52 protein-coding genes (1 of these 52 running past the window's edge) are annotated in these 55985 nt (G+C 65.9%); 21 read left to right on the forward strand and 31 right to left on the reverse strand.

The genetic code is table 11. The annotated features are described in order from the left end of the window. Positions 1-2488 carry the 3' portion of an FAD-binding and (Fe-S)-binding domain-containing protein gene (locus tag Hhyl2_RS18130; protein ID WP_483552200.1) on the forward strand. Its footprint begins 584 nt before the window's first position, so only the last 2488 of its 3072 coding nucleotides appear in the window; its start codon lies off the left edge, out of view; the stop codon is at positions 2486-2488. Here the strand turns inward: Hhyl2_RS18130 and Hhyl2_RS18135 are convergent, their stop codons facing one another. The 4 genes from Hhyl2_RS18135 to Hhyl2_RS18150 all read right to left on the reverse strand — a co-directional run bounded on the left by Hhyl2_RS18135 (position 2489) and on the right by Hhyl2_RS18150 (position 5650). Continuing rightward, a complete protein-coding gene (locus Hhyl2_RS18135) occupies positions 2489-2968 on the reverse strand; it encodes a hypothetical protein (RefSeq protein WP_483552201.1) in 480 nt (159 codons plus the stop codon). Then, complete coding sequence (locus Hhyl2_RS18140; protein ID WP_483552202.1) at positions 2965-3300, reverse strand: hypothetical protein; 336 nt, start codon at positions 3298-3300, stop codon at positions 2965-2967. The genes Hhyl2_RS18135 and Hhyl2_RS18140 overlap by 4 nt, the downstream gene beginning before the upstream one ends. A 3-nt stretch (positions 3301-3303) precedes the next feature. Next, complete coding sequence (locus Hhyl2_RS18145; protein WP_483552203.1) at positions 3304-5028, reverse strand: Nramp family divalent metal transporter; 1725 nt, start codon at positions 5026-5028, stop codon at positions 3304-3306. Between the two features lie 73 nt (positions 5029-5101). Continuing rightward, on the reverse strand, positions 5102-5650 hold the full coding sequence (locus tag Hhyl2_RS18150) for an ArsR family transcriptional regulator (protein WP_483552204.1): 549 nt from the start codon (positions 5648-5650) through the stop codon (positions 5102-5104). Between the two features lie 436 nt (positions 5651-6086). Here Hhyl2_RS18150 and Hhyl2_RS18155 point away from each other — a divergent pair, with 436 nt between their 5' ends. The 7 genes from Hhyl2_RS18155 to Hhyl2_RS18185 all read left to right on the forward strand — a co-directional run bounded on the left by Hhyl2_RS18155 (position 6087) and on the right by Hhyl2_RS18185 (position 13354). After that, positions 6087-7460 (forward strand): ABC transporter substrate-binding protein, encoded by a 1374-nt coding sequence (locus Hhyl2_RS18155; RefSeq protein WP_483552205.1) that lies wholly within the window; start codon positions 6087-6089, stop codon positions 7458-7460. Positions 7461-7589: 129 nt separating this feature from the next. Continuing rightward, positions 7590-8561: a branched-chain amino acid ABC transporter permease gene (locus Hhyl2_RS18160; RefSeq protein WP_483552206.1), complete on the forward strand. Its 972-nt coding sequence runs from the start codon at positions 7590-7592 to the stop codon at positions 8559-8561. After that, complete coding sequence (locus tag Hhyl2_RS18165) at positions 8561-9427, forward strand: branched-chain amino acid ABC transporter permease (protein WP_483552207.1); 867 nt, start codon at positions 8561-8563, stop codon at positions 9425-9427. Before Hhyl2_RS18160 ends, Hhyl2_RS18165 begins: the two co-directional genes overlap by 1 nt. Then, entirely contained in the window at positions 9424-10185 is a 762-nt protein-coding gene (locus Hhyl2_RS18170) for an ABC transporter ATP-binding protein (protein WP_483552208.1), read from the forward strand. The genes Hhyl2_RS18165 and Hhyl2_RS18170 overlap by 4 nt, the downstream gene beginning before the upstream one ends. Then, on the forward strand, positions 10182-10892 hold the full coding sequence (locus Hhyl2_RS18175) for an ABC transporter ATP-binding protein (RefSeq protein ID WP_483552427.1): 711 nt from the start codon (positions 10182-10184) through the stop codon (positions 10890-10892). The genes Hhyl2_RS18170 and Hhyl2_RS18175 overlap by 4 nt, the downstream gene beginning before the upstream one ends. Before the next feature lie 10 nt (positions 10893-10902). Continuing rightward, complete coding sequence (locus Hhyl2_RS18180) at positions 10903-12270, forward strand: methyl-accepting chemotaxis protein (protein ID WP_483552209.1); 1368 nt, start codon at positions 10903-10905, stop codon at positions 12268-12270. A 64-nt stretch (positions 12271-12334) separates the two neighbouring features. Continuing rightward, on the forward strand, positions 12335-13354 hold the full coding sequence (locus tag Hhyl2_RS18185) for an AIR synthase family protein (protein ID WP_483552210.1): 1020 nt from the start codon (positions 12335-12337) through the stop codon (positions 13352-13354). Positions 13355-13380: 26 nt separating this feature from the next. Here the strand turns inward: Hhyl2_RS18185 and Hhyl2_RS18190 are convergent, their stop codons facing one another. Together Hhyl2_RS18190 and Hhyl2_RS18195 are read right to left on the reverse strand one after the other, a co-directional pair. Beyond that, positions 13381-14001: a histidine phosphatase family protein gene (locus Hhyl2_RS18190; RefSeq protein WP_483552211.1), complete on the reverse strand. Its 621-nt coding sequence runs from the start codon at positions 13999-14001 to the stop codon at positions 13381-13383. A gap of 145 nt (positions 14002-14146) precedes the next feature. After that, complete coding sequence (locus Hhyl2_RS18195; protein WP_483552212.1) at positions 14147-14722, reverse strand: DoxX family protein; 576 nt, start codon at positions 14720-14722, stop codon at positions 14147-14149. Positions 14723-15328: 606 nt separating this feature from the next. Between Hhyl2_RS18195 and Hhyl2_RS18200 the strand changes: the two genes are divergently transcribed. Next, positions 15329-15565: a hypothetical protein gene (locus Hhyl2_RS18200; protein WP_483552214.1), complete on the forward strand. Its 237-nt coding sequence runs from the start codon at positions 15329-15331 to the stop codon at positions 15563-15565. Between the two features lie 83 nt (positions 15566-15648). Here the strand turns inward: Hhyl2_RS18200 and Hhyl2_RS18205 are convergent, their stop codons facing one another. Together Hhyl2_RS18205 and Hhyl2_RS18210 are read right to left on the reverse strand one after the other, a co-directional pair. Then, positions 15649-16500, reverse strand: coding sequence for a hypothetical protein (locus tag Hhyl2_RS18205; protein WP_483552216.1), 852 nt, complete (start codon positions 16498-16500; stop codon positions 15649-15651). 174 nt (positions 16501-16674) lie between these two features. Continuing rightward, a complete protein-coding gene (locus tag Hhyl2_RS18210; protein WP_483552217.1) occupies positions 16675-17646 on the reverse strand; it encodes a transcription initiation factor IIB in 972 nt (323 codons plus the stop codon). Between the two features lie 110 nt (positions 17647-17756). Between Hhyl2_RS18210 and Hhyl2_RS18215 the strand changes: the two genes are divergently transcribed. Next, a complete protein-coding gene (locus Hhyl2_RS18215; protein ID WP_483552218.1) occupies positions 17757-18140 on the forward strand; it encodes an ACT domain-containing protein in 384 nt (127 codons plus the stop codon). A 37-nt stretch (positions 18141-18177) separates the two neighbouring features. Here the strand turns inward: Hhyl2_RS18215 and Hhyl2_RS18220 are convergent, their stop codons facing one another. Then, positions 18178-18951, reverse strand: coding sequence for a helix-turn-helix domain-containing protein (locus tag Hhyl2_RS18220; protein ID WP_483552219.1), 774 nt, complete (start codon positions 18949-18951; stop codon positions 18178-18180). Positions 18952-19157: 206 nt separating this feature from the next. Here Hhyl2_RS18220 and Hhyl2_RS18225 point away from each other — a divergent pair, with 206 nt between their 5' ends. Beyond that, entirely contained in the window at positions 19158-20177 is a 1020-nt protein-coding gene (locus Hhyl2_RS18225) for a Cdc6/Cdc18 family protein (RefSeq protein WP_483552220.1), read from the forward strand. Positions 20178-20384: 207 nt separating this feature from the next. On the opposite strand, the gene Hhyl2_RS18230 is transcribed toward Hhyl2_RS18225, so the two are convergent. The 11 genes from Hhyl2_RS18230 to Hhyl2_RS18280 all read right to left on the reverse strand — a co-directional run bounded on the left by Hhyl2_RS18230 (position 20385) and on the right by Hhyl2_RS18280 (position 31987). After that, complete coding sequence (locus Hhyl2_RS18230; protein ID WP_483552221.1) at positions 20385-21593, reverse strand: aminotransferase class V-fold PLP-dependent enzyme; 1209 nt, start codon at positions 21591-21593, stop codon at positions 20385-20387. 19 nt (positions 21594-21612) lie between these two features. Then, positions 21613-22485: a metallophosphoesterase family protein gene (locus Hhyl2_RS18235; protein WP_483552222.1), complete on the reverse strand. Its 873-nt coding sequence runs from the start codon at positions 22483-22485 to the stop codon at positions 21613-21615. A 2-nt stretch (positions 22486-22487) separates the two neighbouring features. After that, the gene (locus Hhyl2_RS18240; protein ID WP_483552223.1) at positions 22488-23138 is read right to left on the reverse strand and encodes a hypothetical protein; all 651 of its coding nucleotides are present in this window, start codon (positions 23136-23138) and stop codon (positions 22488-22490) included. A 46-nt stretch (positions 23139-23184) separates the two neighbouring features. Continuing rightward, positions 23185-24042 carry an SDR family NAD(P)-dependent oxidoreductase gene (locus Hhyl2_RS18245; protein ID WP_483552224.1) on the reverse strand — a complete coding sequence of 286 codons (858 nt, stop codon included), beginning with the start codon at positions 24040-24042 and terminating at the stop codon, positions 23185-23187. Between the two features lie 3 nt (positions 24043-24045). Continuing rightward, a complete protein-coding gene (locus Hhyl2_RS18250) occupies positions 24046-24513 on the reverse strand; it encodes a transthyretin-like family protein (RefSeq protein ID WP_483552225.1) in 468 nt (155 codons plus the stop codon). Positions 24514-24515: 2 nt separating this feature from the next. Then, a complete protein-coding gene (locus Hhyl2_RS18255; RefSeq protein WP_483552226.1) occupies positions 24516-25418 on the reverse strand; it encodes a carbohydrate ABC transporter permease in 903 nt (300 codons plus the stop codon). Continuing rightward, positions 25415-26338 (reverse strand): carbohydrate ABC transporter permease, encoded by a 924-nt coding sequence (locus tag Hhyl2_RS18260; protein WP_483552227.1) that lies wholly within the window; start codon positions 26336-26338, stop codon positions 25415-25417. The genes Hhyl2_RS18255 and Hhyl2_RS18260 overlap by 4 nt, the downstream gene beginning before the upstream one ends. A 44-nt stretch (positions 26339-26382) precedes the next feature. Beyond that, positions 26383-27855, reverse strand: a complete 1473-nt coding sequence (locus Hhyl2_RS18265; RefSeq protein ID WP_483552228.1) for an extracellular solute-binding protein — start codon at positions 27853-27855, stop codon at positions 26383-26385. Positions 27856-27934: 79 nt separating this feature from the next. Further along, entirely contained in the window at positions 27935-29530 is a 1596-nt protein-coding gene (locus Hhyl2_RS18270; protein ID WP_483552229.1) for a DUF3604 domain-containing protein, read from the reverse strand. Positions 29531-29589: 59 nt separating this feature from the next. Continuing rightward, on the reverse strand, positions 29590-30738 hold the full coding sequence (locus Hhyl2_RS18275) for an ABC transporter ATP-binding protein (RefSeq protein ID WP_483552230.1): 1149 nt from the start codon (positions 30736-30738) through the stop codon (positions 29590-29592). A gap of 82 nt (positions 30739-30820) precedes the next feature. Next, complete coding sequence (locus tag Hhyl2_RS18280) at positions 30821-31987, reverse strand: Gfo/Idh/MocA family protein (protein WP_483552231.1); 1167 nt, start codon at positions 31985-31987, stop codon at positions 30821-30823. Positions 31988-32145: 158 nt separating this feature from the next. On the opposite strand from Hhyl2_RS18280, the gene Hhyl2_RS18285 reads away from it, so the two are divergent. Beyond that, entirely contained in the window at positions 32146-33405 is a 1260-nt protein-coding gene (locus Hhyl2_RS18285) for an MFS transporter (protein ID WP_483552232.1), read from the forward strand. Positions 33406-33412: 7 nt separating this feature from the next. Here the strand turns inward: Hhyl2_RS18285 and Hhyl2_RS18290 are convergent, their stop codons facing one another. Beyond that, the gene (locus Hhyl2_RS18290; protein WP_483552233.1) at positions 33413-34270 is read right to left on the reverse strand and encodes a sugar phosphate isomerase family; all 858 of its coding nucleotides are present in this window, start codon (positions 34268-34270) and stop codon (positions 33413-33415) included. A gap of 97 nt (positions 34271-34367) precedes the next feature. On the opposite strand from Hhyl2_RS18290, the gene Hhyl2_RS18295 reads away from it, so the two are divergent. After that, on the forward strand, positions 34368-35228 hold the full coding sequence (locus tag Hhyl2_RS18295) for a 6-phosphogluconolactonase (RefSeq protein WP_483552234.1): 861 nt from the start codon (positions 34368-34370) through the stop codon (positions 35226-35228). Here Hhyl2_RS18295 and Hhyl2_RS18300 read toward each other — a convergent pair. Further along, positions 35214-36407, reverse strand: a complete 1194-nt coding sequence (locus Hhyl2_RS18300; RefSeq protein ID WP_483552235.1) for a diphosphate--fructose-6-phosphate 1-phosphotransferase — start codon at positions 36405-36407, stop codon at positions 35214-35216. The two genes, Hhyl2_RS18295 and Hhyl2_RS18300, sit on opposite strands and share 15 nt — an antisense overlap. 162 nt (positions 36408-36569) lie before the next feature. On the opposite strand from Hhyl2_RS18300, the gene glpR reads away from it, so the two are divergent. Continuing rightward, the gene (glpR, locus tag Hhyl2_RS18305; protein ID WP_483552236.1) at positions 36570-37334 is read left to right on the forward strand and encodes an HTH-type transcriptional regulator GlpR; all 765 of its coding nucleotides are present in this window, start codon (positions 36570-36572) and stop codon (positions 37332-37334) included. A 148-nt stretch (positions 37335-37482) separates the two neighbouring features. Beyond that, positions 37483-38289, forward strand: a complete 807-nt coding sequence (locus Hhyl2_RS18310) for a class I fructose-bisphosphate aldolase (RefSeq protein ID WP_483552237.1) — start codon at positions 37483-37485, stop codon at positions 38287-38289. Between the two features lie 652 nt (positions 38290-38941). On the opposite strand, the gene Hhyl2_RS18315 is transcribed toward Hhyl2_RS18310, so the two are convergent. The 6 genes from Hhyl2_RS18315 to Hhyl2_RS18340 all read right to left on the reverse strand — a co-directional run bounded on the left by Hhyl2_RS18315 (position 38942) and on the right by Hhyl2_RS18340 (position 44488). Next, on the reverse strand, positions 38942-39559 hold the full coding sequence (locus Hhyl2_RS18315; protein ID WP_483552238.1) for a class I SAM-dependent methyltransferase: 618 nt from the start codon (positions 39557-39559) through the stop codon (positions 38942-38944). 48 nt (positions 39560-39607) lie between these two features. Then, entirely contained in the window at positions 39608-40474 is an 867-nt protein-coding gene (locus Hhyl2_RS18320; protein ID WP_483552239.1) for a universal stress protein, read from the reverse strand. 77 nt (positions 40475-40551) lie between these two features. Then, entirely contained in the window at positions 40552-41124 is a 573-nt protein-coding gene (locus Hhyl2_RS18325; RefSeq protein WP_483552240.1) for a hypothetical protein, read from the reverse strand. Between the two features lie 83 nt (positions 41125-41207). Next, complete coding sequence (locus tag Hhyl2_RS18330) at positions 41208-42077, reverse strand: ABC transporter permease (protein WP_483552241.1); 870 nt, start codon at positions 42075-42077, stop codon at positions 41208-41210. Further along, on the reverse strand, positions 42074-43141 hold the full coding sequence (locus tag Hhyl2_RS18335; RefSeq protein WP_483552242.1) for an ABC transporter ATP-binding protein: 1068 nt from the start codon (positions 43139-43141) through the stop codon (positions 42074-42076). Before Hhyl2_RS18335 ends, Hhyl2_RS18330 begins: the two co-directional genes overlap by 4 nt. Before the next feature lie 99 nt (positions 43142-43240). Further along, positions 43241-44488: an antibiotic ABC transporter permease gene (locus Hhyl2_RS18340; protein WP_483552243.1), complete on the reverse strand. Its 1248-nt coding sequence runs from the start codon at positions 44486-44488 to the stop codon at positions 43241-43243. Positions 44489-44697: 209 nt separating this feature from the next. Here Hhyl2_RS18340 and Hhyl2_RS18345 point away from each other — a divergent pair, with 209 nt between their 5' ends. Further along, on the forward strand, positions 44698-45990 hold the full coding sequence (locus tag Hhyl2_RS18345) for a carboxylate--amine ligase (protein WP_483552244.1): 1293 nt from the start codon (positions 44698-44700) through the stop codon (positions 45988-45990). Positions 45991-46013: 23 nt separating this feature from the next. Here Hhyl2_RS18345 and Hhyl2_RS18350 read toward each other — a convergent pair whose 3' ends face one another. Then, positions 46014-47222, reverse strand: coding sequence for an FAD-dependent oxidoreductase (locus tag Hhyl2_RS18350; RefSeq protein ID WP_483552245.1), 1209 nt, complete (start codon positions 47220-47222; stop codon positions 46014-46016). An 84-nt stretch (positions 47223-47306) separates the two neighbouring features. Here Hhyl2_RS18350 and Hhyl2_RS18355 point away from each other — a divergent pair, with 84 nt between their 5' ends. The 4 genes from Hhyl2_RS18355 to Hhyl2_RS18370 all read left to right on the forward strand — a co-directional run bounded on the left by Hhyl2_RS18355 (position 47307) and on the right by Hhyl2_RS18370 (position 51382). Next, entirely contained in the window at positions 47307-47963 is a 657-nt protein-coding gene (locus Hhyl2_RS18355; protein ID WP_483552246.1) for a helix-turn-helix domain-containing protein, read from the forward strand. Positions 47964-48115: 152 nt separating this feature from the next. Then, a complete protein-coding gene (locus Hhyl2_RS18360) occupies positions 48116-48946 on the forward strand; it encodes a hypothetical protein (RefSeq protein WP_483552247.1) in 831 nt (276 codons plus the stop codon). Positions 48947-48948: 2 nt separating this feature from the next. Continuing rightward, a complete protein-coding gene (locus Hhyl2_RS18365) occupies positions 48949-49254 on the forward strand; it encodes a DUF8156 family protein (RefSeq protein ID WP_483552248.1) in 306 nt (101 codons plus the stop codon). Beyond that, positions 49238-51382: a type B DNA-directed DNA polymerase gene (locus Hhyl2_RS18370; protein WP_483552249.1), complete on the forward strand. Its 2145-nt coding sequence runs from the start codon at positions 49238-49240 to the stop codon at positions 51380-51382. The genes Hhyl2_RS18365 and Hhyl2_RS18370 overlap by 17 nt, the downstream gene beginning before the upstream one ends. A gap of 3 nt (positions 51383-51385) precedes the next feature. On the opposite strand, the gene Hhyl2_RS18375 is transcribed toward Hhyl2_RS18370, so the two are convergent. After that, positions 51386-51496, reverse strand: coding sequence for a type II toxin-antitoxin system HicB family antitoxin (locus Hhyl2_RS18375; protein ID WP_483552250.1), 111 nt, complete (start codon positions 51494-51496; stop codon positions 51386-51388). Positions 51497-52002: 506 nt separating this feature from the next. Here Hhyl2_RS18375 and Hhyl2_RS18380 point away from each other — a divergent pair. After that, positions 52003-52386 (forward strand): gamma-glutamylcyclotransferase family protein, encoded by a 384-nt coding sequence (locus Hhyl2_RS18380; RefSeq protein ID WP_483552251.1) that lies wholly within the window; start codon positions 52003-52005, stop codon positions 52384-52386. Between the two features lie 222 nt (positions 52387-52608). On the opposite strand, the gene Hhyl2_RS18385 is transcribed toward Hhyl2_RS18380, so the two are convergent. After that, positions 52609-55731, reverse strand: coding sequence for a PAS domain S-box protein (locus tag Hhyl2_RS18385; protein WP_483552252.1), 3123 nt, complete (start codon positions 55729-55731; stop codon positions 52609-52611). Between the last annotated feature and the right edge of the window lie 254 nt (positions 55732-55985).

Raw genomic sequence — 55985 nt, forward strand, 5'->3', positions numbered from 1 at the left:
CGGGACCGTCACCACGTTCGGCCCGGTCGATCGGACGGACCTCGCCGAGCGCGGCGACCCCACGGGTGACCTCGAAGCGCGCATCTACGCCGAACTCGACCGCCTCCTCCGGGAGGACGGCGACGAGATAGCGGCCCGCTACCCCGATCTCAAGCGCAACGTCTCCGGCTACAACCTGGACTGGGTCGTCGAGGATGCGGCCGACGGAACGGTGAACCTGGCGCCGCTCCTGGCCGGCAGCGAGGGGACGCTGGCTATCGTCACCGAGGCGACCGTCTCGCTCGAACCGGTCCCGGCGACCAAGGGGATGGCGCTGCTGGCATACGACGAACTCGTCGACGCCATGGCGGATGTCGACGATATCCTCGAACACGACCCGGCGGCCGTCGAGGTACTCGACGACACGCTCGTGAACCTGGCCCGCGAGACCGCCGAGTTCGCCGACGTGGTCGAACTGCTGCCGGTCGGGACCCGGGCGGTCCTGCTCGTCGAGTTCTACGCCGAGGACGATGCTGCTGCGGAGCGGAAGGTCGCGGACCTCCTGGCGGACCGGACCGATGGAGTCGACACGCGGGGCGACCCGACCAGCGACGCGGTCTCCGTCGACGCGCCGGTCCGGGCCTTCGACGCCCTGGAGGCCCACGACGAGGCCGAACGCGAGCGGTTCTGGAAGCTCCGCAAATCCGGGCTGCCGATCTTGCTCTCCCGGACGACCGACGAGAAACATATCGCCTTCATCGAGGACACGGCGATCCCGCCCGAGAACCTCCCGGAGTACGTCAGCGACTTCCAGGAGATCCTCGACAGTCACGACACGTTCGCGTCGTTCTACGCCCACGCCGGTCCTGGCGTCCTGCACATCCGGCCGCTCGTGAACACGAAGACCGTCGAGGGCGTCGAGCAGATGGAAGCCATCGCCGACGCCGTGACCGACCTGGTCGTCGAGTACGGCGGGTCGGTCTCGGGCGAACACGGTGACGGCCGCGCCCGGACCCAGTGGAACCGGAAATTGTACGGCGAGGACGTCTGGCGCAGTTTCCAGCGTCTGAAGACCGCCTTCGACCCGGACTGGCTGTTGAACCCCGGCCAGGTGGTCGGTGTCGACGAGGCGGCGGTCACGGACGGGACGGCCCCGCAACGGGCCCGCACCGTCGACATGACCGAGAATCTCCGATTCTCGCCCGACTACGAGTTCGACGCCGGGTTCGACGCTGCGCTGGACTGGGACAACGAGAACGGGATGCAGGGGATGGTCGAACTCTGTCACGGCTGTGGGGGCTGTCGCGGCCCCCAGGAGACCACCGGCGGGGTCATGTGTCCCACCTACCGTGCTGCAGACGAGGAAGTGACCGCGACCCGAGGGCGTGCCAACATGCTCCGGCAGGCGATGAGCGGCGACCTGCCCGACGACCCGACCGACGAGGCGTTCGTCTCGGAGGTGATGGACCTCTGTATCGGTTGCAAGGGGTGTGCGAAGGACTGTCCGAGCGAGGTCGACATGGCGAAACTCAAAGCCGAGGTCTCACACGCGCACCACCAGGAACACGGTGCGAGCCTCCGGGACAGACTGTTTGCCAACGTCGACACGCTCGCACGCCTGGGGAGCGCCCTCGCCCCGCTCTCCGCCCTGCCCCAGCGGCTCCCCGGTGTCCGTTCGCTCATGGAGAAGACGGTCGGCATCGCCAGCGACAGGACGCTGCCGACGTTCAAGCGCCGGACGCTGACCGATTGGTTCGCCGCTCGGGGGCCACAGGTCCCCGAACACGGGGCCGACAGGAAGGCCCTGCTGTTTCCCGACACCTACACGAACTACAGTCACCCGGCTGTGGGGAAGGCGGCCGTCCGCGTGCTGGAGGCGGCGGGCGTCCACGTCAGACTGGCCGACCGGACCGACAGCGGCCGGCCCGCCCACTCGAAGGGGTTCCTGGAGCAGTCCCGTGCGACGGCCGCCGAGAACGTCGCGGCACTGGCCCCGCAGGTCGAGGCCGGGTGGGACGTCGTCCTCGTCGAGCCCTCCGACGCCGTGATGGTCCAATCGGACTACCTGGACCTGCTGGGCCACGACGACGACGCCGCGACGACGGTCGCGGCGAACGCCTACGGTGTCTGTGAGTATCTCGACCGGTTCGATCTCGATCGGGCGGTCGACTGGGAAGACCCGGACGAATCGCTGACCTACCACGGCCACTGTCACCAGAAGGCGACCCGGAAGGATCACCACGCCGTCGGTGTCCTCCGCCGGGCGTCCTACGAGGTCGACCCGCTGGACTCGGGCTGCTGTGGGATGGCCGGCAGTTTCGGCTACGAGGCCGAACACTACTCGATGAGCAGGGCGATCGGCTCGATCCTCTTCGATCAGATCGACGGCAGCGTTGGCGACACGGTGGTCGCTCCGGGCGCGTCGTGTCGCACCCAACTGGGCGACCGGCCTGACGCGGAGGGGGAACCACCACACCCGATCGAGAAACTGGCCGCTGCGCTGCCCTGATCACCGGTCGGCCAGGAACCGCCGCAGGCTCGCCACCGGGTCGAACCCCAGCCCAGGGTTGTGCTCGACCGCGAACGCCCGTCGGGTCCCGAGATTCCCGAGCGCCGAGCCCAGCGCGTCCATCTCGACGGGGGCGTGGATGCGGTACGCGTAGGGTGGCCCGGACGCCACGTCGACTGCCACCTTCGGCCGTCCGAAGCCGCGCCCGTCGTAGAGCCTGACCCGGTCCACCCGGTCGTACGGGAGACGGTGGGTCCGCTCGGCGAACTCGACCAGGGCAGGGAGGCCGTCCCGCCGATAGCGCTCGGTGGCTTCCTCGGCGACCTCGTGGGTCTTCCCCCGCGCGATGCCGAACAGCGGCGTCAGGTACTGGTACTCCGGGATGACGAGTGCCGAATCCGTGAACACGAGGTCGGCCATCCGGAGGGGGAAGGTACCCCCCATCACCGAGTGGACGTGGACGTGGACGGCGTCGCTCACGGAGTCCTGCCCCCTCGAACGCCGCGGTCCGCGAACAGGAGCCCGCCAGCGAGGAACGCGAGGCCGGCGACCCGGCCTGTGAGTGCCAGCCAGAGTCCAGCGACGACGCCCACTGTGGCCACGCCGACCACTCCGCGCCGGATGCTGGGCCGGCCCGCATCGTCCCATCGCTCCCCGGTGTAGGTCAGGATCATCACGCCGACGACGAGACTCACACCGAGCGCCCGTTCCGGCCCGGGCGGGAGGACGGTCCGGACGGTCAGCACCGTCCCTACCCCACCGATGTAGACGCCCCAGCTACGGTCGATCAGGGAGGCCAGTGGACGCGCCATCGGTCAGGGGAAGTACCAGGCCGCCTCGTCGGCCCCCTCTATCGTTCGATCGGTCGAGCGTTTCCCGCGGATCGAGGCCACGACGACGACTGCCTGCACGAGGGCGAACACCCCGAACAGCACGTATCCCCCGGGCTCACTCCCGACGACGTTCGGTGCCGTGTCGAAGACCGGGACGCCGACGTTCGTCATCGTGTTCCCGATGAGCAAGACGCTGAAGTACCCGAAGAAACCGGTCGCCCACCACTGGGTAGCGACTCGGAACCATCCCGGCTGGGTGTGTTCGGGGAGCCGCGTCGTGTTGACGACGAGCAGGAGGGCCGTGTAGGGCCACATCATCACGCCCGACATCGCGGCGGCGACCACGAGCAGGCCGAACGGTTGCTCGATGGGGATCGGTGACCCCAGGATAGCGATCCCCCAGAGGATGAATACCGTGAGCAACCCCCAGAAGATACGTGGGAGGCTCCAGCCCGCAGCACGGCCGTACAGTTCGTAGACGATGTCGGCACTGTTGCGAACGAACGATTCGACGATGGCGTACTCGGTGGTCAACAGGGCGAAAAAGAGCGTCATGAAGATGAGGGTGCCACCGATCGGCCCGACCTGTGGCACGATGACCTCGGCCCACATCACGACCCCGTCGTCGGACGTCCCGTGGGCGTACTCGGCTGCCAGCGCCATCATCATCGTCGCGACGACGAGGAGGCCGACGACGAACGTCAGCAGGTGTTCGAGCTGTGCCAGCCGCCACCAGCCCCGCCACCGGCGCAGGTTCGTCACCGTCGGCGGGAACGTAAAGCCCTCTCGCTGGACTGGTTCGGGGTCGTCGCCGACGATGGGGTTCTTGATCCGTCCCTGGTACCGGCCCATCGCGTACCCCTTCTCGCGGACCCAGAGGCTCTGTGAGAGGTTGAGGTAGCCGCCGGCGCCGGCGTAGGCGAGTCCGCCGAGGAAGACGGCGATGTCCCCGCCCGGTGGGATAGTCCCGACGCTGAGGATGCCACCGGGCACGTTCGCGAGTTCGTTCACCGAGCCCAGTGCGACGAACAGCGCGACGGCGAACAGCGAGGCGATAGAGACCAGCAGGATCTGGATCCGCTCGACGACGTTGTACATCAGCGGTGTCAACTGGTAGGTCACCCAGATCAGGATCATCAGGACGATCCCGAACAGTCGCCAGGCGACGAGCTCGAACCCACCTACCTGCAGCGTTAGCTCCGCGATACCGAGCCCGATCGCGCCGACCTTCGCGGCACTGGCCGCCCAGCCCGGCCAGCCCAGACTGACGAACCCGAGCAGGAGGAAAAACAGCGGCCAGAACCTGTGGACGCGTTCGAAAGAACGGAAGACGGATTCGCCGGTCGCCAGCGTCCAGCGCTGTATCTCCGTGTTCATGAAGAACTGTGTGATGACGCCGAAGAAGAACGCCCAGTAGAGCGCCCAGCCGTGCTGCGCGATCAACACCGGCCAGAAGAGGGTCTCACCGCTACCCAGGGAGGCCCCGAGCATGATCGCGCTGGGGCCGACGACGTGGGAGAGTTTCGGGACCTTCGGGAGGTCGAGCACGCGGAACTCCCCGTCACGACCTCGCTCGGGATAGCCGTCGTTGTCGGGCGCGAAGTCGAGGTTGTCGTACGCGGTGGGCATGTAGGAACTACTGCGATACTCGCGCCCTTCAGCACCCGTTGCGTACACCTCGCGCTCGGGAATCTCGTCGTCGCTCATCTCGGCGCCCCGTTGCTGTCTGGTACCGCTGTCCTCACCGTGATGCTACCACATGCGAGCGGGGCAAAAGTGTTTACCCGCCCAGGAAGTGCCAGATGTGGCCGCGCTCCTCCGGCGGGTCCACACCCGGAAGCTCCGCGAGCGCGGGCTGGATGGCGTTCCACCACCCCTCGGCGGTCTCGTATTCCGCCGGGTTCTCCGGGAACACGTCCTGGAGAAAGTCGGATTTCTTGGCCTCTGGGTGTTCCTGCAGGTACTCGTAGGACGCGAGCAGCGCTGCACGCCTGGATTTCAGGGTCTTGCCCGTGCCGGGCAGCTCGACGTCGTCGACCATCGACTGGATGGCGGGATCGTCGCTCTCCTCTCCTGGGGAATCCTCCATCGGCACCCACCAGACCCGGCTGCGCGACCCGACTTTCCGGGTCTTCAGGTCGCCCCGTTCGACGAGGGTATTGAGTTTGTTGTGGGCGGTCCGGCGGGAACAGTCCACCGCGTCGATGATGTCGCTGGCTGTCAGCGGCCGAGCACGGTCGTCCCGTTCCTCGAACACGCCCAGCACTGCGTCCAGCGGCACGCGGTCCGAGTGTTCGGCACTCTGATCGCGTTCCCGCCCCGGTGACATATTGAGATGTTGCGGAAGGAGAGGGATAAACGTTGTCGTGGCCGCAATACCCCGACTCAGGCGAGTCGGATCGTGTCGAATTCATTCGAGTGTACTTTTGGATCACACGTGTGCATATTCTCATGACAGCCGAAGCATGGAACGAGGGCAGGTTTCGGATCTGTGCCTTAGTGGGGCTGAACGGGCTCATTATCGAATTGGTCGACGGCCAATATCTGTACAATCACTCTATCCACCCACCATATACGGGCATAGGGCTCAGTCGAGTACATTCGAGTGTATGTCTCCGCAATCATATATTTGTGGGTGATGAATCGCTCATTTTGGGTTTCGTTGTGTTCTAAACGGCACCTAGTGGTGACTGGAGATATGGTGACTGGAGATAATAATGAATTTCACCCATAGATATAAGTGATTCCAGTCTGGTGCTAGATTCATGCCAGAACGTGACAGTAACGGCACGCAGGGTGGCATCGGACGTCGAACGTACCTCAAAGGCGCTGGAACGGCGGTACTGCTCGGCCTGGCGGGCTGTAGCGGTGACGGCGGTGGCGGTGGTGACGGCGGCAGCGGTGGCGGCTCCGACGGTGGCTCTGGGGGCGACGGCGGCGACGGTGGGGGCGGCGACGGCGGCAGCGATGGCGGCTCGACGGGGAGCAGCAGTGACTCCGGACCCATCCCGGTCGGGAACCTCTCGCCGTTCAGCGGGGGCCTCGGCTGGATCGGGCCGAACTCCCGGCGTGCGGTCACCACGGCCCTCGAATCCGAGGGCGGCGTGAACACGACGGGCGTTCTCGGCCGGACGGTCGAGATTACCGAGCAGGACACCGAGACGAAACCCCAGCCCGCTATCAGCGGGTTCAAGACACTCGACAGCCAGGGCGTCGTGACGATGGTCGGCCCGTCGAGCACGGTGACTCCGAGCCTCGTGGAGCCGGCACAGAGCGCCGGACTGTCGTTCGTCTCCCCGATGACGGGGACGATCCAGCTCGACGACATCGGCGGCGAGTACGTCTGGCGGACGGTCCCCTCGGACAGTATCGGTGCCCGAGCCCAGGCCCAGTACGCCTACCAAGAGCTCGGCCACCGCAAGATGGCGCTGGCGTACAAGAACGACAAGGGGTCACAGAGCTTCTCGAAGGCCTCCGGGGAGTACTTCAAGTTCCTCGGTGGGGACGTCCTGACCGAAGCCGCGCTCGATCCGGGCGCGAGCTCTTACCGGAGCGAGGTCCAGAAGCTCCAGGACTCCGACGCGGAAGTCGTCTCGATGACCGCCGCGACGGAGGTCACCGGGCTGTTCATCAAGAACTACGTCGAGGCCGGCGCCAGCGAGGACTTCGAGTTGCTACTCGGGAACGACGTACTGACGCCCGATTTCATCGAGGAGATGGGGGCCGACGTGATGGAAGGTATGGTCGGGCAGGCACCCGCACCGGGCCCGGCCTACGACGCGTTCCAGGAGAAACACAACAGCATACACGACAAGGAGCCGGGCGCGTTCGCGGCGGCTGCCTACGACGCGATGAACCTCATCGCGCTCGCATTCGTCGCCGAGGGTGAGGCCTCCCGTGAGGCCGTCCCCAACCACCTCGGCGACCTGGGGAACCCGCCTGGCACGAAAGTCCAGACCTTCGCGGAGGGCAAACAGGCACTGGAGAACGGCGAGGAGATCGACTACGTCGGCGCCTCGAACCCGCAGAACTTCGACGACACCGGCGACCCGCTCGGCCCGTTCTCGGCACTGCAGGCCCAGGACGGCGAGTGGAAGACGGTCAAGACCTACTCCGCCGAGGAACTGGCCCAGGAGTGAGGTTTCGGCCCGACCTGACAGCACGGACTACCGACACACCTCTTCGATTCAGGCTATGCTCTACACGAACCACAGATGCTGGCGGCGCACGGAGCGACGAACGATACAGTCGAGTGCAGGGGGTGACGTATGAGCTACGCCACCCTCCTGGTCACCGTCGGCATCATCGTCGGCGTCTACGCCCTCCTGGCGGTCGGGATGAACATGCACTGGGGTGACACCGGGCTGCTCAACTTCGCCCACGCCGGTTTCTTCGCAGTCGGCGCCTACACCTCGACCATCCTGACGACACCGGGCGGTGAGGGGCTCCTGGCGGCGCGAACCATCGGCTTCGATCTCCCCATCGTCGTCGGCCTCGTCGGTGCGACGGCACTGGCCGCCGCTGTCGGTGTCCTGATCGCGCTGACAAGCGTCCGACTGGAGGGTGACTACCTCGCGATGGTCACGCTGAGCGCGGCGGAGATGATCCGGTTGCTCATCACCAACGAGTCCTGGCTCACCAGCGGTTCCCAGGGGATCAAGGACATCCCGCGCCCGATGGCGGGTGCGTTCCCGCTCGACCTCGGCGGATTCATGCTGGGGTACGACCTGTTCTATCTGGTGATCGTGGCGGCGATTCTCGGCGCCAGTTACCTGGTCTTCGAGCGACTCTCTCAGAGCCCGTTCGGTCGCGTGCTCCACGCCGTCCGCGAGGACGAGAACGTCCCGCGGGCGCTGGGCAAGCGCACGTCGGTGTTCAAACTGAAGTCGTTCGGCCTCGGTGCCGGCGTCGCGGGGCTGGCGGGCGGCCTCTGGGCGCACTTCTTCTTCGCGATCAACCCGACGATGTTCCTCCCGTCGCTGACCTTCAGCGTCTGGGCGGCCGTCATTATCGGCGGCGCCGGGAGCTACGCCGGCGCTATCGCTGGTACGGTGTTCATCGTCGGTATCCGGCAGGTCACCCGGTTCATCCCCAACAGCATCCCGTTCAGCGGCGACCTGCCGTTCATCCGGCTCATCGTCATCGGCGTCGCACTCATCGCCGTCCTGTACTACCGACCGCAGGGACTGCTCGGTGACAGAGAGCGACTGGCCGCGGGCCAGTCCATGGAGGGCGAGTGATGGCGGGGTTCGATCCGCAGTTCATCTGGTTCGGCCTCGTCTCGGGGAGCCTCATCGCGCTGGGCGCGCTGGGGCTGACGCTGATCTTCGGTATCCTCGATTTCATCAACATCGCCTACGGCGAGTACATGGCGCTGGGTGCGTTCATCGCGTTCGGCCTGAACACCGCCGCCGGATTGCCGGTGATCGTCGCGGCAGCGATCGCCGTCCCCGCGATGGGTGTCCTGGCGATCGCCTTCGACAAGGTCGTCTTCCAGCACTTTCGGGATCGGTCGGCGATCGTGTTGCTCGTCGTCTCCATCGGGCTCTCGTTCATCCTGCGCAACCTCATCCGGATCATCTGGGGGAGCGGGGCCAAGCGCTTCGAGGTCCCCATCGAGCAGGCGCCGACCTACTTCGGTATCCAGATCCTGGCCGATCAGGTCGCCATCGTCGTCCTCAGTTTCGCCGTCCTCGGCGGGACCTTCCTGCTCTTGCGCAAGACCGACGTCGGGATCGCGATGCGGGCCGCTTCGGACGACACCGACCTCGCGCGCATCCGCGGGGTCGACACCGAGCGGTTGGTGCTGTACGTCTGGATCGTCGGTGGTGTCATCGCCGCCATCGCAGGCATCATGCTGGGGCTCGACGGCCAACTCCGCCCGACGATGGGGTTCCTCTCGCTGATCCCCATCTTCGCTGCGGTCATCCTGGGCGGCATCGGTGATCCCGTCGGCGCGGTCGTCGGTGGGTACGCCATCGGGCTCATGCAGGAACTGTCGGTGATCGTCATCCCCGCCGAGTACAAGCCAATCATTGGACTCGTGTTGCTCGTCGGTGGGCTGTTGACACGTCCGGACGGCCTGTTCGGGGAGGCGACACGATGAGCGAGGCAGTACTTCGGGTCGAGGACCTCAGGAAGTCCTTCGGTGGGCTCGTCGCCGTCGACGGGGCGAGCTTCGAGGTCGAGGAGGGGAGTATCGTCGGCCTCATCGGCCCAAACGGCGCCGGGAAGTCGACCACGTTCAACCTCATCACCGGCTTCTACGATGCCGACGAGGGCCGTGTCGAGTTTCGCGGCGAGAACGTCGTCGACGTCTCTCCCGAGGAGCGCGCACAGCGTGGGATGGTCCGTACGTTCCAGATCACGCGGGAACTGACCGGGATGAAGGTCGGCCAGAACATGCGCCTGGGCGGACAGGACCACGACGGCGAGAAGGTCGTCCACGCCCTGGCCGGAACGGCCGACGAACGCGAGGCAGAGATCGAGTCCCAGGCCGAGACCATCCTCAAACAACTGGAGCTGTGGGAGCTCCGCGACGAGTACGCGGGCAACCTCTCGGGTGGGCAGCGGAAACTCCTCGAACTGGGACGCGCGCTGATGGCAGATCCGGATCTGCTCCTCCTCGACGAGCCGATGGCCGGTGTCAACCCCAGTCTCACCGACGAGATCATCGACATGATCGAGGCCCTCTCGGACCAGGGGATCACCTTCCTCATCGTCGAACACGACATCGACATGATCATGGATATCAGCGACAAGGTGATCGGGATGCACCAGGGCCAGGTACTCGTCAGCGGCCCCCCAACCTGGGTCCAGAAGGACGAGGACCTGCTGGAGGCGTACTTCGGGGGTGAGGTCTGATGCTGCTGGAAGCCACCGACCTCAAGAGCGGCTACGGCGACGCCATCATCGTCGACGGTGCCAGCCTGGAGATGACCGACGGCGAGATGGTAACGATCATCGGGCCCAACGGGGCCGGCAAGTCGACGTTCCTGAAGACCATCGTCGGTCTCCTCCGCGTGCGCGAGGGGCGCGTCGTCTTCCAGGGCGAGGATATCACGGCTATCTCGGCCGATCAGGCCATCGAGTACGGGATGTGTTTCGTCCCCCAGACAGAGAACATCTTCCCGAACCTCACCGTGATGGAGAACCTCAAGATGGGCGCCTGGTCGCTGACCGACGACGCCGACTTCGACCGGCGGGTCCAGGCGGTCTACGAACGGTTCCCCGAGCTACAGGACCGGACCGGGACCCTCACCGGGAACCTGAGCGGCGGGCAACAGCAGATGGTCGCCATGGGAGCGGCCCTGATGCTCGACCCGGACCTGTTGATCCTCGACGAGCCCTCCGCCGGCCTCGCGCCCGATCTGGTCGACCAGATGTTCGACAAGATCAGCGAGATCAACGACACCGGCACCTCGGTCCTGATGGTCGAGCAGAACGCACGCCGCGCCCTGGAGGAGTCCGACCGCGGCGTCGTGCTGGATATGGGCGACTCGAAACTCGAAGGCACCGGCGAGGAACTGCTCGACTCCCAGGAGGTCGCAGAGCTCTACCTGGGCACCTGAGGCTACTGGCATGAGTGACCGATCACAGACATTGAACGGCGAACGAGGGTACCGGGAGTTAGTCGAGACCGACGCCCCGGACGACGAGAAGAGTGCCGACCAGCTCCGGGCGGAGCGCGACCAGTGGCGACACCTGTTCACACAGCTGATCGAGAAGTTCCCCGAACCGATGTTCGCCGTCGACGACGACCGCGTCCTGCGGTACTTCAACGAGACGGCAGCCAGGGAGTACGGACGTGACCGGACGGAAGCCATCGGGACCGAGGGGTACGAGTTCTTCGGCACCGAGGGCGAGTCCGAGATACTCGCCGAGACGGTCGCACGGACCGGCGAGACCGTCCGTGAGGACGAGTTCCGCTCGGTGCCGACACCGAACGGCCGCCTGTGGAACCGCTCGATGGCGGTCCCGATGGAGGACCTCGACGGCGAGGTGATCGGTGCGGTGGAGCTAACCTCCATCGTCACCGACATCGTTCGCCAGCGTGACCGGATGGCCGACGCACAGGAGACCGTCAGCGAGGAGGTCAGCACTTCGGTCCACGAACTGCGGGAGACCGCGGACGACGTTGCCACGCGGTCCGAGGAGATGAGCGACCGCTCGGCCCGGCAGGAGGAGACGATGACACAGGTCGCCGGCGAGGTCTCGAACCTCAGTGCCAATGTCGAGGAGGTCGCCTCGACGGCCAGCGAGGTCGAGGCCACGAGCAAGCGAGCGGAATCGCTGGCGACCGACGGCCAGGAGGCCGCGACCGAAGCCATCGAGGTTATTGAGTCTGTCAGGGACGCCGCCGACGAGATGGGCGATGACGTCACCGCGTTGCAGCGCCGACTCGGTGATATCGACGACATCGTCGAGGTCATCGACGACATCGCCGAACAGACGAACATGCTCGCGCTGAACGCCTCGATCGAGGCCGCGCGTGCCGGCGAGGCCGGCGAGGGGTTCGGCGTCGTCGCCGACGAGATCAAGTCGCTCGCGACAGACTCCCAGCAGCAAGCCCAGGAGATCGAGCGGACGATCGACGAGGTCCAGACCACAGCCAGCAGGACGGTCACCGGCATCCGGGAGACGAACGAGGAACTCGAAGCCGGCCTGGAACGGACAGAAGAGGTACTGACGACCCTCTCTGACATCGTTGCGGCGGTCTCGGAGGCGGCCCGTGGCATCCAGGACGTCGCCACGGCGGCCGACGACCAGGCGGCCTCGACCGAAGAGATCGCGAGCATGATCGACGAAGCTGCCGACCGGGCCGACGAACTCGCGACGACGGTCGACACGATCGCCGCGGAGAACCGGAGTCAGCTATCACTCGTCGAGGATATCGATGACGCCATCACCGAGCTAGAGGAGACGATGGCCGAGATAGAGACCGACTAGCGAGACACTCGGGGTGGCCCGCGAGACACAGGACACATGACCCTCTCCCCCGGAAGTAGGGCCAATGACCGAACGCGGGAAGATCGATAGTCGGGTCTTCGCGGACGTCATCGCCCCCTTCCTCGGTGCCGACAGGGACGACGTCGCACTGGGGCCGACACACGGGATCGACTTCGGCGTCCTCGACGTCGGTAACCGGGCCGTCGTGCTGGCGACCGACCCGGTCTCGATTATGCCCGAACTGGGCTTCGAGCGCTCCGGTCGGCTGGCGCTCGATATCGTTCTCACGGACGTGGCCGTCTCCGGCATCGCGCCGACCCACTTCGCGGTGACGCTCACGCTTCCGACGGCGATGACCGACGAGCAACTCGCCCGGACGTGGCAGGGGATCCACGACCACGCCGAGACGCTGGGTGTCAGCATCGTCGGCGGCCACACGGCCAGATACGAGGGGGTCGACTACTCCTGGGTCGGCGGGGGGACGGCCATCGGCGTCGGCGACCGGGCGGACCTCGTCAGGCCGGACGGTGCGCGACCGGGTGACGACATCGTCGTCTCGACAGGCCCCGGCGCGGAAGTCGCCGGGCTGTTCGCGGAACTGTTCCCGGAGGCGCTGGGCCTGTCGGCCGAGACGCTCGCCACGGCTCGCGAGCGCATCGACGACATCCTCGCGGTCGCGGACGCCAACCGCATCACCGCCGCGAGCGATCCGACGGCGATGCACGACGCCACCGAGGGCGGTGTCGTCGGTGGCCTCGCCGAGATGGCGACCGGCGCTGGCCTGCTGTTCGACGTCCAGCGCGAGGCCGCGCCGCTCCGCCCCGGTGTCACGGCCGTCTGTGACGCGGTCGGTCTCGACCCCTGGACTGTCACGAGTGCGGGGACGCTCCTGCTCACTGCCCCACCCGAAGCGGCGCGTGCCGCAGTCGACGCACTCGAAGCGGCCGGCACGCCCGCAGCGGTCGTCGGAACCGTCCGGGAACCGACCGACGACGGGCCGGGCGTCCGCCTCGACGGGACCAGGGTCGAACCCCCGTCGTCGGATCCCGCCTGGGACGCGATGGCCGATCTCTGGGAGCGCTGAGCGCCTCCGGGAGTGCTACCGGCCGGTCACTGATCGAGATGTGCCGTGTCCCCGGAGAAATCGAGATGCCAGTCCGTCTCCCGGCGTTCGAGCCGGGTCAGGCCACAGAGCGGGGCGTCGGCCTCGTCCGTGGCCCCGACCAGTCCGTCGACGATCCCGCCGATAGTAGCTCCGTGCCCGATCAGGAGGACCGTCCCCTCGACGTCGGTGGCGATCCGACGTGTGGTCCGCCCGATGCGTTCCATCGCCTGCGTGTGGGTCTCCGGGAAGGACGGGTCACCGTACGGGTCCTGCACCGGCCGGATCGTCTCGAACCAGTCGGCCAGCCGTTCCTGGGGGACCGTCTCCGGCTCCGCATCGAACCACTCGGCGTTCCGGTGTTCACCCAGTCCCGGTTCGAGGACGGCCGTCGCACCGATCTCGCGACAGATCTCGTCGGCCGTCTCTGCGGTCCGCAGGAACGGTGACGCGTAGATCGCGTCGAAGGCGACAGCGGACTCTGCGAACCGCCGCCCGACCCGCCACGCTGCCCACCGGCCAAGCTCGGTGAGACCAGGGTCGTGGACGCGGTCGGCGTGTGTCTCCCAGTCGGGGTCGACGCTGTCCCGCCGTTCGCCGTGTCTGACTCCCCAGACGACGTCTGCCATATCGAAAGCCACGGGTTCGGGGGACTAATCGTCATGGGCCGGCCGGCGGCGCTTGGCTCGAAGAGGAAGAACCAGCGCTCACGCTCGTCGGTCGGTACAATCAGCAAAACAGTCGTCGGTGGCTCTGCGAATCGAATCCCGATGCCTATCCGAGGACGTATTCGAGGACCGGGTAGCGCTCGATCAGCGTCTGACCACCGAACTCGTAGTTCTCGATCCAGGCGTCCAGGCCGAGGATCCGGCCGGCACCGAACGCGGCGACGGCGAGGAACACGAGCATGTAGGCGAAGTCGCCGTTGATGACGCCGTGGGTGATGTCCCAGTTGCCGAAGTAGAACATCGCCATGAGGAGCGCCCCGAAGAACGCCGCGAGACGGACGATTGCGCCCACGAGGAGGCCGACGCCGATGAACAGTTCGCCCCACGGGACGGCGACGTTCGCGAACTCGACGAGCCACGGTGTCGCGGCCATCCAGGCGAACAGGCCCGCCAGCGGGTTCCCGTTCGCGGCAGCGACGTTGGCCAGGTACCCGCCCGAACTGAACGGTTCGGCGGCGACGATCTTGGTGAACCCCGAGTAGGCGAACGCCCAGCCCATCATGAGACGGAGCGAGAGGACGAACCACGCGGAGAGGCTGTGAGCCCGGCCGTGGACGGTGATTCCGCCGAGAGTGCTTTCGAACGTGTTACGGGTGTCTGTGGTGAGTTGTGATGCGGTCATGATAGCAGGAAGAAAACTCCCTACTTCTGCTGACGCGCTATGAGGTAATAAAGTAATATGGATACTTGTTAGCATGAATTTGCATAACTTATGTATTAGATATGGTGCCCACTCTGTACGTATTTCGTGACACCGCACTCAAATGGGCATTTGAGGCCACAGAAGGTTTATTGCCGCGTCATTCCCACGCTCACACGGGTCCCGGTTCCCGCTCCCTGCATCGACCACACGCTCTCCACCCCCCCGATCCTATAGTAGCCATTGAAAGTCACTGCACACCCGATCGCACGACTGCAGTGCGATCGGTGTGTACATCGTTTCAATTGTTACGATAGTTGCCGGGGCCCACCGGAAGACAGTAGCCGTTGAAAATCACTGCACACCCGATCGCACGACTGCAGTGCGATCGGTGTGTAGATCGTTTCGATTGTTACTGTCTGGGGAGTTCGGTAGGGGTACACGAGCCGAGTGGGGTGGTGGGTGAGCGGGAGTTTCTGTGCATCGACGTGGCAAGCCATGGCTGTAGTGAACGACACGGACTCTCCAACTCACTGGCGGTGTGACCGCCACACAACCTTTTTGCCACTATCCTCGGAAGCCCCTGGCATGTTGCTGCCCGCCCTCCAGTTCGGGATTCCCGGTGGCCCCGAACTCCTCGTCCTGTTCGTACTGCTGAGTGGTCTGGTGCCCCTCGTCGTCGCCGCACTCGTGTATCGGGACGCGAAGGGAAGACAGAGTGACCACGCGCTCGCGTGGGGACTGGGGTCGTTCTTCGGGGGGCTGGTGGTGTGGATTCTCTACGTGGTGGTCCGTGACGAGGTCGGTCGCGGGGGCACCGTATAACGCACCATCGTGCAACCCCGGTCGGTCACTGGACTGCGGCACCGGTCGCACGGCCTCGACTCCAACAGCCACTCCGCCGACAACTAAATAGACTGGCGACGATCCGAATCGCCGCTCGGCGGTCCTGGTTCGGCCATCGACAGGATGAAATTGATTGCGAGTACGGCCGAGACGAGGATCGGTACGAAAGTGAAGAACGCAGCTATCGGGGAGACGGTGACCGTCTCGCCGACCATGAGCGTGAGCGTCATGAGACCGATCGGTGCCGCCAGCGTCGACCCCAGGACCAGTACCACGCCGGCGAGCACGTAGCCCCACGGCCGTTCCCGGGCGAGCCAGACCGCCGCCAGCAGGATCGACGGCACGACGACCCCGAGGTCGAGGACGTGACTCGCCATCGCTTGCGGCCCCGCTTCTGTGATGAGCGACGGCGTCGTGCCACGCAGGAGTGGCGGGACGATATCCGACAGCCAGAGGGTTGCCAGTCCGATCCCGACGACGACGAGCGCGCCACCGTACGCCGTCGTGTTCAGGCGCCCCTCCAGCGCTCGACGGATCCCCTCGACGTCCGTGGTCAGGAGTCCACCGACGAACGTGAACAGCGAGAGCGTGAACAGTGCGACGTAGACGAGGAAGAGTTCGTTGAACGGGATCTGGATCGCGATTGAGGCCCACATGTACGTCATGTACGCCAGGCCCCCGAGCCAGACGATGCGGCCGCGCTGTGTGTTGTACACCGCGTACCACAGGCCGAGCGTGAGTACCGGGACACCGACGACCAGCATCGCCAGATCCTGCATCTGGTAGGCGTCGACGAGTCCGGGCGCTGCCCGGTAGTGTCCCTCCCGGAAGAGCCCGACCAGGGAGGTCGCGATCGTGAGAACGATGACTGCGGCCGTCGTGACGACGTGCCAGCGGTGGAGTCGGTTCGCCATAGTATTGTCTAGATAACACTATAGGGGACGGATTCTTAGTTGCGTACGCCCGCTCTCGCTGTCTGAGAATACCGTGCCGGTTCCGACAGAACACTCCCGACGTGACTGGGCCTTCCAAGGGGGGTCGGCGAGTGGGACTCCGTCGAGAAAGAGTGAGCGATCTGGTGAGTCGTTTCAGACCGCGCCAGCACTGGCTTGGCCGCCGATGTCGGTCGCTTCGAGGAGTTCTCGATACCGGTTCCGGATCGTCACCTCGCTCATCTCGGTGACGTCGCTGACCTGCGTCTGCGTGAGCTCGGCGTCGGCGAGCAGGCCGCCGGCGTAGATCGCGGCGGCCGCCAGCCCGACCGGGCTCTTCCCGCTGAGGACGGCCGTCCCTTTCGCGTTCTCGAGAAGCCTGCGGGCCTCCCGTTCGACCGCCTCGTCGGCGTCCAGTTCCGAGAGGAACCGGGGGAGATACGAGGTCGGGTCGGCCGGTTCGACCGCCAGGTTCAGTTCACGCGAGATGTACCGGTAGGTCCGTTGCATCTCCATCTCGTCGATGCGGGAGACGTGACGGACCTCGTCGATCGAGCGCGGGACGCCGGCCTGCCGGGCAGCGGCGTACAGTGCCGCCGTCGCGACACCCTCGATGGAGCGCCCCGGAAGTAGGTCCTCCTGCAGCGCGCGGCGATAGATGACACTGGCCGTCTCGCGGACGGTCTCGGGCAAGCCCAGCGCCGCGCCCATCCGTTCGATCTCGGCCAGCGCCTGCTTGAGATTGCGGTCCCGGGAGTCCTGGGTCCGAAATCGCTCGTTCCAGGTCCGCAATCGCTGCATCTTCTCGCGTTGCTGGCTGGACAGCGTGTTGCCGTTCGCGTCCCGGTCCTGCCAGCCGATGTTGGTCGAGAGGCCCTTGTCGTGCAGGAGGTCCGTGGTCGGCGACCCGACGCGGGACTTCCGGTCGCGCTCTGTCGAATCGAACGCGCGCCACTCCGGGCCGCGGTCGATCTGCCCGTCGCGGACGACCTCGTCGGTCTCCGGATCGACCCACTCGCCGTGTTTCTCGTCGTAGACCAGGTCGGAATCGTCGCTGGGCTGGCTCCCCCCATCGCTCTCTGCCGTTTCGCGGTCCGTTCGTGCGTCGCGCCAGCGGGTCTGTGACATCAAGTGACCGTACAGAGAGCTGCACGGGTAATGGACCCTCGTTCGGCATATTCCAACTCGCTATGCCCGGCACCCGAACCATCGAATACGGCGCCGGTCGAAGGGGGCGTATGGAGCCAGCAGACTACCTGAATGGCGGCACCGTCTCCGTTTCGACAACCACCTACGACGTGGTCGAGACGGACCAGGCCGACCCGTCGGCGTTCGCCACCGTCCAGGACGGGACGGAGACCACCGTCGTCGCCGAACAGGGAACCTACCGGGAGGACACCGTCCGCGAGCGTGTCCGGGGGTGGCGACGGCTCACCTTCGAGATGGAACTGCCGTTCGAACTCGTGGGGTTCCTGGCGACGGTCGCGACTGCGTTGACCGAGGCCGGTGTCTCGATCTACGTCGTCTCTGCGTTCTCGACGGACCACCTGTTCGTGCGGGAGACGGACCTCGACAGCGCCATCACGGCGCTGGAGGGGCTGGGTTGTCGCGTCGAGGTCTGAGTGGACGCTGGAACACGATCGCCGAGATCCGGACCGCTCAGACGCTCGTCTCCAGCGCCGTCGGTTCGACTCCCTCTTCGGCCGCAGCGCCCACCGAATCGGAGACGAACTGCCGGGCCAGCCACGCCTCGGCGCGCGTAAGCCGGTACTGGAGCGTCGACCGCGGGACGTCGAGGTGCTCGGCGATATCCGAGACCGTGTTCCGCCGGGGCGATTCGTAGTAGCCGAACTCGACTGCAGCCTCCAGGGCGGCGTGCTGTTCCGGCGGCAGTTCGCCGTCACCGATGGTCTCCTCGAACCAGCACTTCGGTTCGCTGAGGCGCTCGACCGACACGGTGAGTTCCTCGCAGAGTCCCGCTTCGACCTCCTCGTAGATCGCCCCGACCGTATCGTCGTCGTCGACGAGCAGTCGCCACTGGTACTCCGGGCCACGGCGTTCGGCCTGCATCAGGAGGCCGTCCCCGATGTGTCGGGCGGCGATGTGGGGAATCGATTGGATGCCGGTTCCCTCCGTCCGCCTGGAGTAGACGATCCGCCCGTCGGCGCTGCTGGCGAGGATCTCGTAGTCCCACTCGACGACGGGCGCGCCACACATCCCGACCCGCTGGTCGCAGTCCGTGACCGACGACAGTGTCTCGTCGAAGGCCGCGAGCGCCTCCGTCGGGCCCGTGATCCGGTCCAGCCGCCACACCGACTCCGTGGTCGCGTGGACCGCCATAGATTTGGCGTGTAGCTCCGGATACTCGATGAAGAGGTCCATGACCTCGTTGACTCCCGTCTCGTACTCGATGGTGAAGACGAACTCGCGCACAGTACACTGTCGTCACAGCCGTGGATATATTGCTGTTTGGAATATTCCAACTCCTCCTTGTCTCTCAGGAGCGCTTTCCGGAAACACGGCAGATCGCCTGCGCTCGGCACGGAGAGCGTGGCTTCCTCCATGTTGGTCAGTTGTCGGTCGTTTCCGGAACCGACCCAGTCACTCTTTTGGGAGTTCGCCCGGACCAGTCACACACGATGATCCGCGATGCGCGCGTTCTCCGTGCCGGATTCGTCCCGCGCGAGGTCCAGCATCGCGACGCCGAGGTGAACCACCTCTCCAGCGTCCTCGAACCGCTGACCGACGGTGAGCCCGCCGACACCGCCGTCGTCACCGGCCCCAGCGGGGCCGGCAAGACCTGTCTCTCCCGGTTCGTCACCGAGCGACTCCGCGAGGAGATGCTCGACGTGGAAGCGACCTACGTCAACTGCTGGCGCAACTACACCCGGTTCCGCGCGCTGTACCAGCTCCTCGACGATCTCGGGGAGACCATCGACATCCATCGCCAGTCGACGCCACACGACGAACTCGTCGACCGTCTGCAGCAGTACGACGGTCCGCGGACGGTGGTCATCCTCGACGAGGCCGACCAGCTGGAGGACCCGGACGTCATCTACGACCTCCACAGCCTCCCGCAGTTCGCAGTCGTCTGCATCGCCAATCAGGTGGAGGACCTGTTCAGCCGCGTCGACGAGCGTCTGGTGAGCCGCCTCCGATCCAGCGAGCACGTCCGGATGGACCGCTACCACGACGACCAGCTCCACGATATCCTCGCCGACCGGGTCCAGTGGGGCCTCGGCCCGGACGTCGTCACGGACGAGCAGTTGCACCGCATCGCCGACGCCGCGGCCGGCGACGCCCGCCTCGCGATCGGCATCCTCCGGTCGGCTGCGAGTACTGCCGACCGTCGGAACGACGACCGGATCACCGACGAACTCCTGCTCGCCGCCGCCGAGGACGCCCGCGCACAGCTCCAGCAGCGGGACATCGACTCGCTGACCCCCCACCAGCGGACCGTCTACGACATCGTCCGCCGGAACGGCCCGCTCGGGCCCGGCGAGATCTACGAGCGGTACGCCGAAGCGGTCGAGGACTCCCGGACCAAACGGACCGTCCGGACCTATCTCTCGAAGATGGTCCAGTACAACCTCCTGACGGCCGACGGAACCAGTCGCGACCGGACGTACGCCGTCGTCGACGGGCCGTCGCCGGAGTGATTGTCGGTTCCGTCTTCAAAAATCACCAAAATCAATTTTGCAGCCGTATAATCTGGCATTCGGGACACAAGCACTATCTGTCGGTTGTTTTTGGGAATATGGGTCGAAATCCACTAAATAGCTACTGTATGACGTACTTTCACAGTCAAATATGGGGTTATATTGCAATATCTTTCCAGATATGGTTTTATATCTGGGGATTGAACCTCATTCGACGGCATCTTCGACTCGATTGACGATCAGCTTGAGCTGACTGTCTCGCAGGCACCGGGGATCGAGAGTTACCTCTCCGTCGTCCACATGCCGCGCGCCGACGACGATCTTCGGTCGGCCGTCGCGCAGTTGCCGAACCAGGTCCCCGGCGGTCGTCGTGCTGCCCCGGAGGTCGACGACGACGGTCGGGACGACGCGGTAGTCGGGGTCCGCGTCGCCGGTGACGGTGACGTCGAGTCCGTCGACCGCCGACAGCAAACCGGCGAGGCGGTTCGCCCGCTCTCGCCAGGCGTCGACGAGTGCGTCCTCGTCCTCGTCGCGATACAGTTCGAGTGCGCGGAGCAGGCCGGCCAGTTCCTCCTTCCCGACCTTCATCGCCCGGCCGAGGCCGTGGTTGGGGGTACCGCTCGGCAGCGGCACCGTCGTGAGCAGTTCCTCCGGCGGATCCCAGAACGCCGCTGGGGTGTCGATCGGGAGGTGCTGGAGCGCGATCGATCGGACGAGCCACTGGGCGCCCGCGACGATACCGGTCGACTGTGGCCCGCGAACGGCCTTGCCGCCGCTGAAGACGACTGCCGTGGCACCGCTGTCGATGTACGCACGCAGGTTCCTTCGCGGCGGGAGTTCGGCCGCCGCGTCGACGATCACCGGGACGTCGTAGCGGGCCGTGATCGCCGTCACCGTCTCCAGATCGAGTTCGTTGCGCGGTCGGTCGACGTACGCGAACGCGGCCGTGTCGTCCGAGATGGCGTCGGCGATCTCCCACGGTTTGAGCTGTTCGGCACCCGAGTGGTTGTCGACCATCCCGACCGGTCGCAACGTCGCACCGGGGAGCCGGAACGCGAAATCGTACTCGATGTGGTGGGCGGCGGGGATGAGCACCTCGTCGGCGACGCCAGTGGTATCCGGGAGTCGGTTCATCACGCCGAAGTCGTCGCCGGCCAGGCAGGCCGCCGTCGCGAGCGCCAGTCCGGACGCGGCGCCGTTGGTCACGTAGCCGGCCGCAGCGCCGGTGACTTCGGCGATCAGTTCCGACGCGCGGGCCTGGAGATCCGCGATCTCGACGAAGTCGTCGGCGGCGTTCAGCATCGCTTCCCGAGCCTCGGGACGGATCAGACTGCCACCGACGCGGGTGTGGTTGCCGACGGCGTTGATCACGCGCGGGACGTCGTAGGTGTCGTAGATGTCGTTCGGGTCTGCCATGGTTGGGTACTGTGTTGTCTCACCACTCTGCTCGGGCGAGCGTGCCCTGCTCGTCTCCGCCGACGTCGTCGTAGCTCACCTCGGCGATTCGCTCGTCCGTGTCGACGTGCAACCACCGGACGTCACCGCCGTAGTCCGGGTCGCGGTTGTGGACGAGATGGCGGGCGAGCACGTACTGGACGCCGTCGACGTGCTCGACGCTGCGCCCGTTGTCCGGCCAGTAGTGGCCGCTGTTGACGAAGACGGTGTTGCCGCGTGCCAGTACGCGCTGGACCGTCGGATAGTTGAGCGTGAGTTTGTACGCGGCGGTGTGGCCGGTCTCCCAGTCGTCGATGGTGTCGTGTTTCGCGACCGGCGCGTGGAGGAAGACGAACGTCGGGATCTCCGGGTCCGCGTCCATCAGCCGTTCCAGCATGGCGATCTGTGGCGCCGAGACGAAGTTCTGCTGGTCCCGGAGCGAGTGCCAGCCTGGATGCGGATTCGTATCGAGGACCACGTACCGCGCGCCGTCGGCCGTGCACCACCCCCACTGGGGAAACTCTTCGGCCGGGAAGTACTCCCGATAGACGTCCAGCGGTCGGTCGTTGTTCCCACGGGCGACGACGTAGTCGCTGTCCAGTCGGTCGTCGAACAGCGCCTTCGCCCGTGCGAAGTCCCGCCGGTAGTAGTAGTTATCCGGGTCGCCGTGCCACCCGCCCCAGTCGGTCCGGCCGTCGTTGTGCTCGTTCGCGGCCCCGAGCAGGTGGCGCAGGTCCCCGCCGACGACGGTCCAGTCGACGCCGACCTCGTTGAGTGTGTCGATAGCCGCCTCGACCGTCGGAACGCCGTCGTAGCCGTCGCGGTCTCCGGCGACGACGTGTGGGTCGTAGAGCAGGCCGATAGTCCGTGGCATCGTCACTCGCTCCAGAGCTGGACGGCGGTTCCCTGATCCAGGTAGCCGGTGCCGCCCGACACCGCTGCTTCGAACGTGTAGCTCGCGACGATGTCCCCACCGGGCTCGTAGTCGCCGGTATCTGGTGCGAACTCCACCATCGGCGAGACGAAGTACTCCGGCTCCGGTGCCGACAGGTCGACGGTCGTCTCGTAGGGCTCGCCGTCGACTGCCAGGTGCTCGGCCGTCAGGTGGAGCGTCAGTACCGCTTCACTGGGGTCAGTTCGGCCCCGGCCACAGACGTTCAGATAGAGGATACTGCACTCGACCGGCGCGACGTATGGTACCTGGAGGCAGTTCTTCTGGAGAGTGACGGCATCCTGGCTCGTGACTTCCCAGTCCTCGTCGCCGGGGCTGGTCTGTGTCGGTGTGGGGCCGAGGGGCCATGAGGCCACGAGTTCCGGGCCACCGACGCGTGGCTGGTAGTCCCGCGAGACGAGCGCGCTGTCGCTCTCGCTGACCGGTGACCGCCGACCGAGCATCCGGTTGGAGTCGCGACGTGTCTCCACGCCCGGTTCCTGTCCGCGCAGTTCTGGCGCCCCGGTGTTGTCGGCCGTGCCGTCGTCGGATCGACTGGGCTCGTCAGGGTCGGTGTCGGTGTGTTCGTCTGGCATCTGTGGTGGCTCCGAGTTGTGAACGGACCGGCTCTCGCCGTCGTTCTCAGTTGTCTGGGATGTGTTCCTCCTGGTCGACGGCCTTCCCCGCCCGGCTCACCAGACGGCCGCCGTCACAGGGAATCACCGCGGCGGTGATGAAGCTACTCTCCGGGGCAGCCAGGAACGCGAGGAGCGCCGCGACGTCACTGGCACGGCCCCAGCGACCGACGAGCGTCGCCGCACGGTCGTCGACGGCCGCTGGCACCTGATCGGTGGCCGCTTCGAGGGGCAACTCCGGGTGTTCGTCCGGGTCGTCGACCTGGTATATCGGGCCGACCAGCACCGTGTTCACCGTGATGTCGGCGTCCTCGGTCGGTGACCACTCGCTGGCCAGACTGCGGGTGAGCCCGTCCAGTCCGGCCTTCGAGGACGCGTACGCGACAGCGCCGGGCAGGGGCGACTGGCTCTGGATGGCGCCGATGTTGAGCACGCGGCCGTAGCCGTTCTCGCGCATGTGGGGGTACGCCTCGCGGGCGAGCAGGAACGGCCCGGTGAGGTTCGTCGCGACCGTCTCGTCGAACGTCGCCCGGGCCATCGACTCCGCCCAGTCGAAGGCCAGACTCGCCGCGTTGTTGACGACGATGTCGACGGAGCCGTAGGTTTCGACGGTTTCGGCGACCAGAGACTCGACGTCACTCTCGTCGGTGATGTCGGTCGGGACGAACGTGGCCGTCCCGCCGAGGTCCTCGATGCGGTCGACGACGCGCTCGGCCGACGGACGGGACCGCTGGGCGACGACGACGCTCGCCCCCTCACGCGCGAATCGGACCGCGGTACTCCGCCCGATGGTTCCGCCACCGCCGGTCACGATGGCGGTGTAGCCGTCGAGACGTGCCGGGATCGGTTGGTCCTGTACGAGCATAGCTTAGCGGTCGAGGACGAGACGGATGTCCATGTTCTGGTCCGGGAACAGCGCGTGCCGGAAGTAGGTCGGCGTCTGGACGCCGTCCTCGGTCGTGACGCGGATGCGCAGTTCCATGCCGGCGGCTGTCCCGGTCCCGGAGTAGTTGGGGACGACGAACGCCCCGTCGGCGTCGGTGACGGTCTCGTTCGTGTTCATGACGTTCTCGATGCCGATGACGTTGATGCGGACCGTCGCGTTCTCGACGGGCGTCCCGTCGGCGGTGACGACGGTCCCGGTGAGTCTGTCGCCGTCGTGCTGGTCCATGTACGCCGACGCGCCGACGGAGGCCGCGACCAGCAACAGGAAGATCGCGGTGAACCGGTTTACGAGGAGGAGTCTGATGCTGACCGTCTCGCGGACGAGCAACAGCAGTTGGACGATCGGTTCGGCGACGTACACGAGGAGTCGGTGGAGTGGTGAGTCGGCCATGGTTACTCCTTGATGCTCCCCATCACGGCGCTCTCGATGAACTGTTTCTGCAGCAGGAGGAACAGCATGACCATCGGCACGACGGCCATGAGCGTGAAGGCGTACATCAGCCCGTACCGGCCCTGGTTGTTGCCCTGGAAGGAGGCCAGTGCCTGCGTCAGTGTCATCAGCTCCTGTTCGTTGAGGATGAGCAACGGCCAGACGTAGGTGTTCCAGGCGAAGACGAACGCGAGGATGACGTTCGCGGCGAGTGCGGCCTTCGAGAGGGGCCAGTAGATGCCGAAGATGATGTACAACTCGGAGGCGCCGTCGAGCCGCGCCGACTCGATCATCGAATCGGGGACGGCGTCGAAACTGGTGTAGAGGATGAAGATGTTGATGATGATGATCGCCAGCGGGAGGACGACACCGAAGCGGTTGTTCAGGAGGCCGAGCCGCTGGGAGACCAGGAACGCCGGGATGATGACCGTCTGGGCGGGGATCATCATATTCGCCACGAGGAACCCCTGGACGAGCCGTCGGCCCCGGAAGTCGAGCGTCAGCCCGTAGGCCGCCAGCGAGTTGAAGACGAGGTTCGCACCCACGACTGCGACGGCGATGAACGCGGTGTTGAACAGGAACGTGAGGAAGTCGACCTCGAACAGCACCTTCGAGAAGTTCGCCACCGAGGGGTTCTCGATGCCCAGCGTCGGCACGCCGCCGTAGAGGTTCGCGGAGGGCCACATGAACGATATCTTGACGAGCCAGTACAGCGGGAAGACGAACGCGACACCCAGGATCGCCGCGAGCAGGAAGTAGCCGGTCCGGGTGAGCAGTTCGGTCCGATCGGTGGCCCGCCAGAACGAGACCCTGTCCCGCAGGAGTCGCACGTCCGACCTGTTCACGACCTCGTTGTCACGGCTCATTGGTAGGACCCCCGCTGGATGAACCGCCCGATACCGATCAGCGACAGCATCAGGAGGAACAGGACGACTGTCAGGACGGCCGCGTAGCCGAAGTTCCCGTTCGTGAACGCCTGTCTGTAGAGGTAGGTGATGAGGATCTCCGTCGCGTCAGCGGGACCACCGCCGGTCAGGACCCGGATCAGGTCGAACAGTTTGAACGAGAGGATCATCCCGACCAGGATGCAGACGCCGATGGTCGGTTTGAGCAACGGGAGCGTGATGTAGAGGAACCGCTGGCGACGGTTCGCCCCGTCGATACGTGCCACCTCGTAGACCTGCGCGGGGATCGTCTGGAGGCCGGCGAGGATGATCACGAGGTAGAGGCCGATGCTCTTCCAGATGTGGACGACGAACACCGATACCTTCGCCCACGTCCCGTCACCGAGCCAGGAGATGTTCTGCTCGATGAGACCGATCTGTGTCAGGACGTGGTTGGCGACGCCGCCGCTCGTCTTGAAGATGTAGTTCCAGATGACGGCGATGCCGACCATCATCAGGATGTACGGGACGAAGAACAGCGAGCGGAACCCGTCGCTGCCGACGAACTGCTGATTGAGCAGGAGCGCGATCCCCAGCGCGAACGCGATGCCGACCGGGATGGTCAACAGGAACAGGACGTTGTTGACCAGCGCGGTGACGAACACGTCATCCGTGAGCAGTCGCTGGTAGTTCTCGGCGCCGACGAAGGTGGTCTCGCCGGTGAACGACATCTCCTGGAACGAGAGGACGAACGTCCACAGCAGGGGGATCGTCCGATACAGCAGCAGGACGGTGATCGTCGGCACGAGGACGACCCAGGCGATGACCGACCGGCGGCTCCGCTCCGAGAGCAGTGTGTCGACGTCGACCTCGTCGAGGCGTCTGCTGACCTCCGTGAGCATTCCTGATGACATGGGCGGATGAGAGACCGGGCTGACAGGCGCTGTCAGTCCCCGATCGCCTGATTGATTGCCTCCTCGGCGTCCTGAGCTGCCTGTTCGGGCGACTTCTCGCCCAGCGCACAGGCCGAGACCATGTCCTTGTCGATGATGACCTCGATCTCGGCGGAGGCCGGGATGGTCGGCGGTGCCCAGGCGTTGTCCTTGTTCCGACTCCAGAGTTCGTACTGCTGGGCGAGGATCGGGTTGTTGGCCCGGAACTCCTCGCTATCGGCGAGTTCCCGGTGGGCTTCGAGGTTGGCGACCGGCCGCGTCGGTCCGGCGGTCGCGTTCTCCAGTTGCCACTTCTTGCTCAGCACGACGTCGTTGATGAAGTGGAACGCGGTCCGGACCTGCTGGCGCGAGTGGAACTCCTCGCTCGTGATGCCCCAGCCGTGTGCGGCGTAGACACCGGAGTTCCGTGGTCCTGGCCCGACGCCGAGCGTGTCCTCGTTGATCCAGTCGCCGTTGGCCTTGATCGTCCGCAGGTTGTTGAAGTGCGCGAAGTTCATGGCCGTGTTCCCCGCAGCGAACGTCTGGTTCGGCGCGGTCCAGCGCCCGGTGAACGACGTCTCGGCGATGATGCCGTTCTGGGTGAGTTCCTGGATCCGCGAGAGGATCTCGACCGTCGTGTCGGTGTTCAGCGCCGCCGCCGTGTTGTCGTCGTTGAGCAGGTCGACACCCTCGGTCTGGAACAGCGGCCAGAAGTGGAACCCGAAGGTCAGCATCATCAGCCCCATCTCGGCACTTGAGTTCGCCACGACCTCCTCGGCGACGTCGAAGTAGTCGAAGGTCGTGTACGGGTTGTCGACCGTCGGCGGGTCGATGCCTGCTTCCTCGAAGAAGCTCTTGCGGTACCCGGTCCAGGTCGTCGAGTGGTAGAACGGGAGTCGGTACAGCGTCCCGTCGACCGAACTGAAGTTCAGGATCTGCTCGCCGAACTTCTCCTCGATTGCACTCATCCCGCCCTCGACCTCTTCCTCGATGATCGGGTCCAGCGGCGCGAACACGCCGGCGCTCGCGTATCGGGAGAAGATACCCGCCTGGGTGTCGACTGCATGTGGCGGGTTCCCGCCCTGGATCCGTGTCTGGAGGTACGAGGGGAAGTCGCTCCCCGGTCTGTCGACCCAGTTCATCTCCACGTCGGAGTACCGGTCGATCGCGGTGAAGTCGTCCATCCAGCCCCTGATGGCGTTCTCGTGGTAGCCGATGTTCCAGGTCAGGAACGACAGTTCGAAGTCGGGGCGCGCGGGAGTCCCGCCGTCACCGTCACTGCCGTCGCCACCGTCGCCTCCGCTGCCGTCCCCGCCCCCGCCACTGCCGCCGTCTCCACCGTCGCCGCCGCCGCCAGTGCCACCGCCGCCACCGTCGCCGCCACAACCAGCCAGCGCGGGCATGGCTGCACCCGCTGCCAACGCGCGAAGGTACTTGCGCCGCTGGAGTCTACTCGGGAGGTTCGTGGGATCGCTCTCTTCTCCCATAAGAAAGTATCGCTATCAGACACACGTAAATGTTTCGGCGCTAACACGACAGCGGTGCTGTCCGGATCCAGCCCCCGAGCTATGCCGATTCGGTCCAGATCGGCGACGCCCAGGCGTACTGACCGTCGCGCTGCTGGACGCGGACGTAGTAGTAGTCGCGGTCGGGTTCGAGGTCGGTGAACTCGACGCTCGTCTCGCAGGCGGTCTCCGGATGTGCTGTGTGGAACTTTAGCTTTCGCGCGTTGTGATAGACCACGTCGGGATTGGCGATAGCCTCGCGCGACCGGCCGAACTCGGCTTCGATGCGGTCGTAGCAGTCGTCGGTGAATGCGACGACGTGCGTGTCGTCGACGAGGTCACCGAGTTGGACCGCGATATCGTCATACCCGTCCACCACGAGTTCGAGCGTCGTCGCGGCCGTTCCGCCGACGTCCAGTATCAGCCCCTGGGTCGTCTCGTAGACGGGGCTCGACCGCTCGGTGGTGATGTCGAACGAGCAGCTGTCGCCGTCGTGTTCGAAGCGCTGGCCCCAGCCGTTGAACCGCGGCTGGACCGACTGGAGGGTTCCGTCGTCGACGGAGACCGTGCCAGTCCACTCGTTGCGGGTCCCGTGCCAGTCCCCGTAGTCCGGGCTCGGCCCCCACCCCATCTCGACGAGAACGCTGTAGGTCGCCTCGGCCGACGGGTCGGGATACTCCCAGCGACCGCTGTGGATGTAGGTCTCCTGGACCCGTCCGTCGGCGACGAGTTCGACGCGGTCCAGCGCTCGCGCGCAGTCCAGGTCGACGGTGGCGGTGAGCGACCCGTCTGCGTCCACCACACCGCCCATCGGCTCGCCGTCCAGTTCGTACCACAACTGGATGCGGTCGCCGGTCGTGCCGTACGTTCGGCGCGCGGTGAGCGCGTCCCAGACCCCCTCTCGCGTGAGTTCGCTCGCCCAGAGACCCGCCACGCCGTTCCCCCAGGACCCGGGGAGGCCACCACCGTCGTTCGAGGCGATGACGCCGACGCGGTGCCCTCGGTCCAGGGCATCGATCAGCGTGCCGCCCGACGTTCGTGGTCCCATGCTGGGGTTCTCGTCCATCGCGACCGGTGTGTCGACGCCTTCACTGGAGCCGTGCCCGGAGTAGACCTCCATCACCGGCGAGAGTGCCGGGTCGTGCAGCTCCCAGTCCTTCGCTCGCTCACCGGGCTTGTAGGCGGTGTGGTGGGGGATGGCCAGTGCCGGCATCTCCAGATCGTGGAGGTGCTCGAACAGTGTCGTGAGCGCCCAGGCGTCGTCGAGCGGGCCGCCCGGCTCGAAGTGGACGACGTTGTGGTCGCCCCACTCGCGGCGGTTCCCGTGCCACTCGTAACCGGGGAACGTGACGAACTCGCCGGGGTCGTGGTGGTCGCGGACGGCCTGCTGGATGCGGGCCCACCACTCGTGAAAGCGTGGCCTGTTCTGGACCGTCTCCTCGCGCAGCCCCCAGTGCTCGCGGTCCTCGATGCGGTACTCGAACCCGATCTCGCCCGTGGCCACCCAGGTAAAGGGGTAACACAGCACCGGATAGACGTCGACGTTGTAGCTCGCGTCGACGAGCGCCTCGTCGAGACGGTCGAGGTTCGAGACCGGCTCGGAGGCGTGTTTGTGGAAGTCACCCCAGTAGACGTCGTACGCCGGTGGTCCAGTCATCGGTACTGTCCTCCGTCGGTGTGTCGCTGGGACGGTGGTGTACTGAGCATCCTACCTTCTCACTGGAACATCTCGCTCGTCGGTTCTGTCTCGTCGGGCAGGACCTGGTGTTTGATCGTCCGGCCTGTCGCCGCGTCGAAGAGGTAGACGTTCTCCTCCGGGAAGCGGATGGTGACGGTGCTGCCGACGGAGACGCGCTCGTGGCCGCCGACGCTGGCCGTGTAGCGCTCGCCGTCGAGTTCGTAGTAGAAGAGCTGTTCCTTCCCGAGCGGTTCGACGACCTCGACGTCGACGTCGACCGTGTTCGGGCCGGCGTCGACTGCCATCTCGGTGTCCTCCGGCCGGATGCCGAGGATCACGTCGCTGGCCTCTCGCTCCTCGACGTGCTCGATCGTCTCGGTGAGTGTCAGTTCGAACGACGGGTGTGTCAGCGTCAGCGAGTCCTGCTCCCAGATCGCCTCGCACGTGATGAAGTTCATCGAGGGACTCCCGATGAACCCGGCGACGAACTGGTTGACCGGGCGGTAGTAGGTGTCCATCGGCCGCCCGACCTGCTGGACCTCGCCCTGGTTCATGATGGCGATACGGTCGCCCATCGTCATCGCCTCGGTCTGGTCGTGGGTCACGTAGATGGTCGTCACGCCCAGTTCCTGCTGGAGTTCCTGTATCTCGGTCCGCATCGTCGTCCGGAGCTTGGCGTCCAGATTCGACAGGGGCTCGTCCATCAGGAACACCGCCGGATTGCGGACGATAGCTCGGCCGAGGGCGACACGTTGCTTCTGACCGCCCGAGAGTTCGTTGGGCATCTTCTCCAGGAGGTCCTCGATACCCATGATGCTGGCTGCCTTCTGGACCTGGCTCTCGATCTGGTCTTTCGTGAGCTCACCCTGCATCTTGAGTCCGAAGGACATGTTCTTCCGGGCGGTCAGATGCGGATACAGCGCGTAGTTCTGGAACACCATCGCGACGTCGCGGTTCTTCGGTTTCACCCCGGCCAGCGACGTGCCGTCCAGGCGGATCTCGCCGTCGGTGATGCTCTCCAGGCCGGCCACCAGTCGCAACAGCGTCGACTTCCCGCTCCCGGAGGGCCCCACCAGAACGACGAACTCGCCATCCTCGATGGTCATGGTGACGTCCTTGACGGCGTCGATATCGCCCTCGGGCCCGGAGAACACCTTCCAGACGGCATCCATGTCTACGGATCCCATATTCTTGAAATTCCAACTACAGTTTAATATACCTTGGGGTGGATTCACACCCTTCCCCCGGAAAAGCGGACTCAAAGAGGCGCTACGACACGATATCGTAGTTCGAGTCGAGTTCGACGACTGCGCCGTCCTGATCGATCGACCGCTCGGCGGCAATCGAGACCGCGGCGGCCTTCTTCGCGTCCAGTGCCGTTGCAGGCGGTTCGGCCGCCCCCTGGAGACACCGCAGGAAGCGCCGCATCTGGAAGATGTCGCCCCCGTGGGACCCTTCTGCGCCGACCGTAATCTCCTCGGTCTCGCCACGCCGCTGGACCTCGACGACGTCCGGGCGATCCGGCGCGATGACGACGCCGTCCGACCCGCGGATCTCGGAGGTCTTGCGCGTGGAGACGTCGTAGACGTCGGCGTGGCCGACGCCGTTGTACAGACACAGTTCCAGCGATCCGACGGTACCGTCGTCGTAGTGGACGTTGACGGTCGCCTGGTCGACGATATCGGTGTTCCTCGTGAAGACGTGCTGGCCGCCGAACGCAGAGACTCGGACCGGGTCGGCTTCGGCGTACCAGTTGAACAGGTCGAAGTCGTGTGAGTTCTTCTCCAGGAGTGCGCCGCCGCTCCGGTCCTGACTGAACCGGAAGCCCCCCGAGGAGGACTGGAACGGGTCGCGGACCTCGACGTGGCTCAGCATACCCACGTCGCCGATCCGGCCGGCCTCCAGGAGATCCTTGATCGTCCGGTAGTAGGGGGCGACCCGTCGCTGGAAGCCGACGTAGAACAGCGCGTCCGAGGCTCGCGAGGCGTCGATCATCTCGTCGTGGGCTGCCAGTGTCGTCGCCAGGGGCTTCTCACAGAACAGGTCGACGTCCGCGTCGAGCAGGGGCACTACCGCCTCGACGTGCTGGTCGTTCGGCGAGGCGACGACGACCGTATCGAACTGCTCGCCGGCGAGGAACGTCTCCAGGTCGCCGTACAGTTCCGGGTCGTCACCGTGGTCTCGACACAGGTCAGCCGCTACCTGGCGGGATTCCTCGCCAGGATTCATGATCGCCGTGATAGCGGGGTCGAGGTCGCTGACGTCGTCGACCCACTCCGGGGTCTCGCCCGCGTACTCGTCGTAGAACCCGTGAGGCCAGTCGTCCGCCCGATCACAGAGGAAGTACTGCTGATCGCGGATGGTGTAGAGGTGGTCCATCAGGGTCCGCGCTCGCTTGCCCGCCGCGACGAACCCGATTCTCGGTTGGAAGGGCATATCTGGAACTGTCGGCGCGGAACTATTTAGTAGCTGGTGCGAGCTACCGGGCGATCCATCCCTGTCCACGCTCAGACGGCACAGGAACTTTCGGGTGCCCCGCCCCGAGGTATAAATATCGGTCCGCCGATTGTTCACGTAGCGACACCGAGCCACGTATGGGCGACCACTCTCCCTCGCTTCGCCGGCGCAATCAGCGACCGATACTCGGTGCTTCAGCGCTCCTGTGGTCGATTCCGACGAACCTGGCGACGACGACGCTGGCCGTCTTCGTCGGCCGACAGGGCACCGCGTTCCAGGTCAGCCTGGTGACGATGTCGCATTTCCTCGCACTCTTGCTGTTCGCACCGGTCTGGGGCGTCGTCGCGGACATCACGGGCAGTCACCGGAAACTGCTCGCGTTCGCCGGAGTCGTCTCGTCGCTGATGCTCGTCGTCCTCGGGCTGACCGACGGCGTCTGGGCGCCGATCCTCCTGCGCGGCCTCTACGCGACGTTCTTCGCCGCGTTCCCGCCGCTGATGCTCACGATCGTCAGCGAACACGAGGGGTTCAGCGGCCGGGGACAGGCGCTCGGGAACTTCAATAGCTGGCGCTCCGTGGGGTTCGCACTGGGCCAGTTCTTCGCGGGCATCTCGCTGACGCTCCTGACGTACCTGGAGATCTACTTCACGCTGGCAGCCGTGAACCTCGTCGCGACTGCGGTGACGTGGTTCGTCGTGACACCCGTCTCGGCCGAGCGCGCGGCGCTCGAATGGGCGGTCGTCCGCCGGAAGGTCGCCCGGCGGCTGGTCCCCGTTCGGGGTGACCGGTCGCACCTGACGACCAACGGCCTGCACTGGGTCTACGTCGCCGTCGGTCTCCAAGGCGTGACGTTCTTCGGCCTGCTGAGTCTGCTCCCGGTGTATCTCACCGACGAAGTCGGCATTTCAGAGACGTTGATGGGCATCTTCCTGGGGATCAACCCACTCAGTCGCGTGGTGTTGATGCTCGTCTTCGGCGCGGCCGTCGAGCGGTACGGGCGGAAGTCGATCCTGGGACTCGGTCTGGCAGGGACCGGGCTGTTCGCCCTCGTGCTTGCGGGTGCGACAGCCCCCGAAACTGCCTTCCTCCGCAAGATCGTCGTGGGCGTCGGGTTCGGCATCATCGCCGTCTCCTTCTCGGCGGCGGTCATCAGTAGCCAGACGTTCATCGGCGACGTGGCAGCGGTCGAGCGCGAATCCGAACTGATGGGGTTCCGGTCGACGGCGATGGGCCTCGGTGGAGTCGTCGGCCCGCTGTTGCTGGGGGGTCTCGTCACATTGTTGAACTACGACCTCGCGTTCGTCGTCCTCTCCGGGTTCTCCTTCGTAGGGACGGGACTGGTCGCCCTCGGTGTCTCGGAGACGGCGACTGGAACCGCCGTCCCCGGCCTGGACTGACCCACGATCAGGACTGGTCCTCGCCGGTCGCCTGGGTGATGTCCGGGACCGGCTGCTGTGCTGCGAGTTCCGTCAGCGTCACCTCGTAATCGGGATGGTCCTGGATCAGCGATCCGGGGCACTGTTCGGTGACCGGGCCGAGCAGCGCTCGTCGGAGGGTGCCCGCGTGCCAGTCACGCATGAACGTGAGGTGGATCCTGTCCGAGAGCAGGAGTTCGTACATCCCGAGTGTCACCGCCCGCTCGGGGATGAGTTCCCAGGCGCCGAGCGTCCCGCCCATGGCCATCTGCGTCGTGCTCTCCCGCGAGATACTGAGCGTTCGGGTTCGCGTCTCGGCCATGTCGGACGGAGTCATCTCCTCGTCTGGTTCGGGCGGGTCGTTGAACGCGAAATGACCCGTGATGCCGAACCCGCCGTAACAGACGTCGACGCCGTCGATCGCTTCCAGTTCGCGGGTCACGGCTTCGGGGTCGTGTGGGTCCGGGAAGACGACGTCGTCCATCGTCAGCCCGAGGTCGTCCGCGAGGTTCCCGACGAGGCTCTCGCGCATGAACGCCCGGAAACTGAGCGGGTGGCTCTCGGGGAGGAGGTCGCCGTCCTCGCCGAGGTACTCGTCCATCATGTAGACGGTCACGTCCGATAGCGGGACGCGTTCCCTGTTGCAGACGGTGGCCAGATACTCGTAGTCGAGGGGGCCGACCGGCAGGATCAACGTCGTCTCCTCGCCGCGCTCGTTGTTCGTCTCGATCACGTCGGCGATCTCGCGGGCGATCCGTCTGTCGAGCGCCTCCTTGTCGGGGACCAGCGTGAACTGGATCTCCTCGTGTGACAGGAGGGATTCCGTGCTGACCTGGTGTGGTTGCATCTGTCGGACCTCACTAGCACGTCGGCCAGACGGCTGATAAGCGTTGGCCAGGGTACCCGGACGAACTTTTTTGTATTCGTCTGACAAATCCACGACCATGATTCGGACGACAGAGCGCCGTGACGAGGTGCGAGAGCTACTGGCGATGGGGCCCGACGAACTCGACGACGCGGCCGGCGACCGGATCGAGATCCGCCCCGATCTGGACGCGGTGATGGAGCAGTTCGCACACGACATCGCCGACGAGATCGCGGCCAACAACGACGCGGGTGAACGGACGACGTTGATCCTGCCCGTCGGCCCCGTCGACCACTATCCGCTGCTCGCGAACATCGTGAACGAACGGGGGATCAGTCTGGCGGACTGTCACGTCTTCTTCATGGACGAGTACTGTGACCACAGCGGGCGAGTGATCCCCAGCGACCACCCGCTGAGCTTCCGCGGCGAGATGGACCGACTCTTCTTCGAGCGTGTCGATCCCGACCTGTCGATCCCCGACGAGCAGGTGGTCTTCCCGACGCACCGGAACATCACAGAGCTCGCCGAGCGTATCGATGCCGCCGGTGGGATCGACACCTGTTACGGGGGCATCGGCGTCCACGGCCACGTCGCGTTCAACGAGCCGGAGCCGGCGGTCGCGGAGACCGACCCCCGACTCGTCTATCTCAACGACTACACGGTCACGATCAACGCGATCCGTGCCGGCGTCGGCGGGAACCTCGAATCGTTCCCGCGGAAGGCCGTCACGCTCGGGATGAACCAGATCATGGATGCGGACAGCGTCAGACTCTACTGCCGGAACGACGTGCCGACACTGGACTGGGCGAACACGGTCTGTCGCCTGAGCGTCCTCGGAGAGCCGGGGCCGGACTACCCCGTGACCTACCTGACCGACCACGACGACTACCGTGTCGTCACCGACGAACGGACCGCTGCAACGCCGTCACACGTCCTCTGACGATGTAGAGACCCCCGCGAGGACAGCGTGTTCCGGCAACGGCCCGCCCAGAAGCGGGTCGGCGTAGCGGTGGAAGGCCTCGGTGACGTCGGGGCCATCGACGGCGAGGTACTCGTCGGGCACCGAGCGGGTCCCGCTCACCTCCGAGAGGGAGACGGATTCGACCGACCACTCGGGCGTTTCACCGTCTTGCCGGCGCAGTGCCACCATCACGCCCGACTCGCCGGCGGCGAGTCGTTCGACGGCAGCGCGTCCCAGCTGCCGGGCTAGTTTCCGGTCGAGCCGCGACTGGTGTGCGACCGACGCGCGGCCACACAGACCGGGCCGTTCACTCCTGGCCCGGAGGTCGAGTTCGTCGCCGACGAGCGTCGAGAGCCGTTCGGCCACACCTCCGAGGAGCGGTTTCCCGGTAGCGTCCCGGCGGACCGCGTCCGTCGCCATCGCCACGGGGTCGCCCGAGTCGTCTCGCAGCCCTTCGGCGACGACGACGAGGACGTACCCGAGTCGGTCGTAGACGCGCTGGACGGCGTCCAGAAACGACGCGGTGTCGAAGGGAGACTCCGGGGGGTAGACGAGATGTGGCGGCTCGTCCGGTTCCGGACCGGCGAGCGCAGTCGCCGCGGCCAGCCAACCGGCGTCCCGTCCCATCGTCTCGAAGACGGTGACGGGCGGCGGGAGCGTCGCCACGTCGCGGCCGACCTCGCGGACGGTGACCGCGTAGTACCGTGCTGCGCTCGGGAACCCCGGACAGTAGTCGGTGCCTTCGACGTCGTTGTCGACGGTGTTGGGCACGCCCAGTACGTCGACACCGTCGATCCGCCGATCCAGTTCGGCAGTCAGTTGCATCGTCCCGTTGCCACCCGCCAGCACACACCCGGTCACGTCGTACCGGTCGAGTGTCCGCTCGATCCGTGCGAAGTCCCCATCGCCGACCTGTCGTCGCGAGGAGCCCAGCGCCGCACCCGGCGTCTCGGGTAGCTGCTCGACCGTCCTCTCTGACTCCGCAGTGAGGTCGATGACGGCGCCCGCTATCAGGCCGGTGACGCCGTTCCGGGCACCGAGGACGCGCCCGACGCTGTTGGTCTGATCGCCGGCCCGGACGAGACCGGCGAGCGTGCTGTTGCTGACGGCTGTCGGGCCCCCCAGTTGTGCGACCAGGATCCGCTCCGGTCCGCTCATCGTGCACTCGCGGCGGGTGCCGCGTTCACTGTCGCCTTCCCGGGTCCCGTCTCTGTGGCGGTGCGAGTCTGCATACAGTACAGACTGGCTCCCGACATCACATAAAAGCACGCCGCAGTCGGGAGCCAATAGTTATGACAGTGAAGCTGGAAGACTAGGGGGATGCTGCCCGAAGAACGCAAACAGGAACTCGTCCGGTACATCGAGGACCACGACGGCGCTTCGGTGAGTGAACTGGCCGAGGAGCTGACCGTCTCCGAGTCCACCATCCGGCGGGACCTCAAAGAGCTGAACCAGGACGGGCTGATCCGGCGGTCTCACGGCGGCGCGTTACCGGCACAGAACGTCGCCAGCGAGTCGTCGTTCGCACAGCGGAGCGTCCAGAACCTCGACGCCAAACGAGCCATCGCAGAACGCGCCGTCCGCGAGGTATCGGACGGCGACGTCGTCTTCTTCGACTCGGGGACCACCGTGCTGGAGGTGGCGAAGGCAGTGCGCACGGACGGCTCGTTCACCGCCGTGACGAACTCCATCGAACTGGGGCTGGAGCTCGGCACCGAGGACGGCCGTCTCAAGGTCACCGGGGGCAACCAGCGCAACAAGTCCCGGTCGCTGGTCGGCCCCGTCGGCGAGCGGTTCCTGGAGACCCACCACTTCGATCTGTTGTTGCTCGGGACCAACTCCATCGACTTCGAGGCGGGACTCTCGACACCCAACGAGCAAGAGGGCCGCATGAAACGGCTCATGGTCGAACAGTCCGAGCGGGTCGTTCTCCTCGCCGACGGGTCGAAGTTCGGCCGGCGGAGCTACGTGAAGTTCGCGGATCTGAGCGACGTCGATACGATACTCACCGAGACGCGGCTCTCCGAGGAGCAACGGTCCCAGTTCCGCGACCGCGGTGTCGAGGTCGTCGACGCCTTGCGCTGACGGGCCAGCCCGTCACCCCCTCTCAATGTCACCTGCTCACGAACCACAACTAACATACTCCTGCGGCAACAATTCCGAGTTGAGGTCAATGAGCGACAACTATCCCATTCGGCAGTCCTGCCGGCCGATTCGTGCGAGGCCATAACCGATGAGCGAGTTCGACCTCCTCGACACTGCGTCGGGGAACGCGGTGGTCGTCGCGCTCGATCACGGCATCGCGAAAGGTGCCCTCCAGGGGTTCGAAGATCCCCGCCACACGCTCCAGTTGGTTCTCGACGGCAGACCGGACGCTATCATCGCGCGTGCCCCCTTCGTCCAGCGGTTCGAGGACCTGCTGGCCGACACGCCAACCGATATCGTCCTCGCGCCGGACGTCCTGACGTTCTCGACGCTGCCGGCGCAGGACGACGGGGACGACATGTGGACCGGGGCCTACAGTGCGGAGTTCATCCGCGAGTTCGACCCGGCCGGCGTGAAGGTCGTCCTGAACTTCGGCCGTGCGAGCCGCGACCGGCACCGCGAGAACATCGAGTACATCGTCCATCTCTACGAGCAACTCCAGAACACGGACATCGCCCTCGTCGTGGAACCGGTCATGTGGGGGAGTCACGTCCCCGACGGACTCAGCACCGACCCCGATAGCCTCGCCGACTGTGCGCGCATCGGCTGGGAACTGGGTGCCGACATCCTGAAGCTCTCGTATCCGGGCGACGAGACGGCCTTCGCCGAGATCGTCGATCGAACGCCGGTCCCGACGATGATATTGGGCGGCCCGGCGACGACTCCGGAGGCGACGCTACAGGACGTCGAGGCCGCCATGGACGCCGGCGCCCGTGGTGTCATGATCGGGCGGTCCATCTGGCAGACTGGCGACCCCGCTGGGATGGTCGACGCGATGAAACAGATCGTCCACGACGGCCGTAGTGCCGATTCTGTCGCCCCGATCACGCCATAGCCGACGGACATCTCGAGTATTCGACTGCCTCGTCGGATTCTCCGATTCGATACTGCTGGAAGTGGCCGCATACTTTCATGCTCAGATCCCGTCCGCCAGCGACCGGGCCGATTATTTCTGCGCATTCTTCCGTGGATCAAGACCGGGTGGCGCAGTTCCTCCGGACAGGGACCCACAGTTCGGCAGCGTTTCACAGAGATAATCAGTGGTGGGCAGCCTGTTGCATGGTTCACTCGATAAACGACAAATTAATATCAAGATCGCTCGAAGGAATCTGTCCTCCGGCGTTCCCCGTGCCAGAGTGGAACCACCACGGGGCCTGTCGCCCGATCTGCTCCCACTCCAGTGGGTCACCCGGCTGCCTGCGACTAAAATAACAGATGTACGGTTGGTAGCAACGACACTCGCTCCACAGGACACGCTCTCTGAAACGGCGGTTCCAAAGTCAAAAATGGATAGTTAGACAGGGCCAGTACCCCGATATGGGTAGAAAAACCATTCTATGCCGATACGATGACATATTATGAATTCGATACCGAAAGTTTCTGATTATGTGGCCGAAATCCGGCCCATTAAATATATCTTAGCCGATAATAGATGTACGAACTCTCTAAGTACCACTGTATAGTGATAGAGTGAGAATACAGGCCACTCAAAGACTCCTGAACACACGAATCGTATCTCTGGCAGTCGGTTCCCGGATCAACTGTGCGAATCCGTGGTTCGAGAATATCTCCTTCCAGTTCCGGTGGTAGAGCGGGAACTCGTCGTTCACGTAACTCACCGCGGTCTCGCCCCGCCCTCGCTGGGGACTGTTACCCTCGTTCTCCGCGGTGACCAGGATGTCGCCGGTGATTCGAGCGACCGCCTCGAACACCCACGTGTCCTCCGGATGGATATGCTGGAGCGTCTCGACGGTGTAGACCACGTCGAACTCGTCGGTCTCGAACTCCTCGACCAGATCCTCGATGGCACCCACGTGGAAGGTCCCGCGCTCGGCGAGTGCCGGATAGGTGTCCGCCATCACGTCGAAGGCGTCCTCGTTGATGTCGACGCCGGTCAGGTTCTCGTAGCCGGCGTCGCGGAGCTGGGCGAGGTGGCGGCCGGAGCCACAGCCGATCTCTAAGATGGCCGCGTCGTCGGTCACGTAGTGGTCGAGGACGTCCGTGAGTGTCTCGCTGACCTCGTTGGGGCCGATATCGGCGTAGTAATCCGGCGAGTACTTCCCGGACCGTTCGGCCCAGTCGCGACGAACGTCGTCGGGGTCCATACGGGCTCGAACGGGGGTCCGGAGTAAATGTCTCACGGCATCGCGTCGTCAGTCGACGTGTCTGGTCGCGATGACCGGGACCTCGCTCAGCCTGACCACGCGTTCGGTGACGCTCCCGAGGATGTACCGGTCCAGTCCCGTCCGACCCCGTGTCCCCATCACGATGCAGTCGACGTCGTTCTCGTCGACGTAGTCGAGGATGGCACGATGTGTCGATCCGCTGGAGAGGGACGCCTCGATGGTCTCGACGTCGGCTTCCCTGGCTCGTGTGACCACGTCGGCGATGGCCTCCTGGCCCGCCGCCTCAAGCGCGGACAGTACCATCCCGACGTCGACGTCGCCCCAGACTGCGCCGGTGTCGACGACGTTCAGGACGTGCAGCGCCGCGCCGGTCTCGCTGGCCAGGGCGATGGCGTGGTCGGCTGCCGCCCCTGCCGCTTCGCTCCCGTCTGTCGGCACGAGAATCCCCTCTGGATCCGCCTCGACGACGGTCTCCTCGTGGACCGTCATCACTGGTATCGGTGATTCACGGAGCGTCTGCTCGGCCACGCTGCCCAGGACGAACCGGTCCAGCCCCGTCCGTCCGTAGGTCCCCATCACGATCAGATCCACTGCCTGCTCCTGGGCGGCGGTGATGATCCCCTCGTGGATGCTGTTCGTTCCCTCGACGATACCGGTTGTCACCTCGACGCCGGCGCCCTCCGCTCGCTCGGCTATCGTGGCAACCGCCTCCTCGCCGTGGTGTGTCAGGTCGTCGGCGTCGACGTCCTCGACGCCTGGGGGGAGTTCGCCCAGTTCGAGGACGTGGATCGCGTGCAGTCGCGCGTCGAAGCGCTTCGCGACGGCGATAGCCGCCGTTGCGGCGCTCTCGGCCACCTCGCTGCCGTCCGTCGGGACGAGGATGCTGTCGTACATTGTATTTCCAAGTGACACTACTCGCTCGACTGGCCTAAATCCGCCCCCCGAGTCTCGTCTCCTGGGACCGCTCCGCCTCACTCGTTCAGAAGGACCCTGAGGCCGCCGATCAGGAGCCTGTCGAGCGCTTCGACTGCGAGGCCGTAGGCCAGGAAGAAGCCCACCATCGTGACGAAATCGGCCATCGAGACGAGGTAGAAGTCCATCGTCGGCACCGCCCGGATCATCGTCAGCAGGGTCCCGACGGCCCGCTCGATGGTCCAGGCCGCGACGGCCATCCCCACGGCGACCGTCGTCAGGTACAGCGGTACCCTGACCGCCACCGGGAGCCGCGCCCTGTCCCCGAGCGTTCTGTCGTCCACTCGCCGCTCATCCAGCGATCGCTCGCGAGTCGCCGCCTGCTGTCTGCGTATCTGGTCGACGACGGTCACCACGAAGACGAACCAGACGAACAACTGCATCGCCGTCTCGATCACGCCCGCGGAGACGCCCGGGATCGTACTCGTCACGGTCACGACGAGCGTCGGCGTCGTGAACTGCACCAGCGCGTACAGCAACAGGAGGTTCAACAGCGCCTTCACTGGACCGTATGCCGGGAACGCCGGCCGTTTGCGAGCACCTCGCTCCGGTACCCCGTCGTACACACCCATGCTAGAGCTACGCTGGCGGGCTATATGAACCCGTACGGTGGCCGCACCGACTCGCGTCCCGCCCGCTCGGGTCGCGCCGGCGTTCACGCCACGCTCGAACTACTCGCCCGCGCCATCAGTGTCACCGCGATGGCCCCGAAAACTACGTTCAGGCTGGCGAGCACGCCCAGTGCGGGGACGAGGGTGTTCCAGACGCCGCCGAAGCCGCCCACCGAGAGGACGGTCAGCACGTCCTTGCCCAGGACGATAGCTCGGACGGCGTCGATACCGTAGGTGACCGGATTGAACGTCGCGAGCAGTTCGATGTCGCCGGACATCGGGACGAAGGCCGGCGAGAGGAACAGCAGCGGGAACATGAACAGCATCGAGGCGGCGTTGACGACCTCCTCGTCGCGAGCGACCATGCCGACGATGTTGGCGATAGCCATGAACAGCAGGCCGACAAGCAGGCAGACGAGGACGACGCCGACGGCGCCGGCGAGGCCGGTCTCGATGCTCGCGCCCAGGACGACTGCCAGCCCGAGTACGAGCCCGAGCTGGACGACGATGCGCAGCAGTTCCGAGGCGGCCTTCCCGGTGAAGACGGCTGTCCAGCTCATCGGCGTCACGACGGTCTTCTCGAACATGCCACTCTCCAGGTCGTCGACCAGCCCGATGCCGGCGGTGAACGACGACCCCATCGTGACCTGCATGAGGACGGCGGGTAGCAGGAAGGTGACGTAGTCGACGTCGCCGTAGCCGGCACGCTGGATGGCGACTTCACCGATGTCGCCGAAGACAGCGGTGAACAGCAACAGCGACAACAGCCCCACGACGATCTCCAGCAGGAACGCCGTCGGGTTCCGGAGCGCCTTGCGGTTCCAGCGCTCGACGTTGACCCGGAGGTCGCCGAGGAAGGAGTTCGAGGCCGACCGGTGTCGGTCCGGGGCCGAACCATCCGGTGGCGTACTCATCCCTCCACCTCCGGTGTCTGGATTGCGCTGTCGAGGGCGGCAGTTCCCTCGTCGGCAATAGCGAGGAAGACGTCGTCCAGCGTCGCTTCCTCGATGTCGAAGCCGGAGACCTCGACGCCGGCCGCATCGAGCGCGAGCAAGAGGTCGGTCCCACACTCGGTGGCTCGCCGGGTCGTGACACGGATGCCGTCGTCGGTCGTCTCGACGCTCGCCGCGGCCTCGAAGCAGTCGCAGGTCCGCGCGACGTCGGCGGCGGTCTCGACGGCCTCGGCCCCGCCGGCGACGGAGACGGCGAGGCGCTGGCCACCGACGCGATGTTTGAGTTCGTCCGGCGACCCCTCCTCGACGATGGTGCCGTCCCGGATGACCGCCAGACGGTCACAGAGAGCGTCTGCCTCTTCGAGGTACTGGGTGGTCAGGAAGACGGTCGTACCGGCGTCGTTGATCCGCTGGAAGTAGTCCCACAGGTCGTTGCGGGCCTTGGGGTCCAGTCCGGTCGTCGGTTCGTCCAGAAAGACCAGTTGCGGGTCGTGGACCAGGGCCGTCGCCGCGTCCAGTCGCTTCTTCATGCCGCCGGAGTAGTTGCCAGCGGGCGTGTCGGCGACGTCGGCCAGGTCCACGAGGTCGAGCAGTTCCTCGATACGGTCGGTCTGCCTGCTCCGCGGGACGCCGTAGGCGCCACAGGCGAACTGGAGGTTCTCGCGAGCGGTCAGTTCCTCGTCGACGCTGGTCTCCTGTGCCATGTAGCCGATGGTCTCCCTGGCGGCGTCCCGGTCGGCGGTCACGTCGTGGCCGTTGATCTCGACGCGCCCGCCGGTCGGGTGCAACAGCGTCGCCAGGATCTTGATCGTGGTCGTCTTCCCGGCGCCGTTCGGGCCAAGGAACCCGAAGAACTCCCCGCGGGGGATCGACAGCGAGATGCCGTCGACCGCTCGGGTCCCGTCGCCGTAGACGAGCGAGAGGTCGTCGACGAGGACCGAGGGGTCCCCTGCTGCCGGTCGTTCTGTCGGTTCTCTGTGGCCGTTCACGTCCTCGTCGTCGGTCGTCGGTCCTGCGTCGTGCATGTCGATGTACCAGTACGAGGCGGGCCGACCAGCGAATAGATTCTGTGGGGTATAGGAGTCGGGTTTATAAGCCGGCGGGGAACGGCACCGACGCCAGCCTCACTCCGCCGTCGCCGCGAGGTACTCGCTCATCGCGAAACTCAGCCAGGCCTGGCACCAGCGCATCAGCGTCACCCGGCGCGTGAAGTACCGTTCCTTCCGGAAGTAGTACCGACCGTCACCGGCGGTCAGGTTCCCGAAGACCCACTGGAGGGCGCGCCGTGCCCGTTCGAGATCCCCGTCGTACGTGAACACGAGCGCACACTGCGTGCTGGCGTGGATGTCCCGCGGGTAGGCCTGCCGTTCGTCGAAGTTCGGGGCACCGTCGGGTTCCAGGAGGTCGCGCCTGAAGAACGCCAGCGCGTCCGTCAGCGTCTCCGCGTAGCGGTCCGATCCAGTTACTGCCTGGTACCGCTGGAAACTCTCGACGATGAACCCGTTGTGGTGGGTGTCCATCGAGAGGTGTGACGCCTCCGGCGGGTCGCGGTACTTCCAGCCCCCGCGGTCGGTCTGGAGGTCTGCGATGTGGTCGAGCAGCGCTTCGGCACGGCGGCGGTGACTCGTGTCGCCGAAGTACGCGTACAGGTCCAGAAACAGCCGTGCTCCCATCGCGCCGGCGTTGATGGTGTAGTAGTCCTGGGGATGTTTGGTGTGGTAGTCGACGACGGCGCCACGACCGTTCTCCGGTGGCTCGTAGTTCAGGTCCTCCGTGACGAATCGGCCCGCGTCTTCGACGACGGCGGCGTAGCGGTCGTCGAAGTCGGCGGCCCGCAACAGTGCCTTCACGCCGAAGGAGGTGTTGATGATGTCGGGTTCTCCGGGGTCCCCGCGCCCGTCGAGATGCTGGATCGGGTGTGGGTAGCCGGCGCAATAGCCACTGTAACCCTCGATACGGTTCTCGACGAGCCAGTCCGCCAGCCGGCGTGCCTCGTCCTCGTAGTCCGTCTCGTCCGGGGCGCTACCGAGGCTGGCGACCGTCTGGTTCGCCATCGCGAACAGCGCCGCTCCCTGGTAGTTCCGCCGCTGTCTGACCCCCAGGAGCGGTCTGATATTTATCGGACTCCGTTTGGCCAGTTCCTGGAACCCGATGTTGATCCACTTGTGATCGACCGGGAGCGCCTCCCGGAGGCGACAGTGCATGCCGTCCCCGTAATCCCAGCCCGTGTACTCGCGCTCACGGGCGTACCGCAGTGTCGCGGCCAGTCGGTCCGTGACCGCGTCGTCGTGACGATCCGCTCGGGAGTGGGCTGTGTCCTGCTTCGTATCGAATGCGGATAGTGGCAGCATCGTCTCGCGCTGATAGCGCATCCTGCCCGGGTTCGTATTGGTATATGCCGTCTACCTGTCGAGACCCGTCCCGTAATTCCGGCGCGCAGGCTCCCGAGCAGCTACCACGCCACCCGACGATCTCTCCAGATCTGCGGTCGGACCGCCACGATCGTCCTCTGTCGAGTCACGGTGTGGCTACCGTCGATAGGCGCCGTATATTGAAACGCTCGACAGCGGAATGGGTGTGCATGACACCTGGTCGCGGGGGGAACGCGGCGCTGATTCCGACGGGGCCCCAGCTCAAGAGCTACGGCGTCATTCGGTCGCTCCACCGCCACGGGATCGAGACAGTCGTCGCCTCTCACCAGCCCGATCTCCCACACTTCGACTCTAGATACTGCTCCGAACAGGTCCAGCTCTCCGCGGGACCAGCCGATCTCGCAGGCTACCGGGACGCACTGCTGTCGGTCGCCAGCCGTCCCGACATCGTCACTGCCTACCCCGTCCGGGAATGTGACGCCTTCGTCTTCGCGAAGTACCGATCCGACTTCCAGGAGCACCTCTCGCTGGTGACGCCGGATCTCGAAACACTCCAGCGGGCACACGACCGGTACGCGCTCGCAGAGCGGGCCGACGAAGTCGGCGTCCCGTACCCGGAGACACGGCTGCTGTCCGAGGTCGAGACGTGGGACAGGCCGGTCGTCGTCAAGTCACGGTACAACGTGCTTACCGACACGTATGACCCTGCTTATCCAAGCAATACACTCGAAGAGGTCAAACGGGTGTCGCTGCTGGAACCCGGCGAGCGGCCGGACGTCGGGGCTCTCCAGCGAGCGATGGGCCACGACCCCATCGTCCAGACGTTCGTCCCTCAGCGGGACAAACACCTCTACTGTGCGCTGTGGGAACACGGCGAACCGGTAGCGACCTACCAGCACCGCCAGATCCGCCAGAACGCCTGGGTCGGTGGCGGCGGCGTCTACCGGACGTCGGCGTACTCGCAGGCTGTCGAGGAGAACGCCGACAGACTGCTCAGCGCGCTGGACTGGCACGGTTTCGCCTGTCTCGAGTTCCTCCAGCACGCCGAGACCGGCGAGTGGACCTGCATCGAGATCAATCCACGGGTCTGGCAGTCACTCCCGGAAGCGGTTCGTGCCGGTGTGGACTTCCCATACTTCTACTGGCTCTGTGCCACCGACCGGTGTCACCTGATCGAGAACGAGTACGAACTCGGGCAGTCCTGTCACATCGCCTACGGCGAACTGTCCCACCTCCGGAGCATCCTCCGCGACGACTCCCCGTTCGTCGAGCGACCGTCGTTCCTCGGGACGGCACTCGCTATCGTCTGGAGTTCGATCCGGCACCCCCGGTTCGACTACGTTCGACTGGACGACCCACGGTTTCTCCTGAGCGCCTGTGGGCAGTTCCTCTCGCAAGGTGTCACGCCGAGCAGAGAGTACGACGCCGGTTCCGACCAGGAGACCACCGACGATGCTGCTGCCACTGTCGACGAGTCCACCGTCGAGCGCCGCACAGGGTGACCGCTGCCGTTCGGCCCCGTTCGTCAGCCCGGGAGCGAGGTTCCGGCAGCCTGTCGGCGCCGGAGCCACCGGACCAGTGGGTCCGGGAGCGTCCCGATGGCGGCGTTACGGAGCCGACAGCCCAGCGTGGACTGGACCGTCCCGAGGCGGCCGAGACGCCGTGACTCCCCACGCACACGGTCGGCCCGCGGCTTCCGTTCAGCCTCGTACCGGCGGACCGCCGTCGCCGGGTCGTCGGTCGCGATAGCGTCGGCCAGCGCCAGACCGTCTTCGATGGCCTGTGCGGCGCCCTGTCCGGCGAACGGAAGCATCGCGTGTGCGGCGTCCCCGGCCAGGACGGTCCGGCCACGCCACCAGGTCTCCAGTGCCGGGAGGTCTTCGAGGTCCGTGACGACCACGTCGGCGGGGTCGAGTCCGTCGAGCAGCGCGGGGATCGGGTCCGGGTAGTCTGCCAGGTGCGCGCGGAGGGCGCGCTCGACCGCCGCCGGGGACGCGTCGTCGTCGGTGAGTCGTTCGGGAGCCGTCGCGAACCAGTAGAAGCGGTCGTCGCTGATCGGCGACCCGCCCGTATACGCGCCGTCACCCCAGACCTCGAAGCCCTGGCTCCGGTACGAGTCCGGGACGTCCAGCGAGACGAGCGCGCGGTAGGCAACCCCGTCGAGCGTCCGGGGCTCGACCCCCGGCGCGACGGCATCACGGACCGTCGAGTGGATGCCGTCGGCGCCGACCAGGACGTCCGGTTCGACGACGGTCCCATCGTCGAACCGCGCCCGCGGCGGGTCGGTGGTCGGCACGGCGACACAGTCCATGTCCGTCCGGACCCCGGTGGTCAGTTCGTCCAGCAGGATTCCCTGCAGGTCCGCGCGGTGGATCGCGACGAAGCCGTAGCCGAACTCGCTGCGCTCGACGGCGTCGAGGTCGAACCGCGTCATGAACGCGCCGTCGAGCGACCGGAGACCACCGCCGTCGAGTGCGACGCCGGCCTCGCAGACCCGCTCGGCGATACCGAGGTGGTCGAACACGAGCATGGCGTTGGTCTGGAGGAGGATGCCCGCGCCCACCGGCCGGTACTCGCTGGCTGCCTCGTAGACCGTCGGCGAGATGCCGCGTTGCTCCAGTGCGAGCGCCGTCGTCAGCCCACAGATTCCGCCGCCGACGATAGCGACGTCCGGGCCGGCGCCGGTGTCTCTGTCCGCTCCGTTGTGACCGTCCGAGGGGAGATCCGTCGGCATACGCCGATCTACGCCGGCGTCCCGGAACGCGCTTGCGTGGGTCATCCACGCGTCTTTAAGTCGTCCGGTCGGATTGGTCGTCGTATGCGGTACCTGACGGTCCGGGTGTCGCCCGCCGACGGCGGCGGCTTCCACCCGCTTGGCGAACGTCTGACCGACGCGCCGTCGATTCGCCGGGAGGCGATCCACCACGTGGAACTGCTCGACGACGGGACGGTGCTGACACTCGCCGAAGGGAGCGGCGACCGCGAGCGCTACGAGGAGATCATGGCGGCCGCACCGACTGTCCTGGACTACATGGTCTCCGGCGAGACGCGCTGGATGGCCGTCAGCCGGTTCGAACCGACCGACCCAGTCCGGGAGATACTGGCCTGGCGCGAGGAGGCCGACGCCGTCATCGAGACGCCAATCCAGTTCGGCGCCGACGGCTCCCAGCGGGTCACCGTACTGGGCGACGATGCGGCCTTCGAGACGTTGTTCCGGACCGCGACGACGCTCGACTCGTTCGACATCGAAGTACTGGCGACCGGCGAGTACGACCCAGACACCGAGCGGTTCACACGCTCGCTGACGGCCCGCCAGGAGGAGGTTCTCGCCGCCGCCGTCGACGTCGGGTACTACAGCGCACCCCGCGAGGCGACCCAGGCCGACGTCGCTGAGACGGTCGGTCTGGCGCCCTCGACTGTCGGTACTCACCTCCGGAAGATCGAGGAGCGCGTGTTCGAGACGATCACGCGCTGACGCGACTCGTTTCCGGAACCGCTCCCGGAAACGGTCGTCGTTGTCGGGGGAACCGCCGGACGTGACGGCTTCTGGCCCGCCTTCCTCTCCCGACCCGGAACTCCGGAAGCGACACGCCGCGGCTTATCGGCACTGCAGCCGTCGTCTCGTGTATGCCAGACCACTCCCCGACCCCGGTTCGCGGCGCAGATCGGAACCGCCCGCTCGTCGAGGACCCGCCCGAGACGCTCGTCCCCGACCTGGCGCGTGGCATCACGCTGCTGGATGTCGACGGCGGACGCGGCGTCCCCGTCGTCCAGTCGCTCGTCCTCGACCATCTCCTGTCGGCGCCCGGCCCGGCCGTCTGGGTCGACGCCGACGGCTACGCGACGACGACCTCGCTCGCCCGCCTTGCGCCGAGCCAGCGGCTCCTCGACCGGATCCACGTCGCTCGCGGGTTCACCGCGTCCCAGCACTACGCGGCGGTCCGTGACCTCTCCGACGCGGTCCCGGACTCGCGGCCGCCGTCGCTGGTCGTCTGTCCCGCGCTGGACGCTCGCTACCGTGCGGCCGACGCGTTCGCCGACGACCGGGCGGCGACGCTCCAGGCCCGCACGCTCGCTCGGCTGGCTGCCGCCCCAGACGAGTGGGACTGTCCCGTCCTACTGACCCGCACCCGCGAGGACGCCTTCTCCGAGCCACTCGCGACCGCGGCCGACCACCGTCTCCGCTGTGAACAGACCGAGATGGGCCCGCGTTTCGTCGGCGACGAGTTCGAGACGCGGTGCTACCCCGTCGGTCACGGCGACTACCAGACCACCTTCGCGTACTGGCGGCGGCTGCTGGCCGCGCGGGCAGAACGTGCTGGTACCCACCCGGCTCCCGCCGCGCCCGAACCGAGCGACGTGGACGGTGTCGGCACCGGCGTCACCGCCGACGGGACGACCGACGCGATGCGCGCGGCGCCGCTACGGGACGCGCTCGCCGGCGCCGGAGGGTGGTAGCGATGGGGCGTACTAACCCGACGTTCCGGGACGCACTGCGCGCCATCGAGAACCGCTGGGGCGATTTCCGGCGGGCGCTGCGCCGGCGCGACCAGTCGCGCTTCGACCGGCTGTTCACCTACGCCCGCGAGCACGCCGACGCCGCCGGCCTGCTGAACCACCAGACGCCCTTCCTACCGGTCCTGTTCAGCATCGACCTCGAACAGGCGGCCCGGCTCGACGACCACGAGGAGCGTCTCGACGACCTGGAAGCCGCCGTCGAGCGCGGTGGGGAAGGAGACGCCGGGGACGATGCCGTTCACGATTGACTTCCTGGACGACGGCCGGGTGCTGGAGTGGACGTCGACGGCCGACGGCGCCACGGTGACCGAGCGGTCGGGGTACACCCCGCGGTTCTCCGTCGCGCCCCGCTCGGCCGGCGCCGATCTGTCCGACCTGCGAGCGGTCTACGACCGCCATCCCGACGTGGTCGGGACCGAGCGCGTCCGGCGCCGTCCTGGCTTCCGGCGTGAGCTGGAATCCGTCCTGGCCGTCGACGTCTACCACGTCGACCAGCTCACGCCGCTCGCCAGATTGGCCCGGCAGACCGACGCCGCTCCGGTCGGCGACGTGGCCTGTTTCGACGTGGACTTCTCCCGGGCGTTCCGCTACTGTCTGGAGACCGGCACCGATCCGACGCCGGCGGCGCCGCTCTCGACGCTGCGCCTCGGCGTGCCGGTGCCCGAGACGGCCGGCGAGACCTACGGTGAACTGGCCGTCGACGGCGAGACGGTGAGCGGCTGTCCCGCCGATATCGTCACTGCCGTCCAGCGGGCTGTCGACGAGCAGGACCCGGACGTCCTGGTCTGTTCGACGGGCGATATCGTTCCGACGCTGCACGAGATGGCCGCCGACGCTGGCGTATCGTTCTCGCTGAGTCGCTGGCCCGGCGTGGACTTCCAGCAACTGGCCGGCCGCTCGACCTACGCCAGTTACGGTCGCGTCGGTCACTCGCCGGCCCGCTACAACGTCCCCGGTCGCGCCATCGTCGACGAGTCGAACACGTTCTTCTACGACGAGACGAACCTCGCCGGGATGGTCGATCTGGTCTCGCGCTCGTGGAAACCGTTGCAGGAACTGGCCTGGGCCTCTATCGGGAACGTCCTGACCGCCATCCAGATTCGCGAGGCTCGCGACCGCGGGGTACTGGTGCCCTGGAACGCCTGGCGCCACGAATTTTTCAAACCCGCCGGGACGCTCCACGACGCCGACCGTGGCGGGTTCGTCTTCGCGCCCGAGGTCGGCGTCCACGAGGACGTTCACGAACTCGACTTCGCGAGCCTCTACCCGAACATCATCTGTACGCGGAACGTCTCGCCCGACGTCGTCCGCTGTGACTGCCACAGCGACCGCGCTGACGTTCCCGAACTCGGGTACCCCATCTGCGACGAGCGTGGCTACCTCGTCGACGTCCTCCAGCCACTCGTCGACGCACGCGACGACATCAAAGCGGAGATCCGCCGCGAGCGAGCACGCGAGGCACCCGACGAGGACCGACTGGCCGCGCTCGACGGCCGATCGAGCGCGCTGAAGTGGATCCTCGTCGCCTGTTTCGGCTATCAGGGGTTCTCGAACGCCAAGCTCGGTCGCATCGAGTGCCACGAAGCCATCAACGCCTTCGCCCGTGAGATCCTCCTGACCGCGAAAGCGCGCCTCGAAGCCGGTGGCTGGCGCGTCGTCCACGGTATCGTCGACTCGATCTGGGTGACGCCCGACCCAGCGGCCGACGACCGCGTCGCGCTCGACACGCTCGCGGCCGACATCTCCGACGCTGTCGACGTTCGGCTCGAACACGAGGACCGCTACGACTGGGTCGCGTTCGTTCCCCAGCGGGACGGCGATGCCGGCGCGCTGACGAAGTACTTCGGGAAGGTCGCCGACGCCGACGAGTACAAGATACGCGGCATCGCGAGTCGTCAGCGGTCGACCGCGCCGTTCGTGGCGTCGGTCCAGCGCGAGTGTATCGAACGGGTCGACGCCGCACGGGCGGCCGACGCCGTCCTCGACCACCTCGACCGCGCTCGCGCGCGACTCCACGCCGGCGACGTCCCGGTCGAGCAGCTGGTCGAGCGGACTCGCGTCTCGAAGCCGCTCGATGGGTACACGCAGCGCACGCGGACCGTCGCAGCCATGGAGCGTGCCCGCGACCAGGGCATCGATGTCCACCCCGGCCAGGATGTCACGTACGTCGTCGTCGACGACGCGACGGCCTCGCGCGAGCGGGTAGCGCTCGCCCACGAGACTATCGACAGCTACGACGCCGGCTACTACGAGACGAAACTCGTCCGCGCGGCCGAGAGCGTCCTCGCACCGCTGGGCTGGGACCGAACCGACATCGAACGCCACCTCGCCGAGACACGTGACCTGACGCTGTCGGCGTTCACGGACGGCCGGTAGTACTCAGGTCGTGACTCCAGTTTCGACGTCGGTGATGACCCAGTCGTCACCCTCGCGCCACATCCGGATCTCGTCTTCGTGGTCGGAATCGCCTTCGCGGGTCGAACTGGCCATCTGGGACAGTATTGCTCGGTCAGAGCGATAAACGGGCGGCGCTATCGTGGGCCGGAGTACTGTTCGATCACCGAAACTACCGTTCAGATGGAGTCGAGCACGATCTTGCGGTCTATCCAACCCGGCGAGTCGCTACTCGACCGTTCGTCCCTCGGCTCGATAGACAACCGATCCGGTATCGAACCAGCAGTCGCGGAAATGCCAGGCTCCGCCGTCCCACGCGGCGGAGACGGGCATCGAGCGCCTCGACTGACCCGCACACAGCCCGCCAGTCGGTCCCGGCACTGGAGAATTCTGTGAGCGCGGGTGTGTATCTTGTGGCCGAGATCGGTTGCTGCTCGCCGGTCGGTGTTCGGAGGCCGAGTGGCCCGCCGAACAGACTGATGTGATCGTACGGCTATCGACTGCTAGTATAGCTATACTACATGGGTATACGGTATGGCTATATCTTTTTCGCAGACCGATACGACCCTCGAACTCTTGCTCCCCCGCGACAGACAGCCGGTATGGACGTGTTCGTGTACGGGACGCTCACAGATCCTGACACGGCCGCCGGGTTACTCGACCAGTTCGAGTACCGAGGGACAGCGACGGTCCGGGGACTGCGGCGCGTCGACGGTCGCTACCCGACACTGGTCCCCGGTGGGACCGTCGACGGCCGCCTCCTGTCGACACCGGAGCAGGACGCGCTCGACGCCTACGAGGGCGTCGACAGGGGACTCTACTACCGGTGTACGATTCCGAGGGCGGCGGCGGGAAGCGTCGATTGCTACGTCGGTGACCCAGAGAAGTTGGGTGTCGATGTCGAGTGGCCAGGTGAGGGGGAGTTCACGGACCGTGTCGACGCCTACGTTCGAACGAACGGCGTCGTTGTCAGCATCGACAGCTGAGTTCTTCTGGGGGACCCCTCCCACTGTCACGACTCCCGACGGTTTCACCGCTCGATATCGTCCGGTGGTTTTTGACGTGGGGACTGGTAGCAGGTAGTGGGACGAACCCCTTGACTGCCGTTTCCTCGGCGGCAGTGGGCTACGATGTCCCCGCGGCGGACCAAAGACGACCCGTGGTGGCGGGTTGGTGGTGCCCTCGCGACTCCTTTCGGTCGACGCCCACTACTCGAAGCGATGTCGCTCGCTGCGCCCGTCGGTGAGCAGTTCCTCGAAGACGGACCGCTCTGCTTTCCGGAGATGTTGATGGAACGTGGGCGGGGAGATATCGAGCAGATCGGCGACGTCCTCGCCAGTCGCTTCTCGCGGCCATTCGAAGAACCCGGCGTGGAGCGCCGAATTCAGGGCCATCCGCTGTCGGTCGGTGAGGGCGGCCGTGAGATCGGGTCGGTCGGGCGTGTCGTTCTCCCGGATCGTCAACTGCCGGCGCTTGACGAGGTCCGCGTCGGGATAGGTCTCCATCACTGTCTCTATCACGTGATGGAGGTCGGCACTGGGCGAGAGGTGCACCGTCAAGTGGTAGTCACCCGCCGCGATACGTGCCTCCTCGACGGCGCCGCCGAGTGCTGCGATCGCCGAGAGGACCGGCGGACTGGTCACGAACAGTTCGAAGTCGACCTCGTCATCGACGGTTCGGACGTTGACCTCCTCGTAGAAGGGAATCGTCTCGACGAGTCGCTCGACGGTCTCGATGCCGGCCGGCGTCGTGGTCCCGAAGATGAGATACCGCCCTTCTTTCAACGGGACCGTGTGTTCGAGTTCGATCGGTTCTTCGGGCGCACCCTCGATACCGAGCGACGCGTAGACGTCCTCGATCCTGAACTCCAGTTCGACGACCTCGTCGCTCAGCAGTGCCCGTTTCCGCTCGGTGGCTGCGATGGCGTGCCCGATGATCTCCCCCAGTTGCGCGATCACGGTCCGTTCGTCGCCTTCGAACGCTCTCGGTCGTTCGGCGTAGACGTTCAGGATGCCGTAGACGGTGTCCTCGTGGACGATGGGGATCGCGGCGGACGACCGGAAGCCGTACTCCTCGATCCGGTCACGCCAGGGGTCGTATCGGTCGTCATTGTCGATATCCTGGGTGGTCTGGATCTCTCCGTGCCGGAGCGCGCGTCCGGTCGCCCCGGCGCTGCGCTCGTCGTCCGGATCGACGGAGATGGTGATGTCGTCGAGATAGCCCTCGACACCTGCTTCGGTCCTGAGCGACAGGGTCTGCGTGTCAGGGTCGACGTCCCCGATCCAGGCGAACAGATACGAGTCGGCCGCGGCGAGATGTTCACAGGCGACCGCCTCGATCTCCTCACGCGTCGACTGGTCCATGACGGCCTCCGAGACCCGCTGGACCACTTCGTTGATGTTGTTGAGCGCTGCGAGTTGCTCCCGCTGGCGGACCAGTTCCTGTTCGTGGTCGCGCCTGTCGATCGCCGTCGCGATGATGTTCGCTACCGACTGGACGAAGGTCACGTCGTGTGGCTCGAACTCCTCCGGTGCGGTGTCGTGGGTCCCGAGGATCCCCCAGGGATCGGTGGTCGGGCCGATGAGGACGCTGATACCGCTTCGAACGTCGTGGTCTGTCAGTAGCGCCGGGCCGCTGAACCGCTCCTCGGTGGTGAGATCGGTGACCGTGACCGGTTCGTCGGTATCGAGCGTGTAGGCTGCCTGCGAGTTGGCCTCGACGGCCGATACCGTCGCCGACCCGACGATGCCGTCGTCCCAGCCGGTTCCCTCCCGGAGGTGCAGTTCGTCGCGCTCCCGATCCAGATCCAGCACCTTACAGTAGTCGTTGTCGAGCGTCTCCGCGACAGCGGCTGTGGCATCGGCCATCAACTCGTCGAGGTCGTGCTTCCCCAGGGCGCGCTGGCCCAGTCGTGCCACGACCTCCTGTTGGTGCATCCGATCCTGCAGGAGCTGCTCACGCTGTTTCCGATCGGAGATGTCCCGCTGGACCGCGACGAACCGGTCGATGGTTCCGTCCTCGTCGGTGACCGGTGCGATGGTCTGTTCCGCGTGATAGCGCGTCCCGTCCGCACGCTCGTCGACGATCTCTTCCTCCCAGACGTCTCCCTCCGAGATGGTCTCCCACAGCGCCCGGTAGTACGAGGGGTCGTGGTGGCCCGAACTGAGGATCGCCGGTGTTTCCCCGACAGCTTCGGGGGCCGTGTACCCGGTCATCTCCTCGAAAGCGGAGTTGACGTAGGTGATCGTCCCGTCCGTGTCAGTCATGTAGATTGCGTGTCCGGACGCCTCGATCGCTCGCTCGAACCGTCTGAGTTCCTGCTCGCGTTGTCTGCGTACGGTCACGTCACGAGTATAGACCACGATACCACCGACGTCCGGGTCGTCCAGGAGGTTCCGGCCGTGGACTTCCAGGACGACCCAGTCGCCGTCGGCGTGTCTGAACCGGAACTCCATCCGGGGCTCGTAGTTCTGGTCGGCGACCATCCGGGAGAACGCTGTCATCGCCTCGTCCCTGTCGTCGGGGTGGATGTACTCGAAGCCGACCTCGCCGACCAGGTCCTCGGGCTCGTATCCCAGAACCTTCGAGACCGACGCCGTGACGAGCTGGAAGGTCCCGTCCTCGCTGAGGACCGCGTTGACGTCTTTCGACTCCTCGAAGAGCGTCTCGTACTGGGCGAGTTCCTGTTCGCGTCGCTTGCGTTCGGTGTCGGTGATGTCGTAGTACAGTTCGACCCGCCCACCGGCGTAGGCGCCGCTCTCGATCGGTTTGCTCCGGTGTTCGAGCCAGCGCTCTGCCCTGTCCGGTCCCGGCGTCACGTGGCACTCGAACTGTTCGGGGCCGGCGTCGTCCGAATAGGTGTCCAGTACGGTTTCGGTGAAGGAGGCCGACTGCTCGACGACCTGGGAGAGCGAATCCGCCACGAGCGTGGGCTTGTCCCGACCGAGGATCGACGACCGGTCGACGCCGAAGTACCGTTCGATAGCGTCGTTCGCCCACGCGACGGTGCGTTCCTCGTCGAGGACCAGCATCCCGACATCGACGGTGTCCAGCACGTCGTATATCAGAGATGTCGCTGCTCCGGACAGGGCGGGTTGGGTCTGGGGCTCCGGCGGTCGTGAGGGGTTTGGACGCCACCATACACGCGCGCTCGCGCCGACCTTCTTCGTGGCCAGCTGATCCGCCTCCACCAATCGTTCGAGCCGTTCGTACGTGCTCCGTCGCCCGAGATCCAGTGTCTCTGCCACCTCCGTTGTCGTCCGGGGCGTCCCCGACCTATCGAAGACGGCCAGTGTCTCCCACAGTACGTCAGTGAGTGAAGGTGTCCCCATCGACTGTGATACTGTCACGCACGGTAATAAGCCTCCGCCGACGGAGGCAATAACTCGTTACAATGTGGTATGTATCCCGGTAGTTCCGGAGGATTCCATCGATAGCGACGCGCAAGCACGAATCTCGACTCGGTGCCGCTGCGTGTGTGACCGACCTAATCAGTTCTAGAAACCGCTTACCCCCGCATAGGTCGTCCCGTATAGTACGTCCATACAGGACACGATGTGATCGCACCCATGTCGAAAGCACCATA

This window comes from Haloarcula sp. H-hyl2 (genome assembly GCF_056934385.1).

Bases quoted from the DNA above. Each gene is read 5' to 3' on its own strand.
- Hhyl2_RS18140 (WP_483552202.1), bottom strand. From the start codon at position 3,300: ATGGCGCGTCCACTGGCCTCCCTGATCGACCGTAGCTGGGGCGTCTAC.
- Hhyl2_RS18145 (WP_483552203.1), bottom strand. From the start codon at position 5,028: ATGAGCGACGACGAGATTCCCGAGCGCGAGGTGTACGCAACGGGTGCT.
- Hhyl2_RS18150 (WP_483552204.1), bottom strand. From the start codon at position 5,650: ATGTCACCGGGGCGGGAACGCGATCAGAGTGCCGAACACTCGGACCGC.
- Hhyl2_RS18155 (WP_483552205.1), top strand. From the start codon at position 6,087: ATGCCAGAACGTGACAGTAACGGCACGCAGGGTGGCATCGGACGTCGA.
- Hhyl2_RS18160 (WP_483552206.1), top strand. From the start codon at position 7,590: ATGAGCTACGCCACCCTCCTGGTCACCGTCGGCATCATCGTCGGCGTC.
- Hhyl2_RS18165 (WP_483552207.1), top strand. From the start codon at position 8,561: ATGGCGGGGTTCGATCCGCAGTTCATCTGGTTCGGCCTCGTCTCGGGG.
- Hhyl2_RS18170 (WP_483552208.1), top strand. From the start codon at position 9,424: ATGAGCGAGGCAGTACTTCGGGTCGAGGACCTCAGGAAGTCCTTCGGT.
- Hhyl2_RS18180 (WP_483552209.1), top strand. From the start codon at position 10,903: ATGAGTGACCGATCACAGACATTGAACGGCGAACGAGGGTACCGGGAG.
- Hhyl2_RS18185 (WP_483552210.1), top strand. From the start codon at position 12,335: ATGACCGAACGCGGGAAGATCGATAGTCGGGTCTTCGCGGACGTCATC.
- Hhyl2_RS18190 (WP_483552211.1), bottom strand. From the start codon at position 14,001: ATGGCAGACGTCGTCTGGGGAGTCAGACACGGCGAACGGCGGGACAGC.
- Hhyl2_RS18195 (WP_483552212.1), bottom strand. From the start codon at position 14,722: ATGACCGCATCACAACTCACCACAGACACCCGTAACACGTTCGAAAGC.
- Hhyl2_RS18200 (WP_483552214.1), top strand. From the start codon at position 15,329: ATGTTGCTGCCCGCCCTCCAGTTCGGGATTCCCGGTGGCCCCGAACTC.
- Hhyl2_RS18205 (WP_483552216.1), bottom strand. From the start codon at position 16,500: ATGGCGAACCGACTCCACCGCTGGCACGTCGTCACGACGGCCGCAGTC.
- Hhyl2_RS18210 (WP_483552217.1), bottom strand. From the start codon at position 17,646: ATGTCACAGACCCGCTGGCGCGACGCACGAACGGACCGCGAAACGGCA.
- Hhyl2_RS18215 (WP_483552218.1), top strand. From the start codon at position 17,757: ATGGAGCCAGCAGACTACCTGAATGGCGGCACCGTCTCCGTTTCGACA.
- Hhyl2_RS18225 (WP_483552220.1), top strand. From the start codon at position 19,158: ATGATCCGCGATGCGCGCGTTCTCCGTGCCGGATTCGTCCCGCGCGAG.
- Hhyl2_RS18230 (WP_483552221.1), bottom strand. From the start codon at position 21,593: ATGGCAGACCCGAACGACATCTACGACACCTACGACGTCCCGCGCGTG.
- Hhyl2_RS18235 (WP_483552222.1), bottom strand. From the start codon at position 22,485: ATGCCACGGACTATCGGCCTGCTCTACGACCCACACGTCGTCGCCGGA.
- Hhyl2_RS18240 (WP_483552223.1), bottom strand. From the start codon at position 23,138: ATGCCAGACGAACACACCGACACCGACCCTGACGAGCCCAGTCGATCC.
- Hhyl2_RS18245 (WP_483552224.1), bottom strand. From the start codon at position 24,042: ATGCTCGTACAGGACCAACCGATCCCGGCACGTCTCGACGGCTACACC.
- Hhyl2_RS18250 (WP_483552225.1), bottom strand. From the start codon at position 24,513: ATGGCCGACTCACCACTCCACCGACTCCTCGTGTACGTCGCCGAACCG.
- Hhyl2_RS18255 (WP_483552226.1), bottom strand. From the start codon at position 25,418: ATGAGCCGTGACAACGAGGTCGTGAACAGGTCGGACGTGCGACTCCTG.
- Hhyl2_RS18260 (WP_483552227.1), bottom strand. From the start codon at position 26,338: ATGCTCACGGAGGTCAGCAGACGCCTCGACGAGGTCGACGTCGACACA.
- Hhyl2_RS18265 (WP_483552228.1), bottom strand. From the start codon at position 27,855: ATGGGAGAAGAGAGCGATCCCACGAACCTCCCGAGTAGACTCCAGCGG.
- Hhyl2_RS18270 (WP_483552229.1), bottom strand. From the start codon at position 29,530: ATGACTGGACCACCGGCGTACGACGTCTACTGGGGTGACTTCCACAAA.
- Hhyl2_RS18275 (WP_483552230.1), bottom strand. From the start codon at position 30,738: ATGGGATCCGTAGACATGGATGCCGTCTGGAAGGTGTTCTCCGGGCCC.
- Hhyl2_RS18280 (WP_483552231.1), bottom strand. From the start codon at position 31,987: ATGCCCTTCCAACCGAGAATCGGGTTCGTCGCGGCGGGCAAGCGAGCG.
- Hhyl2_RS18285 (WP_483552232.1), top strand. From the start codon at position 32,146: ATGGGCGACCACTCTCCCTCGCTTCGCCGGCGCAATCAGCGACCGATA.
- Hhyl2_RS18290 (WP_483552233.1), bottom strand. From the start codon at position 34,270: ATGCAACCACACCAGGTCAGCACGGAATCCCTCCTGTCACACGAGGAG.
- Hhyl2_RS18295 (WP_483552234.1), top strand. From the start codon at position 34,368: ATGATTCGGACGACAGAGCGCCGTGACGAGGTGCGAGAGCTACTGGCG.
- Hhyl2_RS18300 (WP_483552235.1), bottom strand. From the start codon at position 36,407: ATGAGCGGACCGGAGCGGATCCTGGTCGCACAACTGGGGGGCCCGACA.
- glpR (WP_483552236.1), top strand. From the start codon at position 36,570: ATGCTGCCCGAAGAACGCAAACAGGAACTCGTCCGGTACATCGAGGAC.
- Hhyl2_RS18310 (WP_483552237.1), top strand. From the start codon at position 37,483: ATGAGCGAGTTCGACCTCCTCGACACTGCGTCGGGGAACGCGGTGGTC.
- Hhyl2_RS18315 (WP_483552238.1), bottom strand. From the start codon at position 39,559: ATGGACCCCGACGACGTTCGTCGCGACTGGGCCGAACGGTCCGGGAAG.
- Hhyl2_RS18320 (WP_483552239.1), bottom strand. From the start codon at position 40,474: ATGTACGACAGCATCCTCGTCCCGACGGACGGCAGCGAGGTGGCCGAG.
- Hhyl2_RS18325 (WP_483552240.1), bottom strand. From the start codon at position 41,124: ATGGGTGTGTACGACGGGGTACCGGAGCGAGGTGCTCGCAAACGGCCG.
- Hhyl2_RS18330 (WP_483552241.1), bottom strand. From the start codon at position 42,077: ATGAGTACGCCACCGGATGGTTCGGCCCCGGACCGACACCGGTCGGCC.
- Hhyl2_RS18335 (WP_483552242.1), bottom strand. From the start codon at position 43,141: ATGCACGACGCAGGACCGACGACCGACGACGAGGACGTGAACGGCCAC.
- Hhyl2_RS18340 (WP_483552243.1), bottom strand. From the start codon at position 44,488: ATGCGCTATCAGCGCGAGACGATGCTGCCACTATCCGCATTCGATACG.
- Hhyl2_RS18345 (WP_483552244.1), top strand. From the start codon at position 44,698: ATGACACCTGGTCGCGGGGGGAACGCGGCGCTGATTCCGACGGGGCCC.
- Hhyl2_RS18350 (WP_483552245.1), bottom strand. From the start codon at position 47,222: ATGCCGACGGATCTCCCCTCGGACGGTCACAACGGAGCGGACAGAGAC.
- Hhyl2_RS18355 (WP_483552246.1), top strand. From the start codon at position 47,307: ATGCGGTACCTGACGGTCCGGGTGTCGCCCGCCGACGGCGGCGGCTTC.
- Hhyl2_RS18360 (WP_483552247.1), top strand. From the start codon at position 48,116: ATGCCAGACCACTCCCCGACCCCGGTTCGCGGCGCAGATCGGAACCGC.
- Hhyl2_RS18365 (WP_483552248.1), top strand. From the start codon at position 48,949: ATGGGGCGTACTAACCCGACGTTCCGGGACGCACTGCGCGCCATCGAG.
- Hhyl2_RS18370 (WP_483552249.1), top strand. From the start codon at position 49,238: ATGCCGTTCACGATTGACTTCCTGGACGACGGCCGGGTGCTGGAGTGG.
- Hhyl2_RS18375 (WP_483552250.1), bottom strand. From the start codon at position 51,496: ATGGCCAGTTCGACCCGCGAAGGCGATTCCGACCACGAAGACGAGATC.
- Hhyl2_RS18380 (WP_483552251.1), top strand. From the start codon at position 52,003: ATGGACGTGTTCGTGTACGGGACGCTCACAGATCCTGACACGGCCGCC.
- Hhyl2_RS18385 (WP_483552252.1), bottom strand. From the start codon at position 55,731: ATGGGGACACCTTCACTCACTGACGTACTGTGGGAGACACTGGCCGTC.